Source organism: Niallia sp. RD1 (assembly GCF_024219955.1).
GTDB classification, from domain to species: domain Bacteria; phylum Bacillota; class Bacilli; order Bacillales; family Cytobacillaceae; genus Niallia; species Niallia alba.
The window spans coordinates 1655344-1713014 of sequence record NZ_CP100420.1 but is presented as its reverse complement, the minus strand read 5'-3'; the positions used below and the strand labels follow the sequence as shown (position 1 = coordinate 1713014).

Annotated in this window: 52 protein-coding genes, 1 pseudogene and 2 other annotated features (1 of these 55 running past the window's edge); of the genes and pseudogenes, 20 read left to right on the top strand and 33 right to left on the bottom strand. The window is 36.2% G+C overall.

Translation table 11 applies throughout. From position 1 onward, the window contains the following. Nucleotides 1-145 precede the first annotated feature (145 nt). Complete coding sequence (locus NKG37_RS08160) at nucleotides 146-568, top strand: Rrf2 family transcriptional regulator (protein ID WP_016201322.1); 423 nt, start codon at nucleotides 146-148, stop codon at nucleotides 566-568. A 120-nt stretch (nucleotides 569-688) separates the two neighbouring features. On the opposite strand, the gene NKG37_RS08155 is transcribed toward NKG37_RS08160, so the two are convergent. The 13 genes from NKG37_RS08155 to NKG37_RS08095 all read right to left on the bottom strand — a co-directional run bounded on the left by NKG37_RS08155 (nucleotide 689) and on the right by NKG37_RS08095 (nucleotide 14552). Beyond that, nucleotides 689-1855 carry a teichuronic acid biosynthesis protein TuaH gene (locus NKG37_RS08155; RefSeq protein WP_254416059.1) on the bottom strand — a complete coding sequence of 389 codons (1167 nt, stop codon included), beginning with the start codon at nucleotides 1853-1855 and terminating at the stop codon, nucleotides 689-691. A gap of 22 nt (nucleotides 1856-1877) precedes the next feature. Then, complete coding sequence (locus NKG37_RS08150; RefSeq protein WP_254416058.1) at nucleotides 1878-2627, bottom strand: teichuronic acid biosynthesis protein TuaG; 750 nt, start codon at nucleotides 2625-2627, stop codon at nucleotides 1878-1880. A gap of 15 nt (nucleotides 2628-2642) precedes the next feature. Further along, nucleotides 2643-3308 (bottom strand): hypothetical protein, encoded by a 666-nt coding sequence (locus tag NKG37_RS08145; RefSeq protein WP_169187707.1) that lies wholly within the window; start codon nucleotides 3306-3308, stop codon nucleotides 2643-2645. A gap of 29 nt (nucleotides 3309-3337) precedes the next feature. Beyond that, on the bottom strand, nucleotides 3338-4777 hold the full coding sequence (locus NKG37_RS08140; protein ID WP_254416057.1) for an O-antigen ligase family protein: 1440 nt from the start codon (nucleotides 4775-4777) through the stop codon (nucleotides 3338-3340). Between the two features lie 30 nt (nucleotides 4778-4807). Continuing rightward, the gene (locus NKG37_RS08135) at nucleotides 4808-5737 is read right to left on the bottom strand and encodes an NAD-dependent epimerase/dehydratase family protein (RefSeq protein ID WP_016201328.1); all 930 of its coding nucleotides are present in this window, start codon (nucleotides 5735-5737) and stop codon (nucleotides 4808-4810) included. Next, nucleotides 5734-6963: a teichuronic acid biosynthesis protein TuaC gene (locus NKG37_RS08130; protein ID WP_169187704.1), complete on the bottom strand. Its 1230-nt coding sequence runs from the start codon at nucleotides 6961-6963 to the stop codon at nucleotides 5734-5736. Before NKG37_RS08130 ends, NKG37_RS08135 begins: the two co-directional genes overlap by 4 nt. Before the next feature lie 35 nt (nucleotides 6964-6998). Then, a complete protein-coding gene (locus NKG37_RS08125; RefSeq protein WP_254416056.1) occupies nucleotides 6999-8441 on the bottom strand; it encodes a teichuronic acid biosynthesis protein TuaB in 1443 nt (480 codons plus the stop codon). After that, on the bottom strand, nucleotides 8442-9101 hold the full coding sequence (locus NKG37_RS08120) for a sugar transferase (RefSeq protein WP_016201331.1): 660 nt from the start codon (nucleotides 9099-9101) through the stop codon (nucleotides 8442-8444). 948 nt (nucleotides 9102-10049) lie between these two features. Continuing rightward, nucleotides 10050-10844, bottom strand: a complete 795-nt coding sequence (locus NKG37_RS08115; protein WP_101729074.1) for an energy-coupling factor transporter transmembrane component T family protein — start codon at nucleotides 10842-10844, stop codon at nucleotides 10050-10052. After that, nucleotides 10841-11704 carry an energy-coupling factor transporter ATPase gene (locus tag NKG37_RS08110; RefSeq protein WP_205835560.1) on the bottom strand — a complete coding sequence of 288 codons (864 nt, stop codon included), beginning with the start codon at nucleotides 11702-11704 and terminating at the stop codon, nucleotides 10841-10843. Before NKG37_RS08110 ends, NKG37_RS08115 begins: the two co-directional genes overlap by 4 nt. Beyond that, on the bottom strand, nucleotides 11683-12486 hold the full coding sequence (locus NKG37_RS08105; protein WP_254416055.1) for an energy-coupling factor transporter ATPase: 804 nt from the start codon (nucleotides 12484-12486) through the stop codon (nucleotides 11683-11685). The genes NKG37_RS08110 and NKG37_RS08105 overlap by 22 nt, the downstream gene beginning before the upstream one ends. Before the next feature lie 53 nt (nucleotides 12487-12539). Beyond that, nucleotides 12540-13481, bottom strand: coding sequence for a 1,4-dihydroxy-2-naphthoate polyprenyltransferase (menA, locus tag NKG37_RS08100; protein ID WP_016201335.1), 942 nt, complete (start codon nucleotides 13479-13481; stop codon nucleotides 12540-12542). A gap of 24 nt (nucleotides 13482-13505) precedes the next feature. After that, entirely contained in the window at nucleotides 13506-14552 is a 1047-nt protein-coding gene (locus NKG37_RS08095; RefSeq protein ID WP_169187699.1) for an FAD:protein FMN transferase, read from the bottom strand. A gap of 397 nt (nucleotides 14553-14949) precedes the next feature. Between NKG37_RS08095 and NKG37_RS08090 the strand changes: the two genes are divergently transcribed. The 3 genes from NKG37_RS08090 to NKG37_RS08080 all read left to right on the top strand — a co-directional run bounded on the left by NKG37_RS08090 (nucleotide 14950) and on the right by NKG37_RS08080 (nucleotide 18701). Then, entirely contained in the window at nucleotides 14950-16833 is a 1884-nt protein-coding gene (locus NKG37_RS08090; protein WP_254416054.1) for an FAD-dependent oxidoreductase, read from the top strand. Nucleotides 16834-17165: 332 nt separating this feature from the next. Next, nucleotides 17166-17717: a Gx transporter family protein gene (locus NKG37_RS08085; RefSeq protein WP_254416053.1), complete on the top strand. Its 552-nt coding sequence runs from the start codon at nucleotides 17166-17168 to the stop codon at nucleotides 17715-17717. Nucleotides 17718-17720: 3 nt separating this feature from the next. After that, nucleotides 17721-18701: a polyprenyl synthetase family protein gene (locus NKG37_RS08080; RefSeq protein WP_101729077.1), complete on the top strand. Its 981-nt coding sequence runs from the start codon at nucleotides 17721-17723 to the stop codon at nucleotides 18699-18701. A gap of 70 nt (nucleotides 18702-18771) precedes the next feature. Here the strand turns inward: NKG37_RS08080 and NKG37_RS08075 are convergent, their stop codons facing one another. The 4 genes from NKG37_RS08075 to NKG37_RS08060 form a co-directional block, all read right to left on the bottom strand. After that, a complete protein-coding gene (locus NKG37_RS08075) occupies nucleotides 18772-19011 on the bottom strand; it encodes a hypothetical protein (RefSeq protein ID WP_016201340.1) in 240 nt (79 codons plus the stop codon). Further along, nucleotides 19008-19172 (bottom strand): YvrJ family protein, encoded by a 165-nt coding sequence (locus NKG37_RS08070; RefSeq protein ID WP_016201341.1) that lies wholly within the window; start codon nucleotides 19170-19172, stop codon nucleotides 19008-19010. The genes NKG37_RS08075 and NKG37_RS08070 overlap by 4 nt, the downstream gene beginning before the upstream one ends. After that, on the bottom strand, nucleotides 19129-19776 hold the full coding sequence (locus NKG37_RS08065) for a sigma-70 RNA polymerase sigma factor region 4 domain-containing protein (protein ID WP_016201342.1): 648 nt from the start codon (nucleotides 19774-19776) through the stop codon (nucleotides 19129-19131). Before NKG37_RS08065 ends, NKG37_RS08070 begins: the two co-directional genes overlap by 44 nt. A gap of 161 nt (nucleotides 19777-19937) precedes the next feature. After that, nucleotides 19938-20375 (bottom strand): hypothetical protein, encoded by a 438-nt coding sequence (locus tag NKG37_RS08060; protein WP_016201343.1) that lies wholly within the window; start codon nucleotides 20373-20375, stop codon nucleotides 19938-19940. A gap of 432 nt (nucleotides 20376-20807) precedes the next feature. On the opposite strand from NKG37_RS08060, the gene NKG37_RS08055 reads away from it, so the two are divergent. Beyond that, nucleotides 20808-21698: a dihydrodipicolinate synthase family protein gene (locus NKG37_RS08055; RefSeq protein ID WP_101729078.1), complete on the top strand. Its 891-nt coding sequence runs from the start codon at nucleotides 20808-20810 to the stop codon at nucleotides 21696-21698. Nucleotides 21699-22132: 434 nt separating this feature from the next. Next, complete coding sequence (locus NKG37_RS08050; RefSeq protein ID WP_169187695.1) at nucleotides 22133-22822, top strand: metal-dependent hydrolase; 690 nt, start codon at nucleotides 22133-22135, stop codon at nucleotides 22820-22822. A gap of 115 nt (nucleotides 22823-22937) precedes the next feature. On the opposite strand, the gene NKG37_RS08045 is transcribed toward NKG37_RS08050, so the two are convergent. Then, entirely contained in the window at nucleotides 22938-23696 is a 759-nt protein-coding gene (locus NKG37_RS08045; protein WP_101729080.1) for an SDR family oxidoreductase, read from the bottom strand. A 197-nt stretch (nucleotides 23697-23893) separates the two neighbouring features. Here NKG37_RS08045 and NKG37_RS08040 point away from each other — a divergent pair, with 197 nt between their 5' ends. Both NKG37_RS08040 and NKG37_RS08035 read left to right on the top strand, forming a co-directional pair. Then, nucleotides 23894-24178: a TetR/AcrR family transcriptional regulator gene (locus NKG37_RS08040; protein WP_169187694.1), complete on the top strand. Its 285-nt coding sequence runs from the start codon at nucleotides 23894-23896 to the stop codon at nucleotides 24176-24178. Beyond that, nucleotides 24153-24500 (top strand): TetR-like C-terminal domain-containing protein, encoded by a 348-nt coding sequence (locus NKG37_RS08035; RefSeq protein ID WP_169187693.1) that lies wholly within the window; start codon nucleotides 24153-24155, stop codon nucleotides 24498-24500. The genes NKG37_RS08040 and NKG37_RS08035 overlap by 26 nt, the downstream gene beginning before the upstream one ends. A 372-nt stretch (nucleotides 24501-24872) precedes the next feature. On the opposite strand, the gene NKG37_RS08030 is transcribed toward NKG37_RS08035, so the two are convergent. The 3 genes and pseudogenes from NKG37_RS08030 to NKG37_RS08020 form a co-directional block, all read right to left on the bottom strand. Continuing rightward, on the bottom strand, nucleotides 24873-25841 hold the full coding sequence (locus tag NKG37_RS08030; protein WP_169187692.1) for an oxygen-dependent tRNA uridine(34) hydroxylase TrhO: 969 nt from the start codon (nucleotides 25839-25841) through the stop codon (nucleotides 24873-24875). 350 nt (nucleotides 25842-26191) lie between these two features. After that, entirely contained in the window at nucleotides 26192-26344 is a 153-nt protein-coding gene (locus NKG37_RS08025; protein ID WP_254416052.1) for a hypothetical protein, read from the bottom strand. A gap of 15 nt (nucleotides 26345-26359) precedes the next feature. Next, nucleotides 26360-26491, bottom strand: a pseudogene (locus tag NKG37_RS08020) (SIS domain-containing protein); the annotation flags it as partial. A 9-nt stretch (nucleotides 26492-26500) separates the two neighbouring features. Here NKG37_RS08020 and NKG37_RS26040 point away from each other — a divergent pair. Further along, nucleotides 26501-26824 (top strand): PTS sugar transporter subunit IIB, encoded by a 324-nt coding sequence (locus NKG37_RS26040; protein WP_169187691.1) that lies wholly within the window; start codon nucleotides 26501-26503, stop codon nucleotides 26822-26824. Between the two features lie 786 nt (nucleotides 26825-27610). Here the strand turns inward: NKG37_RS26040 and NKG37_RS08010 are convergent. The 3 genes from NKG37_RS08010 to NKG37_RS08000 form a co-directional block, all read right to left on the bottom strand. Beyond that, nucleotides 27611-28957 carry a PTS sugar transporter subunit IIC gene (locus NKG37_RS08010; protein ID WP_101729084.1) on the bottom strand — a complete coding sequence of 449 codons (1347 nt, stop codon included), beginning with the start codon at nucleotides 28955-28957 and terminating at the stop codon, nucleotides 27611-27613. An 87-nt stretch (nucleotides 28958-29044) separates the two neighbouring features. Continuing rightward, entirely contained in the window at nucleotides 29045-29347 is a 303-nt protein-coding gene (locus NKG37_RS08005) for a PTS sugar transporter subunit IIB (protein WP_016201351.1), read from the bottom strand. 33 nt (nucleotides 29348-29380) lie between these two features. Then, nucleotides 29381-30811, bottom strand: coding sequence for a glycoside hydrolase family 1 protein (locus NKG37_RS08000; protein ID WP_169187690.1), 1431 nt, complete (start codon nucleotides 30809-30811; stop codon nucleotides 29381-29383). 272 nt (nucleotides 30812-31083) lie between these two features. Between NKG37_RS08000 and NKG37_RS07995 the strand changes: the two genes are divergently transcribed. Then, on the top strand, nucleotides 31084-31833 hold the full coding sequence (locus tag NKG37_RS07995) for a MurR/RpiR family transcriptional regulator (RefSeq protein ID WP_016201354.1): 750 nt from the start codon (nucleotides 31084-31086) through the stop codon (nucleotides 31831-31833). A 440-nt stretch (nucleotides 31834-32273) separates the two neighbouring features. Here NKG37_RS07995 and NKG37_RS07990 read toward each other — a convergent pair whose 3' ends face one another. Continuing rightward, nucleotides 32274-32738: a DUF3231 family protein gene (locus tag NKG37_RS07990; RefSeq protein ID WP_367976420.1), complete on the bottom strand. Its 465-nt coding sequence runs from the start codon at nucleotides 32736-32738 to the stop codon at nucleotides 32274-32276. Nucleotides 32739-32912: 174 nt separating this feature from the next. Here NKG37_RS07990 and NKG37_RS07985 point away from each other — a divergent pair, with 174 nt between their 5' ends. Next, nucleotides 32913-34028 (top strand): IS4 family transposase, encoded by a 1116-nt coding sequence (locus tag NKG37_RS07985; protein WP_100525938.1) that lies wholly within the window; start codon nucleotides 32913-32915, stop codon nucleotides 34026-34028. 122 nt (nucleotides 34029-34150) lie between these two features. On the opposite strand, the gene NKG37_RS07980 is transcribed toward NKG37_RS07985, so the two are convergent. Further along, nucleotides 34151-34669: a DUF3231 family protein gene (locus NKG37_RS07980; protein WP_254416051.1), complete on the bottom strand. Its 519-nt coding sequence runs from the start codon at nucleotides 34667-34669 to the stop codon at nucleotides 34151-34153. Between the two features lie 163 nt (nucleotides 34670-34832). Between NKG37_RS07980 and NKG37_RS07975 the strand changes: the two genes are divergently transcribed. From NKG37_RS07975 to NKG37_RS07960, 4 genes are all read left to right on the top strand, one after another. Next, on the top strand, nucleotides 34833-35633 hold the full coding sequence (locus tag NKG37_RS07975; RefSeq protein ID WP_016201356.1) for a MurR/RpiR family transcriptional regulator: 801 nt from the start codon (nucleotides 34833-34835) through the stop codon (nucleotides 35631-35633). Between the two features lie 182 nt (nucleotides 35634-35815). Beyond that, nucleotides 35816-37390 (top strand): PTS transporter subunit EIIC, encoded by a 1575-nt coding sequence (locus NKG37_RS07970; protein ID WP_169187688.1) that lies wholly within the window; start codon nucleotides 35816-35818, stop codon nucleotides 37388-37390. 1 nt (nucleotide 37391) lies between these two features. After that, nucleotides 37392-38747, top strand: coding sequence for a 6-phospho-alpha-glucosidase (locus tag NKG37_RS07965; protein ID WP_169187687.1), 1356 nt, complete (start codon nucleotides 37392-37394; stop codon nucleotides 38745-38747). A 218-nt stretch (nucleotides 38748-38965) separates the two neighbouring features. Continuing rightward, nucleotides 38966-40054: a helix-turn-helix domain-containing protein gene (locus NKG37_RS07960; protein WP_254416050.1), complete on the top strand. Its 1089-nt coding sequence runs from the start codon at nucleotides 38966-38968 to the stop codon at nucleotides 40052-40054. A 118-nt stretch (nucleotides 40055-40172) separates the two neighbouring features. On the opposite strand, the gene NKG37_RS07955 is transcribed toward NKG37_RS07960, so the two are convergent. After that, nucleotides 40173-40712: a recombinase family protein gene (locus NKG37_RS07955; protein WP_016201360.1), complete on the bottom strand. Its 540-nt coding sequence runs from the start codon at nucleotides 40710-40712 to the stop codon at nucleotides 40173-40175. A gap of 144 nt (nucleotides 40713-40856) precedes the next feature. Between NKG37_RS07955 and NKG37_RS07950 the strand changes: the two genes are divergently transcribed. After that, the gene (locus tag NKG37_RS07950) at nucleotides 40857-42320 is read left to right on the top strand and encodes a SulP family inorganic anion transporter (protein ID WP_016201361.1); all 1464 of its coding nucleotides are present in this window, start codon (nucleotides 40857-40859) and stop codon (nucleotides 42318-42320) included. Between the two features lie 22 nt (nucleotides 42321-42342). Further along, nucleotides 42343-42762, top strand: coding sequence for a universal stress protein (locus NKG37_RS07945; protein WP_101729090.1), 420 nt, complete (start codon nucleotides 42343-42345; stop codon nucleotides 42760-42762). Nucleotides 42763-42822: 60 nt separating this feature from the next. Here the strand turns inward: NKG37_RS07945 and NKG37_RS07940 are convergent, their stop codons facing one another. Both NKG37_RS07940 and aspS read right to left on the bottom strand, forming a co-directional pair. Further along, nucleotides 42823-43707 (bottom strand): SMP-30/gluconolactonase/LRE family protein, encoded by an 885-nt coding sequence (locus tag NKG37_RS07940; RefSeq protein WP_016201363.1) that lies wholly within the window; start codon nucleotides 43705-43707, stop codon nucleotides 42823-42825. 271 nt (nucleotides 43708-43978) lie between these two features. Then, nucleotides 43979-45274 carry an aspartate--tRNA(Asn) ligase gene (gene aspS, locus NKG37_RS07935; protein ID WP_169187684.1) on the bottom strand — a complete coding sequence of 432 codons (1296 nt, stop codon included), beginning with the start codon at nucleotides 45272-45274 and terminating at the stop codon, nucleotides 43979-43981. Nucleotides 45275-45391: 117 nt separating this feature from the next. Further along, nucleotides 45392-45612, bottom strand: a binding site (T-box leader). A gap of 141 nt (nucleotides 45613-45753) precedes the next feature. Here aspS and shc point away from each other — a divergent pair. Continuing rightward, nucleotides 45754-47646, top strand: a complete 1893-nt coding sequence (gene shc, locus NKG37_RS07930) for a squalene--hopene cyclase (RefSeq protein ID WP_169187683.1) — start codon at nucleotides 45754-45756, stop codon at nucleotides 47644-47646. A gap of 76 nt (nucleotides 47647-47722) precedes the next feature. On the opposite strand, the gene NKG37_RS07925 is transcribed toward shc, so the two are convergent. After that, on the bottom strand, nucleotides 47723-48151 hold the full coding sequence (locus NKG37_RS07925) for a DUF2871 domain-containing protein (RefSeq protein ID WP_169187682.1): 429 nt from the start codon (nucleotides 48149-48151) through the stop codon (nucleotides 47723-47725). A 190-nt stretch (nucleotides 48152-48341) separates the two neighbouring features. After that, nucleotides 48342-48591 (top strand) — a binding site (T-box leader). A gap of 77 nt (nucleotides 48592-48668) precedes the next feature. Between NKG37_RS07925 and ileS the strand changes: the two genes are divergently transcribed. Beyond that, nucleotides 48669-51761, top strand: coding sequence for an isoleucine--tRNA ligase (ileS, locus tag NKG37_RS07920; protein WP_254416049.1), 3093 nt, complete (start codon nucleotides 48669-48671; stop codon nucleotides 51759-51761). Between the two features lie 158 nt (nucleotides 51762-51919). Next, complete coding sequence (locus tag NKG37_RS07915) at nucleotides 51920-53098, top strand: DHH family phosphoesterase (protein WP_016201368.1); 1179 nt, start codon at nucleotides 51920-51922, stop codon at nucleotides 53096-53098. An 83-nt stretch (nucleotides 53099-53181) separates the two neighbouring features. On the opposite strand, the gene NKG37_RS07910 is transcribed toward NKG37_RS07915, so the two are convergent. The 3 genes from NKG37_RS07910 to NKG37_RS07900 all read right to left on the bottom strand — a co-directional run. Then, complete coding sequence (locus tag NKG37_RS07910) at nucleotides 53182-53613, bottom strand: VOC family protein (RefSeq protein ID WP_016201369.1); 432 nt, start codon at nucleotides 53611-53613, stop codon at nucleotides 53182-53184. A gap of 161 nt (nucleotides 53614-53774) precedes the next feature. Continuing rightward, nucleotides 53775-55832, bottom strand: a complete 2058-nt coding sequence (locus NKG37_RS07905) for a response regulator (RefSeq protein WP_016201370.1) — start codon at nucleotides 55830-55832, stop codon at nucleotides 53775-53777. A gap of 69 nt (nucleotides 55833-55901) precedes the next feature. Then, on the bottom strand, nucleotides 55902-57671 hold the 3' portion of the coding sequence (locus NKG37_RS07900; RefSeq protein ID WP_169187679.1) for a hybrid sensor histidine kinase/response regulator. Its footprint extends 936 nt past the window's final position; the window shows 1770 of its 2706 coding nt (coding positions 937-2706); its start codon lies beyond the right edge, outside the window; its stop codon occupies nucleotides 55902-55904.

The window sequence follows — 57671 nt, the reverse complement described above, 5'->3', positions numbered from 1 at the left end:
GGCTTTTGATAGCAAAATCCATTGTATAATAGGATTAGACACAAAATGAAAGCGCTTTTGAATAGCGTTTCATTTTTATCAACGCAACAATTATATCGTATTCCGAATGAATGACAAAAAATTTGATTGGTGGTGTCTATTTATTATGGCTAACAGCCGACTATCTGTTGCTATTCATATCCTATCTTTAATTGCCTCGAAACCATATGAACAAATAACCTCTGATTCTATTGCAGAAAGCGTTAACACAAACCCTGTAGTGATAAGAAGAATGTGTGGACTTTTGAAAAAAGGCGGAATCCTAACGAGCAGGGCAGGCATTTCTGGGGCAACCTTATTAAAATCTCCTGCAGATATTACTCTTTTAAATATTTACTTAGCCGTTCAATCAAAAAGCGAATGGTTTGCTATACATGATCATCCAAATCACCATTGTCCTATAGGCAGTAAAATCCACCCTACATTAAATAATGCATTTTCTACTATCCAACAATCAATGGAAAGGGAATTAGCACAAATTACCTTACAAGATATAATGGATGAAATGGACATCTATAGTAAAATTTGAACTACCCCCACTTATCGACCTTGTGGTCTGATTGAAGGGGGAGATTCCTGGGAACATTCATAGCTTGAGCTGGCCGTTAATTACAGACGAACAACAAAGAAACTAGCAGCTATTTTTTCCTCACATGCTAGTTTCTTTGTTTATATGGATGATTTCTTGGAAAATACTCTCCCAATCTTTTTCCTTTGCAAGTTGCTTTCTTCTTTCCTTCCACTCTTGATTATCAGCGCTGTTTGCCATCTTTTCGCAGGCTTGAATAAATGGATCAGCTTCCACCTCCCCCTGCAAAAGTTCGTAAACTCCCTCTTCTGCATATTCTCTTGTGGAAGGCAAGTTCATTCCTATCACTGGTTTGCCAGCAGCAAGAAATTCAAAAAGTTTTAATGGAAATATAGCTTTATTGTATGAAGTATCCTTATATGGCATGATTCCAATATCAAGCATTTGCATATAATCAGCAACTTGATTCCTTGGTACACTGCCAGTCCAACGAATATTTGGTGCTTTCAACAGTTCCATAAACGCTTGGCTGCTATTCGTCCCATCTGGTCCCACTAATAAAATGCTCCATTCCTTCTTTTTTTGTGCGATCTCCTGTATAAGAGCAAAATCAAGCTTAGGCTTAATTCCACCAATATATCCAATCGTTAAGCCCTCCTTCTCCATAAGAGGTTCACTATTCTCCTGCTTTTGAAAAAGCCTATATTCCACGCCATTTTCATACGTATAAATCTTATTTCGATATGCCGGCGTTCTGCTTATTAATTCCTCTTTTAAAAAGCTAGAAGTACAAATAATAAAACTTGCTTTCCCGACAATTTTTTGTTCACTTTGATCAATTACTTTTTGCTTAAAATAGGAAAGGATAGAAAATTTTCCACTTAGCTGTTCTGCCCATAAATCACTGCAATCATAGACGATTTGATCCCAAGCAAATATCTTATGTAAAGACGGAAAAGCAGGGTAGGTATACCATAGTTTCACAGAACAGCTCCCTTTCTTTTCTGCTAAATAATTACTTAAACCTCGGAGCTTTTTTTGGTAGAAAAGGGGAATAAATCGAGCGAATCGCTGTGCTTTATGATTGCCCAAGTCACTGATTACCCATTGATAAATACCATTTTCTAACTTTGTTACTTCTGGAGTCTGTTTTTTCCCTGGGCAAATCCAGATTACTTCTTCTGTTTCCTGCTGCTTTTGCAAAAACTCAGCAAAACGATGTCTACGATAGGTTAAATTGTCTAAATCCCAAACACCAGTCGCAACAATAACATGGATTGTTCTCATCTTGTAAGCTCCTCTACCTTTTCTACAGTCTTTTCCGAATAGCATTATAGGCATAATGAGAAAAATACCAGGATGACTGCAAGAAATTCAACTGTTCTATATGACGATACACATGCCAATTGTTTTTCGCAGCCTTCCACTTATTTTTGGAAATAGATTCATTCCCTACCCTATATTCTGCTAATATTTCATCTAAGCCAAACGCACGGAATCCACGCTTTAAAATCATTAGCCATGTTGCCAAGTCTTGACGAGTACGGATATTAGGCATTTGAAAATCCCCAACTTGATCTCGATCAATTAAAACCGTTAAACAGCCAACAATCGTATTTTTTAACATCGTTTGATAATCAACTTCCTTTGGAACACGAATGTACTTTTTTAATCGTGATCCCGTTTGGTCAATGCACTCATAAGCAGTAAAGGTGAAGGCATAGTTATTTGCCTTCATATATGCTAGTTGAACTTCAAGTTTTTCCTTCTTCCATCTGTCGTCACTGTCTAAAAAAGCGATGTATTTTCCACAGGCATGTTCAAGTGCTATGTTCCGAGCAATAGCAGCTCCTCCATTAACCGTTCGATAAAAAACACGAATTCGCTTATCAACCTTCTCCCACTCTTTTAATAATTCAACGGTGCCGTCGGTTGAATGGTCATCAACAATTAATAGCTCCCAATTTGTGTATGTTTGCGCTCTGACAGACTCGATGCTAAAAGATATATACTCTTTACAATTGTATGAAGGCATAATAATAGATATAGATGGAGCCATTCTACACTCACCTCTTTAATCAGATTCGGATTTCAAAAACAGTGGATAAAGTATCCATAAACAACTGAGCATGATTCCAATCATAATCCCCATTAGTGCCCGATCTTGTTGAGACACTACTCGACCGTCTCCTTTTTCTGCGGTGACATCCTTTACTAACACGGCAGGCTGCTGATTCAATTGTTTCGTTTTTAATTCATATAAAAATCGTTGCTGCTCCACAACTAATTCTGCTGGAACAGGGTTTCCTTGGAGCTGATTAATGCTGTCTGAAATAATTTCATCTTTTTCTTGGTAGTGATATTGATCCATTTCTAAAAAGGCCGTTACTAATTCAGATAAGGAAGCCACTGCTTCCTGTTCACTTGATGCAGTCAAAACAAGGTTTAACTTTTTTGGTGGCTCAGCAGAAATAAGAAGTTGCTCCAAGTCTATGTCCACATCTGGCAAATAGCTATAAAAGGTCGTTTCATTCCTTAATAAAGATGCGATTACCTCACTATTGTTTATGTATTCATTTTCATAATTTCCAAGTAAAATAGTTGCTTCTGCTTTTACAGTTGGACTTTCTTTACCAGCAGGAGCAAACCATCCTATTACACCTAACAGGATACTCAGTAACAATAAAGGGATAAAATATTTTTTCGATCTTGCTGCTATAACTGATAAAACAGACTTCACAAACAAACTCTCCCTTTCTCCTATGAAAGTTAAAATTCTAGCTTTCTATTTTTATAAACAGACAGTGTAGATAAAATAAACCCTAGAAAAACCCAATGAAAATATAAATTCATCACTGAACTTGGACTAATACTAGAAATAAGGAAAGACACCATTCCGACCATACATGCTTCTAACAGCATTTTATCTGTCCGACTGCTTACTTTTTCGTATATTCGATAGAAGGCGAACCATGCATAAATCAGCATAATGACGTAGCCAAGTAAAGTCACTAAACCAAAGTTGCCGGCAATTTCTGCAAACCAATTATGCACTTGATAGACATTTCCTGTTGAAAAATAGCTTTTATGCTCTAAATAATAAGGGATATTGCCCGCTCCTATCCCAAATCCATAAGAGTCTAGTAAATAAGAGAATGTGTTTCTTAACAGATTGATTCTCGCTAAATTCGATGGTAGTACTTCATTAAGCTCATATTGTTCGGCTGACTCAATAAGATTCTGCACCTTAACTATTCCTCTATTAGCAACGAAGAGACCTCCTAGTAATACTAATCCGCAAATAACTTGTAAGGTTAACCTCTTCCATCTCTTTGGAATCAACAGGAACAGATAAACCAGTCCTCCTCCTACTAACGCAAGTAGTGCAGCGCGTGACTCTGTTAAATAAATAAGAAGAATAACCAGCATACTAAAAATAAGCATGCATCCTTTAAGCATGGTTCTCTTAGCATTTTTGCCAACGGCCACAAAGAAGAAAAAAGAGATTCCGAGATATACAGCAAAATCATTTTGATTAAAAAAAACAGCTGTCGGATAAGACAATTTATAGCTTGAAGCCCCATACAGCCCAGAACTAGGCAACTGAATAGAAAAGCAATAATTCACAAACCCTATCCCTACTAACAAAACAGTCATTCCAAGCCAGCCAGCTAAGAAATATTGTAACTTTCGCCTTGTTTTAAATGTCCTATTTGCTAAATAGACGAACGCTATTCCCATAACCAATAAGGACATATATTTAAGTGAAGCCATAATGGAGACAGACCAAAGAACAGAAATGACTCCATAAAGAATCCATCCACCAAAAAACAGCCAAATAAATGGTATCCTACTGTTATAAAAGTCCTCTATCACTCTTTTTCTGTACAAAGCAGTACTTATATACAACACAATTGCCAATATTAACAATATTCTGTACAAAAAAATCGAAAAGGGACCTATATTAATACTAATGATTGACTGGTTAAGAAAAGTAGAAAGCAGCAAGGCATACATGGCATTTTTAAATAATTGATCAAGTGTAATGATTGATTTCAAATAAATACCTATTTGAATGACAACCCATATACACACGATAGGAAGTATCCAAGTTAATTTATATATCGTTGTCAAATATAAAATGGTAAGACAAGTGATAAATATAACAGCGAATCCTATTGTTTTGCTTACTGTACGATTATTTCCCAACTTCTACAATCCTTCCTCCCGATCTTATGATTACTTTTGTAAAACTTTTTTAGATGAGAAAAGGGTTTGTCTTAATCCATTTTCTAAATCTATTTTAGGCTTCCAATCCAATTGCGACATTGTCTGTTCATTACAAAGAATACTATGCAGAATATCTCCTTCTCTTTCAGCCTTATATATTGGCTCAAGTGACACATTTCCAATAGTGCCCATCTTTTCCCAAAGTTGATTGATCGAAATTTTGTCGTTAGATGAAATATTGACACAAAGATTTCCTTGTTGCTTTAATGCTTGAACATTTGCACTCGCTACATCCTTTACATAAATGAAATCCCTTGTTTGTTCACCAGATCCATAGATGATAGGTGTTTTATTTTCCAAAATCTGATCAGCAAAAATAGAGATAACTCCTCCTTCGCCTTTCCCATCCTGTCTTGGTCCATAGACATTGCTATACCTTAAAATTCCATAGGACAACCCATAAAACTTATAGGCCAGTTTTAGATATTTTTCAACTGTCAATTTTGTTAAACCATATGGTGATTCCGGTAAAGTTGGATGATCGATTTTAACAGGAAGCTGCTCTGGATTGCCATATACAGCGGCAGAGGAAGCAAATAGTATTTTCTCCACAGAGGCACAAATAGCTGCTTTGATCACATGCAAAGATCCTTTTACATTTACATTTTCATCATGCAATATATTCTGAACCGAATCTGCCACACTCACTTGTGCTGCTTGGTGAATAATAAACGAAGGTTTTAAGTCAGAAATAACATCGATTACTTTTGGATCCGTTATATCAAATGGGCAAATTTTGATAGGTAAATCTTTAATATTTTCAAATTTCCCTGATGAAAAATTATCTATTACGACTACTTCATATCCCTCTGCTAACAGACCCTCTACAATATGTGATCCGATAAAACCTGCTCCACCTGTAACTAGAACCTTGCTCATTTCGCTTCCTCCCAAGAGTGATTTATTTCATAAGTAGAATCGATAAATATACTGGCTACTTCCTGATACTTCTCTACCAGTTTTTTTGCATTATCAACTGCAGAGTAATTCTCCTGAACACGCTGATATAATTGTTCCGTTATTTCTTCATAGAAAGGTAGGTCAGCTGCTAGTTCTTTTACCTTTGTCACAATTTGCTGTACGGATCGAGGCTCCATTAATAGATGGTTATATTCACCAAATAAATCAGGTATCCCACCTACATTTGTACTAATAATTGGTATTTTTAAAGCCATAGCCTCGATAACTACAGTAGGCAGTCCTTCCGAATAGGATGGTAAAATAAAAATATCGCTTGCCAATAAATAGTCTCGCACCTTTTCATTAGAAATTTGCCCGACTAAGAATAATCGTTCCTTATACATTTTGTGTTTTTTTAATTTTTCTTTTTCAGGTCCATCTCCTACATAAACAGCTACATATTCTTCTGGAAGATAGGGCAACGCTTCTGCTAATTCAAAAATTCCTTTTTCTTTGACAAGACGTCCAACATAGAGAATGATTTTTTTATTGTTAGGTAACGCTAGCTCCTCTTTATGCTTTGCTTTCAAAATCTTTGCTTGCGCTAGATTAAATTTTGATAGGTCAATTCCTATTGGTAATGGAGTACAAATTCTCCCCGTTTTCAACTCCGCTGCCTCAGCAAGGTGTTCGCCTACAGCCATGACATTATCTGCGGATTTGACTGTTTTTTGAAAAATTCGCTCTGCACTCCAGCTAAAGGACGGATAAATATGAACATCACTCCCATGTAATGTGAGTAGCCACGGCTTCTTATATTTGGAAGCAACAATTCTTGCAGCTCCTCCTGATGGCATCGCAAAATGCGCATGGATTAAATCGCAGTCTATATTTTCTTTCTTCAAGGTTTCAAGGATGCTCCCTGCGATTCGTTTATCTGGCTGAAACCAGCGTAATTGACCAGGAGTTGCTCTGTACACTGGTCTATAAACTTTTACTCCATCCCTTTCCTCCATAAAAGGAATTCTTTTTTTTCGATATTTTCTCTTCCATAATCTAAAAATGGAAGCATTTAATGGGATGGGATTAATGACTGTTACCTCTACTCCTAAAGAAGATAGTGCTCTTACCTGTGTTTCATGAAACACCCCATTTCCAGGATTATCTGCACTAGGGTACACACTGGTTATCCACAATACTTTCATGATACACATCCTTCTTTCTTTAGGCTTATCCCCAATTATAGATACTCTTCTCGAACCTCAAGCTTTTTCAATACATGTAGTAACAATAAATAGCTTATCCCACTTACTAACACAGGCCATATAAACGCCCAAACCAAATTATTATAAATAGAAATCATTTGATCTTTTAATAGTAAGGCAATCCCACTGCTAACTCCTGCAAGAATAAATGGTAGCAACAATACTTTTACATAACTTTTCAGTTGGAGCCCTATCATTCTAGTTAATAGCATTCTTCCACCAATAAAATTAAGAATGCTTACCCCTACATATGCCCATGCCACTATTTCTAACTGATTACTCCGCACTGCGGCTAACAATGCTGCTCCGTAGCAAACCAGTACTCCTAAATCCCAATAAAATGCAATATTTGCCTTTCCCTTTGCTAAGATAATGCTGCCATTTGGATTCATAAGGACTCTTAATATTCCAACGATAATCATAATTTGTAAAATTGGAATGGCCTCGATCCATTGCTCTCCAAAAAATAAGGGGATAACCAAATCTGATACGGAATACAGACCTAATAATAACGGAAAAGAAACGATCGCTAATAATTTGGTCATGTGTAAATAACCTGTTTCTAATGCCTGATTATTATTTTTATCTTTCGCAAACACTGGAAACGCCACTCTCGTTATAATAGGATTTAACTTAAGAACTGGAATGGTCACTATTTGATAGACTAAATTATAGAGGCCTAATGCCTCCATCCCAATAAATCTCCCAATTAACAACATATCGATATTACTGCCTAGACGATTTACCAGTCTTGATAAAAGCTGATATATACCAAAAGAAAAAAATTCTTTACAGTCTTTTATATCTAACACAAAGCTTGGTTTCCACTTTGGAAGATAACAAATATAATAAAGAATTCCTTTCAGAGAATAGAGAGAAACCTGTGACCATACATACACATTTACTGGATTTTGTTTCGTCAAAAATAATAAGCCGATTAATAGACTAAAGCTAAAAATAGTTGATATTGTTTCTACTTTTCCTAATAGTTGAAAAGATAAGTCGCGCTGCATTAAATACTGTGATTGCTGACCGATTGGGGCAATCAAGAATAAGATCGATAAGAGACGAATTTTCCCCTCTAGCTCTTTCGTTTGAAAATAATCTGCAATAATAGGACTAGCTGCCTGCATAAAGAGACAGATAAGAATTCCTAGAAGAATATTTATCCAAAACAACGTAGACAATTGCCTAGCTGTTGCATGATGTTTCTGTATAACAGCTGCACCTAATCCTAACTCTACAAAAATTTGGGCAAAGATAGTAATCGTCGTTAACATTCCTATCATGCCAAATTCCTTTGCGCTCATTAAATTTCCCAGTATGATGAACTGTCCAATCTGCAATAAAGTAATGACTAATGTTGATATACTGGTCCACTTTGCTCCACTGTTAATTTGGCTCTTAATGGAGTCCAATTACCTTGCACCTTCTCCTGTTAACACTACCTTTATTGTCTTTAGTAAAATTTTCATTTCTAAAAAAAATGTTACGTTATTAATATATTGAAGATCGTATTTTAACTTTTCCTTTGGTGTAATATCATAGCCCCCATTTACCTGTGCTAATCCTGTTAATCCAGGTTTCACAAGCAGCCTGTTAGAGAACCCTTTTATTTCTTTGCTGAATTGCGCCGTAAAAGATGGTCTCTCTGGTCTAGGTCCTATAATGGACATATCACCTTTCAAAACAGAAAATAATTGTGGTAACTCGTCAATTCTTGTTTTTCTAATAAATGCACCTATTTTCGTAATACGTGGATCATTTACCTCTGCCCATTTTTCACCATCTTTTTCTGCATCTATTCTCATCGAACGCAATTTAATCAAATTAAAGCATTTGCCATTCTTTCCAACCCTGCTTTGAACATAGAAAGGGGAACCTGGCGAGTCTATGCGTATAAGAACAGCAAACAATAAAATCAACGGGAGAGTAATGACAATACCGATACTTGCTATAAAGAGATCCATCGTTCTTTTAATAAATGGATAAAAGGAACCTTTTTTAGAAGACTTAAGGTTATTTGCTTGTACAATTGATATCTCTTTTAAAATATGGATACTCCTGTTAGCCTGCATTTTTTTCACCTCAAAGTTTTATCTATCTGAGCTATGTACAAAATTAGTATATGGTTCCAATGTTAATAAATCGTTGAATCTATTTTAAGGAATGGTAAATGATTGTAAATTTCCCGTCTATTTTGGTATATATTGATGTGTTATTAGTTGGATTGGAAGATTTAACGAAATACAGAAGCATTGCTTGAGGTGGTGAAAATGGGGGAGTGAGTGGAAAAAGGACATCTTATAAAATGTAGATGGTTCGTCGATTACCTTCTTGGCTTCCTTTTTGGGTAAAAGTAGGGCACTGAAAAACTAGCTAGTTAATGATGATGGGCAATAGCCACTTTTTAAACATAAGATGATCGATTTGTTTACGAGGCTTGGCGCTACATTCCTGCGGTGTCTCGGACTTTCTCGCAGCTCCATAGGAGTCGAGCGGACGCCTCTCCAAACCAACCTTATTTTCACTTTCAAATATGCTTGCTCTTCATTTCGCACGAAAAAAAGACTTTTTCAGTGGCTTCGGGTAAAAGGGGTTTGAGACGAGCCTCTCTGTTACCCTTTCGCTCTTTTCCTCTTGCTCTCGGTCACAGAGGAAGCCTCTCTGTTACCTTTTCCTGCTAATTCTCTTGCTTACGGTTACTGAGGGCGCCCCTCTATTACCTTTTCCTGCTAATTCTCCTGCTCTCGGTCACTGAGGGAGCTTCTCTATTACCTTTTCCTACTAATTCTCTTGCTCTCGGTCACAGAGGCGCTTCTCTGTTACCTTTTCCTGCTCTTGCTCTTGGGCACAGAAGATACCTCTCTATTACCTTCCCAGCCTTCTTGATAATAAGGCCTTTGAGACGGGTTCACTTTCCCCATCCCTGCCTCCTCTCATTGAAAAAAGATTTTAACCTATAAATGAAAATAAGATTGCCTACCACCCTTCATCGGTTAATAGACAATCCTTACTCAATTTCGTTATCCTCTTAATAATACAGTGACCACTCCAATGAAAAATACCCCGCATAAACACCATGTATCTTGTTTCTTCCAATATACTCTTCTAAATGTAGATCGTTTTATTCCAGAATTGTATCCTTTAACGTCCATCATATTAGCCATATCCTCTGCTCTATTCAAAGAGCTCGCAAATAAAGGAAGAAAAATGGGGACTAATGTTTTCATTTGCTGGAATAAGGATCCCTCTCCAAACTCTGTCCCTCTTGCTCTTTGGGCATCCATCACCTTTTGTGTTTCATCTAGTAAATTAGGAATGAAGCGTAAGGAGATGGATAACATGATGCTAATATCATCTACAGGAACCTTTACTAAACGCAATGGAGTTAATAGTTTATTTATCCCATCCGTCAAATCAATTGGTTTGGTTGTTAATGTTAAAACCGTTGATAAAAATACAATCATGACAAAACGACTGAAAATAAATACTCCATTTATTAAACCATACTCTGAAATCGTAATTGGTCCCCATTCTACATATACATTACTGCCAGAAGTAAATAACACCTGTAACATTACTGTAAATAGAATGAGCCATATCATTGGTTTTACTCCCCGCACATAAGTATGAAAAGGAACTTGTGATAAGTGCATGATAAACAGAGTAATTAACCATAAAAACAAGTAGGCTAGCCAATTATTTGCTATAAATAGCATAGCTATAAGTAAAACGACTGAAATCATCTTTGCCCGAGCATCTAGTTGATGAAGCCATGATTCCCCTGGGAAATACCTTCCTAAAATTAATTTATTCATACTAATCCCACCGCAACCAAAGCATCTGCTAGTTCTTCCAACGTTAAACACACATTTGGTAGTTTTATTCCTGTTTCCTGTTCAATCCTTCTTTGATAATGTCGAGCCTGCGGTATTTCTAGCCCCCAACTCTCCAATAACTCTGTATCTGAAAAGATCTTTTTGGTTTTTTCATATTTTAAAATTTTTCCTTGATCCATTAAAATAACTCGATCTGCGTATAAAGCTACATCCTCCATATCATGCGTCACTAGAATGGTCGTTAAACCTTCTTGTTGATGCCAAGTAGAAATAAGAGACATTATCTCCTTTTTACCTTGCGGATCCAAGCCTGCACCTGGTTCGTCTAAGACAAGCACAGATGGCTCCATTGCTAGAATCCCCGCAATCGCTACTCTTCTTTTTTGCCCACCAGATAAGGAAAACGGTGATTTCGATAAAATAGACGGCTCTAAACCAACTAGGTCTATTACCTTTTTTGCCTTTTCTTTCGCTTCTTCTAATGGAACACCAAAATTAAGCGGTCCAAAGCAAATGTCCTTTTCGACTGTTTCAGCAAATAATTGGGACTCTGGAAATTGAAAAACCATCCCTACTTGTTTTCGTATCTTTCGGATAGCGTCTTTTTGGTTAGAAGACTTGATTACTGTATTCCCTACACGAATACTTCCTGTTGATGGTAGAAGCAAACCATTTAATGTCTTAAGTAAACTGGATTTCCCAGCACCCGTTCTCCCAATGAGCGCTGTAAAAGTTCCTGATTCAATTGTAAGATTTACGGAATTTAATACGTTTGGTTTGCGGATTGGTCCGATTTGATAATTTGCGGATACATCCTTTAATTCGATTTGCATATCCATAGCACCATTTCTTCTTCTGTCATGTATTTATCTGGAACCTTACGTTTTCTACTTTTCAATGCTTCTCTCAGTTTCTCTGCAAACGGCTTTTCTAGTGTTGAATCTGAAAAGAAGAGCTGTGAGGGGCTATCTACTGTTTTAATTCTCCCTCGCTCCATGACCATCACTTTGTCAGCATGTGCTGCTTCCTCCATGTCATGAGTAATAGATAGAATCGTCATTCCCTTGTTTGTTAATTTACGTATCGTAGCCATTAATTCCTTGCGGCTTCTTGGATCTAACATAACAAAGGCTTCATCCAATATGAGTACCTTTGGCTCTAATGCTAGCATTCCTGCAATCGCAACTCTTTGTTTTTGGCCGCCTGATAATTGAGAAGGATCGGCCATACGATAATCGAGCATATCTACATCTAATAATGCTTTATCCACTCTTTCTCGCATTTCTTCATAAGACATATTTATATTTTCCAGTCCGAAAGCAACATCATCTTCTACCGTTGTTCCAATAAATTGATTTTCTGGATTTTGAAAAATAATCCCAATATGCTCAAAACTTTGCTCTTTCTTTGTAACCGATCCATTCAACTTAATTTTTCCTTCATCTAATTGAAGCAATCCAACAAGCAAATTCGCTAAAGTTGATTTACCACTGCCATTATGGCCAATAAGCGCCGTCCATTCTCCCTCTCTTAACTGAAAGGAAACGTCCATTACATTGCCTCTATCCTGCCTTTTGTCATATCGAAAGCTTAATCCTTCCACTTCTAAAACAATTCCCAAACCAATCCCCCCTTATGGGAAAAGCACCAGTGTTTTGCTTATCCGTTATATTTTTATCTAATAATGAAAGACATCGCTAACGATACTACTAGAAATCCATTAACGATAATTAAATTTTTGACTGCTAAACTAAATGTTTTTGATTTAACTTGGATTTGGTTAAAAATCCGAATATGCTTATATACTGGTAATATCGCTATTAAACTAATTAATGCAATAGCTGGTAGTAGATGGAGAAATACAGAGATCAGTATCGCAACAAAGGATCCAGCATAAAGGCCATTATATAACCATAAAGAATATTTCTTTCCTAAATAAAATGGTAAAGTGAAACGATGGTTCTTTATATCGTCTTCCACATCACAAATATTATTTGCCAGCATTAGGTTTGCAATCGTAAACATACACGGTAAGGATACAATGATAATTTCTATTATTTTTATAATGTTCACTTGCAGCATAATCATTTCCTGTTCCCATACTAATGATGCAATACCATAATCAAATGCGTTTACATACACTGTTAGAAAGACGATTCCAACTCCCATTGTTACGCCAGAAAATAATTCTCCTAAAGGCATTCTTGATAAAGGAATTGGTCCAAAGGTATACAAGATGCCAATACAAAAACATATAAAACCAATCAAAAGCACCAATAATCCCGTTTCCACTGTGAGCCAAACGCCTAATCCCGTCGCTGTTAAAAAGAGTGTTAAAATCGTTGCGATAACCGTACTTTCTTTTATTCCCTCTTGCCCAATCACGTTTTTTTCTTTCCTGTATTCATCACTATTTGCTTTTCGATAATCCATATAATTATTAATGGCTGTTGTTGTTAAATCAAAGATTAACATGGAGCTAAAAAATATAAGCGTGTTTTTCCAATGGAGTGCTTCATAACGGTATAATACGAATAATATTCCGATAAAAAATGGGAATATACTAGCTATTTTTGTTTGTATTTCTACTAACTTTAAAAATGAACGAATCGACATTCCTAATGACCCCTTTCTTCCTTATTAATTTGCTAATTTAAATTTCTCATTCGTTAATGTAAATTTACCTTTTAGTCCTGATGTTAAGTAAACTTCTTTATCTTTGGTTACAAAAATGGCTTCCATTCCATCCATTTGTTCTACTGCTTTTAACCCTTCTTCTACCCCTTTTATAAATATTGTTGTAGAGTATCCGTCTCCATCGAATGACTTATCGGAAACAATCGTTATACCAGCAACATCATTATTGACAGAGTAGCCAGTTTTGGGACTAAGAATATGGTGGTATTTCACTCCATCTACCTCTAAATACCGTTCATATATCCCAGATGTAACAATAGAAGTATTGCTTTCTTCCATTTTCCCTACCATTTCGCCCCTATCGGAAAAAGGATCCTGAACCCCAACTTCCCAAGGTTTTCCGGAAGGATTCATTCCTTTTACATAAATGTTTCCGCCTAAATCAACAATGGCAGATTTCACACCATTATCGTTTAATACTTTAACAACTTCGTCTGTTATAAACCCTTTTGCTATTCCTCCTAAATCCAACATCATTCCTTGTTCCGGCAAATATATTGTTTGGTTTTCTTCATTTAATTCTATCTTTGAATAGTTAATAAAAGGGAGAACGGCATCAATTTCTGATTGCGTTGGCTTTTTCTCATCTGGAAATCCAATATGCCACAAATTAGTTAACGGACCAATTGTTATATCAAAGTCCCCTCCTGAGTAACCACTATATTCTTTTCCTGCTTTCACTAAACGGTAGATATCATCTGGTACTTGAAGTGGCTTACGACCAGCATTTTCATTTATTTCATCCACAATAGAGCCCTCTTCGTTCACCGTGATTTGGCTTGCTAATAACTCTATTCGATCAAACACTTGATCTAATACGGCTTCCTTGTCCTTATCATAGATTTTAATCGTAACTACTGTTCCCATTAAAAATTCCGTTCTTTTATATGGGGTACTAGTTACTCCTGCATCAGATTCCTTTTGCTTGCCACAGCCTACTAATAAAAGGAGGGAAAGAAAAAGGATCACCGCCATTTTAAATTTATTCATTCAAATCATCCCTTCTATGAATATCACATTATGGTTGTTTTATTTTTTTCTATAATCCATATAATTTGTTATTATTTTCACAATGTGAATTTTTTCACATTTATAACACCGTCATTTTATCATTGCTTTCTGCCACTGTCTATCGACTTTTTAGTGGACAAAAGCCTATAAAACAGCCGATTTACGGATTAACCATTGTCTTAATAGTGTTTATCAGCACCTTCTTAAAATATGGAGAATTTATGACAAAAATACTCTGTTTATAAATGTTTCGAAAATGTGAACAATCGAAATTTTAAATTGTATACATTCTATGAAGTCCATAGACAGATATAAACCACATTGTTATATTAGTATTGTTCAAAACTTCACAAAAAAGTAATTAACTATTATGGGAGTGAATAGGAAGAATGGACAAAAAAATATTGTCATAATCGGAGCAGGTTATGCAGGCGTTCATGCCGCAAAAAAACTTGCTAAAAAGTATAAAAAAGATGATTCAGTTTCCATTACACTTATAGATAGACATTCCTATCATACAATGATGACTGAATTACATGAGGTTGCTGCACATAGAGTAGAGCCGGATGCTATTCAATTTGATTTACGCCGTTTATTTAATCGCACAAAGGTTAAATTAGTTACAGACAACGTTAAGCATGTTGATTATCAAAGCAAAGTAGTTACAACAGAGCACGGTCAATTTTCTTTTGATTATCTAATCTTAGGAATGGGTGGCGAACCAAATGATTTTGGAACACCTGGAGTACAAGAAAATGGCTTTACCCTTTGGTCTTGGGAAGATGCTGTTAGATTAAGAGAACATATTGAAAAGATCGTTCGTAAAGCGGCTACTGTTCACGATGAAGCTACAAGAAAAGCCATGCTGACCTTTACTGTCTGTGGTTCTGGGTTCACGGGAATCGAAATGGTTGGGGAACTTATTGAATGGAAAGAACGATTAGCGAAAGACTATAAACTAGATGCAGATGATATTACTTTATATGTTGTAGAAGCTGCTCCTACTATATTAAATATGCTAGAACGCAGAGATGCTGATAAAGCAGAAAGCTATATGGTGAAGCAAGGAGTTAAAATCTTAAAAAGCGCTCCAATTGTTGAAGTCAAAGAAGATGCTATCGTACTAAAATCCGGCGAAGAGCTACCGACTTATACACTTATTTGGACAGCGGGTGTTCGCGCAAACTCTGATACAAAAGATTACGGCATGTCAGCTGGAAGAGCAGGTCGCTTAAAAGTAAATGCTCATATGGAATCTGAAGACTATAAAGATGTTTATGTAGTTGGTGACTTAGCATATTTTGAAGAAGAGCCTGGAAAGCCTACTCCACAAATTGTTGAGGCTGCTGAACAAACTGCTATGACTGCAGCTAAAAATATTATTGCAGAAATTAGCGGTGGTGAAAAGGAAGAATATGTAGGAAAGTACCATGGTGTTATGGTTTCCATCGGAGCAAGATACGGTGTTGCTAATTTAAGTGGTGTTCATCTAAGCGGTTGGTTTGCAAACTTCATGAAGCATATGGTTAATCTATATTATTTCTTTGGTATCAGAAGTGGCTATTATATGTACCAATATGTAATGCATGAGTTTTTCCATACAAAAGATAAGCGTAATATCTTCCGCGATTTCTTAACACGCTATGGCAATGTCCTTTGGAGCTTACCTTTACGCGTATTTGTTGCAGGTTTCTGGATAATAGAAGCATGTGCGAAGCTATGGGGAGAATCAACATGGAAAGATTCTATTTCCAGCTGGTCAAAGGTTCCAAACCTATTCAATGGTCTTGGTGAAGATTCTTGGTTAACTGCTACAAGTGTTAAAATGCCTTTTGAATGGTTACAAACTGCTACAAGTGGTGCTAGTGAAGCGGCAACTTCTACTGATTTTGCAACACCAATTTTAAGTAAAATGCCATTCTGGTTTGAGTGGATTATGAAAATCATGCTTCCAACACCAGAAGTTGCGCTATTTATGCAAAAAATGATGATCTTTATTGAGTTAGCAATCGGATTAGCAATTCTTGCAGGTTTATTCACATGGTTAGCAAATGCTGCAAGTGCTGCATTCTTAGTAATGTTCACTTTATGTGCAATGCTTGGATGGGATAAAGTATGGGCATTACCAGCATCTATCGCTTTAATGAATGGATCTGGTCGTACATTTGGATTAGACTACTGGGTTGTTCCTTTCCTTCAAAGAAAATTGGGCGACTGGTGGTACGGAAAAGAACGAGCGATATATAAAGACTATAAATAATTGACAATATGCTAGAAACATAGGGAATACAATGTTCTCCATGTTTCTAGCAATCCTTTGAATCAGTAAAGGAGAAAAAAGAATCTATTGGATTTTATTCTTTAACCGTTTTATAAACCTTAAGCTTTTAAACCAGTAGGTTGCTTTCCGCGGGAGTCTCGCATATCAGCTCCAATCAACCTGTTTAACAATAGGGTAAGTTATAGAATAATGAATCTGCAAATATCTATTCTTTTTTGTCCTGTACTGATTAATAGGTATCAGTATTTGTTTAACCTACAATCAACTTATTTATAGGAATAATTATATTCGCAAGAATGGAAGTTGAGAAGATGACGAAAAATCAACGCCTTGTATATATAGCACTACTTGCATCTCAAGCGGTAATTATAAGCTTATTGGAACGGGCTATCCCTTTTCCCTTTGCATTTGCTCCAGGAGCAAAACTTGGATTAGCAAATATTATCACATGCTTGGCGTTATATACACTTCCTACAAAAGATGCCTTTAAAGTAGTCGCAATTAGACTTTGCTTGGCAACATTATTAGGAGGAACGCTTTCTACTTTTATGTATAGTGCTAGTGGAGCTATCTTAAGCTTTATCGGCATGTGGGGTGTGAAGCAACTAGGGACAAAACGAATTAGCTTAATCGGTGTAAGTACCACCGGAGCAATTCTTCATAATATTGGACAATTAGCCGTTGCAGGTTTTGTGGCACAAACATGGACTGTATTCTTATATTTACCTGTTCTATCCTTTATCGGGATCTTATCGGGAATAGCCATAGGAATACTAGCCAACTATTTAATCACACATGTAGAAAAACTACAATATTATCGAGATTTATCGGAAATAAACGAATCTAGTAATGAAAGAGGTTAGACTATGCGTGTACATCAAATGTGGGATACGTATCCAGAATTAAAAAATGACTTGTCTAAAGTACTTCAATTAATTAAAAGTAATATTCGTGTTCGTGATAAAGTAGTTGAAAAGACGATTAAGGATTTAATCTATTCCGGCGGCAAGCTACTTAGACCTGCCTACTCCCTGCTTTGTTCACAAATAGGTCCTTCAAAAGATAAAGGTCGTGCGGTTGCTGTGGCAGCGGCATTGGAAACATTGCATATGGCAACACTCATCCATGACGATGTCATTGATGAATCACCAACACGACATAACATTCCAACTATCCATGCTCATAACGGGAATAAGTTTGCCATCTATGCAGGTGACTATCTATTCTGTGTTTGTTTTACAATTTTATCTAAGCACGCAACATCTCTTTCCCATTTAGAATTCAATGCCCGCAGCATGGAAAAAATCTTAAGCGGAGAGCTAGATCAATTAAATGCTCGTTATCAATCTACTGTTACTGTTAAAAATTATTTAACAAGAATCTCCGGAAAAACAGCTCAGCTTTTTGCCGTAAGCTGCTATTCCGGCGCAATCGAGAGTGAAGCAAGCAGACCACTCGCTATGAACGCTTGGAATATGGGACATTATATTGGCATGGCTTTTCAAATAATGGATGATATTCTAGATTATAAAGGAGATTCTCAAACATTAGGAAAGCCTGTAATGGCAGATATTAAGCAAGGTCATTACAATTTGCCACTTATCTATGCAATCCAAGCAAACCCTAAAGAGCTTATCCCTCTTTTAGATAAAAAAGATGCTTTGACTGACGAGGATATGCAGCTAATTTCTGAGCTTATAACTAAATACAAAGGAGTTGAAAAAGCAGAACTCCTTGCGAAAAAGTATACGGAAAAAGCCATCAAACAACTAAGTAAATTACCTGAAGGAGATTACAAAAACCATCTTTATGAAATTACTACTAGCTTATTAAAAAGGAAGGTTTAATGTGCTCTTTACCATAATCCGAACCCAGCCATTGCAAGCCAATCGGCATGATGGGTTCGGATTTTGCTTATCAGCTCTCTTCTTTTTTATATTTATCTTTAAACTCCCAAAAGCCTGGAACACTATTTAAGTCATATTGGTAGGCAGATTGTATTAACATTATTTTTAGCTCTTGAGAAAGATCTGCCATATCATTAGGATTTGTTCTTTTCATTAATTTATTGACCTTTGGCTCAAACAGTTGAATTAATTCATTTAGTACTTCTGGATCTGCCTTGGCCCTTTTCACCATCGTGTACATATCTGTCATTTGGCATTTTCCTTTCGTTGATCTTGATCAATTTTCTTCCATTCCTTAAGAAGTTCATCCATTTTTTTGTCTAATCGAAGTAGAACAAATAATGATAAAGTTAGCGGAAAACCAAAATTACTGATCATCGTCATCCATTGAGTCATGTCTATTAATTCCATCTTCCTTCCTCCCTTTGTTCGTAAATGTAAGAATACGCTTTAAAGCTGTTTTTCTCGTTTTCGACACATATTGCTGGGACGTACTAAGTATTCGGGCAATTTCTGTATCCGATAATATATAAAGGTAAGCATAGGTAAGAATCGTTCGTTGTGATAAGGTCAGGCCAAGAATGGCTGAATATATCGTTTCATCTGAAATATATTCCTCCATCCCAGAACGTAAATCTTCTTTCTCCACTATCCATTCTATTTCTGCCTCCCTATCATTTAGAGGCATGTCCCTCTCTCCTCCTTCTTCCTTTTCAGTCAGTATTAAAGGAAACCTTTTCTGATATGTCGTTACATTTTTATTAAAATTAATGGTGCTATACTCCATCGAAGAAGTGATATAAGAAATAAACCGAATAGTAAAGAAATGTTTTTTAAAGGCTTTATCCACTTTTTCCTTATTTTCCTTTGTCGGACATTCGATCGCTTTTTTTAACAGATGAACATTTACCTTTTTTTGCAAAAAACTCCTTACAATTGGATTGCTTAATAATGATTTGTTTTCCTCTAAAAACGTGGTATATGCTTCTGACTGTGAAGAACGCCATTCCTTCATATTTTAAACCTCCTAAAAGGAACATATGTTCTGTTTTTGTTGTAAAAAAAGGGACTAATCAATATTAGCCTCTTTTTGACTAGATAGGTTATTTTTACCTCCTTCTATTTATATAAAGAAAGGTTCGACGCAAAAATAACAACCACTTGTCCTAAATTCATTTAATCGTTTACAGACAACTTTATATCAAAGATAGCATTGTCTGTATTTTCTTCCAATACGACAAAAGTCCAGTTTTTTGCTATTATCTTCGTAAATTGCTGAAAAGATTCTTTCGATAAAGTTATTGTCCCGAGTATTTCTCCGCGGTCCTCATAATCTCTTCCTTCCACTAATTGATATTTCAATAATAAAAGCCTCTTTAGTGCTCCTTTAGTTAAAAAGGTTATTTCATAATCATCTGAAATGATCGCTTTTACTCCTTCTCTATTTTCTTTATAATAGGAGAAAAGCGTTTCCCAATCCGGCAACCCATTCCCACAATTTTCAAAAAAAACAAAATCATCCGTTTCGAGGGCTTGGATAATCTCTTCTTCCATAAATCCTTTTTCTTTCACTTGTTCCAACATAATTGCAAAATTGAGTGCTACTCTAATCACTAAAATCCTACTCCCTTCGAGTTTCCTATTGATTTCATTACATGAAAAAGATAAAGTGAAACTTCCATCAGTGAGGGTTTTCCTTTATCCCCACTGATGGTTAGTTGAACCAATCGAGCCTTTAATCTCCCACCTATACCTATCGAGGGCACTGAAAAACTGGCTAGTTAATGATGATGCGCAATAGCCACTTTTTAAACATAAGATGATGGATTTGTTTTCACTTTCAAATATGCTTGCTCTTAATTTCGTACGAAAAAAAGACTTTTCAGTGGTCTCATACCTATCTTCATTGAATTCTTAAAGCTTACGATTGACTCTTACTGTCCGTTGAAAATGGGATAAATCGGTAGAAATACTTCCAGTAAACAGCTTTCTTTTGCCATTGTCTGAATAGTTTAAGTATAATCTATTTTGAAAGGAGTTAGGAGAATGATTACACAAAATCCATTTGTTCCATTTAGTGTTGCGATGGTTACCCCTTTTGATCAAAAAGAGAGGCTGTCGCTTAGTGGTATCTATTCATTAATAGATTACTATAAACAGAACCATGTCCCAGCTCTTCTTATTAGTGGTTCTACGGGAGAACAACATTCAATGACAATTGAAGAACGACAGATTCTCTATCAGGAAGCAAAGTCAGCGGGGAAGGATAGTCTTCTCCTCATTGGTGGAGTTGCTGCCGTAAGAACAACAGATGCCATACGATTAGCGGAAGCTGCTCAAAGAGAAAAATTGGATGGAATTATGCTTGGATTTCCTCCCTATTTACGTATGAGTCAGCTAGAAGCAGCAGCTTATGTGAAAAGAGTTTGTGCTGTTACTGATTTACCTATTATGCTCTATAACAATCCACCCCGGACTGGATTTAACCTAGAATTAAATACCCTATATCATTTAGTAGAGAAGTATCCTCAGATTAAAGCTTTAAAGGAGGCAGGAAATCCTAGCAATGCTCCGATAGTCAAAAGGGAGCTTGGCTCTTCCTTCTCTGTTTTAACAGGATTTGATTTACTTCTTTTGGATAATATGCGAAATGGATATGATGGAATTACTAGTATAATAGGAAATGTTTTTCCAAAAGAAATGCAACAAATTGTTGAATTGATAAAACGGGAAGAATGGGTATTCGCAGAAGAACAATTCAACAAATTACGCCCAACCGTACATACAATCTTAGAACTTGGAGCATTGCGAGCTATAAAATATGTCCTAACGGAAAACAATATAGAAGCTGGAATTTGCAGAGAGCCATTATCTCCTTTGAGTAAACAAGAAAAGAAAATAGTAATGGCTGTTTGGCAAAATCGAGAAGTACTATGAGAAAAAATGCTGACTTATTCTGAGGACACTGAAAAACTGGCTAGATAATGATGATGGGCAATAGCCACTTTTTAAATATAAGATGATGGATTTGTTTTCCGAGGCGTCCGCTCGCTTTCCATGGGGCGAGCGGACGCCTCTCCAAACCAACCTTTTTTTACTTTCAAACATGCTTGGTCTTCATTTCGTTCGAAAAAAAGACTTTTTCAGTGGTCTCCTTATTCTGCTCTTTTTTACTTTACTGTTTTTTGGGTAGTATAGAGTATCTTAACTTTTAATTGGGTTCATCAGGAGCATTGCAACAACATGCTTTACAAGGAACCGATTTTTTCCAATCAACAGACAAGCATATCATTTGGCACTTTCCCTCTCTCTGTTTTAATCTAAAATAGACAATAATCCACCTTTTTGTGGAATTAAGGAGATGATTTTGCATGAAAATTACTTATCATGGTCAATCCGCGATTGAAATTAGTACAGAAGGAAAATCATTCATTATTGATCCGTTTATTAGCGGAAACCCTTCAGCCACAACAAAAGTGGAGGAAGTGAAAGTAGACGCTGTTCTATTGACCCATGCACATATGGATCATATTCTCGATGCCGCACCAATTGCAAAAGCAAATAATGCCCCAGTTGTCGCTAATCCTGAGTTAGCTGCCTATATGGCCTGGAAAGGTGTCGAAACAATTGGTATGAATATCGGAGGAACAGTCGATTTAGGATTCGCTAAAGCGAAAATGACACATGCATTCCACAGCTCTGGGATTATTGACGAAGAAAATAAAAATATCTTGTATGGCGGAATGCCAGCTGGATATATCATTGAAGCAGAAGGAAAAGTGTTACACCATGCTGGAGACACTGGACTTTTTAGCGATATGAAGATGATTGGTGATAGGCATCATTTAGACGTCGTGTTTCTACCAATCGGAGACCATTATACAATGGGACCAGAGGATGCGCTACAAGCAGCCGAATGGTATCAAGCCAAATTAGTTATTCCTATCCATTACAATACATTCCCTGCTATCGAGCAAGACGCTAAGGCGTTTGTGAATAAACTAGAAGAGCTCGGTTTAAAAGGAAAAGTATTAGAACTGGGTGAGACATTCGAATTATAATAAAAAAACTAACCATCAGTGGAGGGTCCTTATCCCCGCTTATGGTTAGTTTCCACTTATCCTTCACAAACTCCCACATACTAAGTCTGTCGACACCTATACGCTATCTTCAATATTAGTAAGCAGTCCAGCCACCATCTGCCGTAATGACTGTTCCATTTAAGAAGCTTGAATCATCCGATGCTAAAAACAAGGCAACCTTTGCAATTTCTTCTGCACTACCAGCTCTTGGGTTTATAGCCATACCTAGTTGCTGTTTTGCCGCGCCATATTGATTGATATTTGTCATCGAAGCACCAATATTTGTGATAACTGCTCCTGGAGCAATCGCATTACATCTAATCCCTTTATCTGCATACATAAAACCAGTATTTTTCGTAAAACCAACAACCGCATGCTTACTAGCCGTATAGGCTGCACCTGCACGAGCGCCATATAATCCTCCAGCAGAAGCGATATTTACTATGATGCCACCTTGTTGCTCTAAAAATAGTGGCAATACTTTTCTAGTAGAACGCATGACACTCGTTGTATTAACAGCAAAGATTCTATCCCATATTTTATCCTCAATATCCGCTGCTGGCTCCATATTGTCCATAATCCCAGCATTATTCACTAATATATCTACTTTTCCAAAAGTATCAATGGTTTTATCAATCAACTGCTGAATATCGTCTTCTAACGCTACATTTGTTTTTAATGCAACTGCATTGCCACCATTATTTTTAATTTCTTGAACTGTAGCCTCTGCGCCTTCTAAATTCAAATCAGAAACAACAACACTCGCTCCTTCTTTTGCATAAATGAGAGCAATCTCTCTCCCCATCCCAGATGCTGCACCTGTAATTACTGCAACCTTGTCTTGTAATTTCATTTTTAAATCCACTCCCTCTATTGAAATCGCTAGCAATACTAATTGAATTATTTAACGTATTCACTACTCTTATAGTATAATTTTATTAAAATAACTTATTCAATCAGCAAAAAAAGAAGATATGTATCTTATTGAACAAACGAGTAGGATTTTGTTTTATTACTCAAATTCTTTGAAGTAGTAGGGAGGTTTATGTGATGAAGACCAACGAAACTAACTCTGATAGAAGAGTGAAAAAATCAAAAAAAGCATTAAAAAACGCCCTTATCACTTTAATGGATCAAAAGGATTTTAAAGATATCACCATAACAAATATTGTCGAGCATGCAGATGTTAATCGCGGAACTTTTTATCGCCATTACCAGTACAAAGAAGATTTACTAGAGGATCTAACAAATGATGTTCTATCAGATCTAATTTGGGCCTATCGCTTTCCCTATGTTCATCTAGAAACCTTTGATATATCCTACATTAACAGCTAAATCAATTAAAATATTTGAACATGTGCAAAGGCATGCCTTGTTTTATAAGTTAGTCTTCTCTTCTGATTTCCTGTACGATTATCGATTACGTATCTATCAAACGTTAAAAAAAGTAAATAATGAAGATTTTGAGTATGCCCTAATAGATCCAAAAATTAACCGAAACCTTCATATCAGTTATCAAGCCAATGCAATTGTTGGCTTGATCATGGAATGGGTCAAGGAGGACTTTTGTTATCCTTCTGAATATATGGCAGAACAATTATTAGCATTTATTAATACGACTAATTCTCCTCCATCCAAAATTAAAATATTAAGCTAATTTTTCTTAGCTTAGCCTATAAAAAAGAAGGTTGGTATGAGCTACATTTTTGGCATATCCAGCCTAATTTCTGTTTTATGAGCTAAGCTTGCTTGTGTATCAGCCAACTCTGCTTAGATATCAGCCAAACTTTCAATTTATCAGCCAACTCTGCTTAGATATCAGCCAAACTTTCAATTTTTCAGCCAACTCTGCTTAGATATCAGCCAAACTTTCGATTTATCAGCCAACTCTGCTTAGATATCAGCCAAACTTTCGATTTATCAGCCAACTCTGCTTGAATATCAGCCAAACTTTCAATTTATCAGCCAAAGCGCCTTCTCCCAACAACACAGACAAAAAAGAACTGCCCTCGAAGGACAGCCCTTATCATTACATTACTTTTCTTTCTTCTTCCCATTGAGCAATTTCTTTCACTCTTGCTTCTACTTGCTCTGGTGTAAGACCATTGTGTTTTACATAGAAGTTTCTTGGATGTGTGCGGCACTCATGGCTACAGCTTCTCATATACTTTTCTTCATTTTCTTCACTGCATAACATTTTACGGTTACACTCTGGATTTGCACAGTTTACATATCTTTCACATGGCTCTCCTGTAAAGAAGTCACGTCCAACAATCACATGTTCTTTTTGATTGACTGGCACACTGATTCTTTGGTCAAACACATAGCATTGACCATCCCAAAGTTCGCCTTGTACTTCTGGATCTTTTCCGTAAGTTACAATTCCACCATCTAATTGACTTACATCTTCAAAGCCCTCTTTTAGTAACCAGCCAGAGAATTTTTCACATCTTACCCCACCAGTACAGTAAGTAAGAATTTTTTTGCCCTCTAGCATGTCTTTATTTTCTTTAATCCATTGCGGTAATTCTCTAAATGTTTCAATCTCTGGCTTAATAGCGCCTCTGAAATGACCAAGATCAAATTCATAGTCATTACGAGCGTCAATCACAATTGCGTTAGGATCTTGCATTTCCTTATAAAATTCTGTTGGCTTTAAATGCTTACCAGTTATCTCAAGTGGATCTACATCATCTTCTAAGCTTAAATTAACTAATTCTTTTTTATGACGCACATGCATTTTCTTAAAAGCATGACCATCCGCTTCATCGATTTTAAAAATAGTATCGCTAAAACGCGGATCCTGTCTCATTGCTTCTATATACTTGTCTGTTTGCTCTACCGTACCAGAAACCGTTCCATTGATCCCTTCATGCGAAATAAGAATACGACCTAGTAATCCTAACTCTTTACAAAGGGCTAAATGCTCTTTTGTGAACTCTTCTGGATTATCAATTGGTACATATTTATAATAAAGTAAAACTCTATATTCACTCATTTTTCAACACCCTATTCTAAACAATTTATCAATCTATACTTAACTATACAATAAAAGTGACAACAGTAAAAACTCATTGCTCCTATTTATTCATTAGGATTCCAACAAAGAATTCTATCGATTAAATGGCTTAAAAGCAACAAAGTTAGCAGCTATATAAAATTAACACAAATGATATAAAAATGTAGGTACACAAACAAAAAGAGACTTCATAAAATCGAAATCCCTTCCTGCTTAGATTTATAATAGTAATTATAATATAACAAAATGTAAAAAGAAAGAAGCACATTTTACCTTCTAAGGAAATCTGACATCAAAATGATTTTCCTATTATTCCTTGACTCGATGGTCTATGGTCCCTCTAAGCTATTTAAAAATAACGAGTATACTAAATAAATAGAGTTAATAATACTTAACATACTAATTTCTTCAATTATTGGTGATTTAAAATCAGAATCACTTTTATCACTAACAAGAATGATTTCTTCTGCATTTCTTGCCAAAAAAGAATCTTCTCTCCCAGTTATCGCCACTATAGGGATTCCCTGTCCTTTTAATACTTTCACCAAGCGAACGATAAATCTTGTATCACCTGAAAAAGAAATAACTAAAGCAAAATCTCCTTTTCTAAGAGAAAGAGCGTCCGAGATTTGATTTTCATGATTACTATATGCCGTTACATATTTTCCTCAAAAGAAGATTATAAAAAAAGAGGAAAAACAAACACTTCTAAAGGAGAAAAAGCCTTACAAGTATTGCAAGCACTTGGCGGGAAAGAAAACATTAACAATTTAGATGCCTGCATTACAAGACTTCGCGTTGGCATTATTGATAAGTCACAAGTAAACCATGATCAATTAAAGCTGCTTGGCGCAAAGGGTGTCCTCGATGTCGGAAACGGAATTCAGGCCATTCTTGGTCCTACCTCCGAAGTATTAAAAAACCAAATTATTGATATTATTGATCAAGATGAAACTGCATAAAGTGAAACTTCCATCAGTGGGGGATTCCTTCCTCCCCACTGATGGTTAGTTGAACCAATCGGACCTTTACGGACAGTTGATCTCCCACTTATCTCCCTCGTATTCTTATAAACTTTTAGGTCAGAGTCTTACTGTCCGTTAAGAGTGGGATAAAGTGAAACTTCCATCAGTGGGGGTGTTTCTTCCTCCCCCACTGATGGTTAGTTGAACCAATCGGACCTTTACGGACAGTTGATCTCCCACTTATCTCCCTCGTATTCTTATAAACTTTTAGGTCAGAGTCTTACTGTCCGTTAAGAGTGGGATAAAGTGAAACTTCCATCAGTGGGGGTGTTTCTTCCTCCCCCACTGATGGTTAGTTGAACCAATCGGACCTTTACGGACAGTTGATCTCCCACTTATCTCCCTCGTATTCTTATAAACTTTTAGGTCAGAGTCTTACTGTCCGTTAAGAGTGGGATAAAATTTATTTTGTCTAATTTGAAAGGCTTTCCCAAAGTTACATGCTTGGAGAAAGCCTTTTTTTGATCATTTTTATATTATTTCATAGAAACATTAAAATGCAGTGCACAACCATATTTGGATTGCTGGAATGTTCTCTCTACATGGCGTATAGCTAGTTCAGGGGACAAGGCTGTATCAACCACTAGATCGGCTTTAATCTTATTAATAACCGTTATACTGGTTCTGATGTAATCATCCTGATAATTTTCAAAAAAAGCCCGAACATAGTTTATTTGCCCACAGAAAAACTGAATAGTATATTGGTTCATTTTGTCTCACACTTTAAGCAGAAACATCCGAATCACTTTTTTGTCCTCCGTAACTTACTGCATTAGCCTTATTAGCAGCTATTACAAATGGTAAATATACAAGCGTTGAAACAGCTAAGCAGACAAAACCAAGCAATAATGCAATATAGTTTCCACCTGTTCCAAGGAAGGCAATTAGTGGCCCTGGAGTGGTCCATGGTACGGAATAGGCAATTGGCGGAATTAGTCCTGAGACAATCGCAACATATCCGATAATAATATTAATAGCTGGAACTAGAATAAACGGTACAATTAAAATCGGATTCAATACTACTGGTAAACCAAAGATAATTGGTTCATTAATATTGAATAACCCTGGTGCAAGGGATAGCTTTCCAATATCCCGGTAATCTTGTCTTTTTGCAACAATAAAAATGGCAATAAGCAATCCAAGTGTCATACCAGAGCCACCATAGTTTGCAAAGGCGTCATTTATTGCCCAAGTTACAGGATATGGAGCTCCCCAAGCTGTTCCATGCTCTGCCACGAAGTTCAGATTTTCTAAGTTTGCCTCTGCAAACATTGCTTCACGAATGGCAGCAATTGTATTAGGACCATGAATACCAAATACCCATAATAAGTTGGAAACAATCGCTAGGATAACTAAAGATACAATATTAGTTCCCAAGCTCTTTAATGGTGTTTGAATCACTGCATAAATAAATCCGTGCAGTCCTTCTGGATAAACCGCATTTATTAAAGCGTTTACAATAGCGAACAAAACAGTAATAATTATAATTGGAAATAATACCTTAAAAGAACGAGAAACAGCAGGAGGTACAGAGTCCGGCATATTTATTTGTAATTTTTTTGACTTAGATAATCTACTGAACAGCTCTCCAACTAACAACCCTACGATTAACGCAACAAATAATCCTTGTGCCCCTACCCATTGAGTCGTTAAAAAGTTTGTTCCTTCTACATTTGTATAAGGTGGATAAATGATGAAAAATACGGAAAGACCTGTGAGTCCACTTAACAATTCATCTGCTTTAAGGGAAATCGCCATATTTCTGGCAACGAGAAAGACAATAAACATGGATAAAATATTAACAGATCCATTTAAAACTGGAGAGAAAACCGACTGCAAGTCAGCTAAATTCGGAAATAATTTATGCAAGAATAAGATTTTGGCAATGAAGCCGTCTGGAGCTAAAACCGCGAAGTTTAGTAGGACAATTAATGAACCTGCAAGTGTGATAGGAAAAGATAGAATAAATGCATCACGGATAGCAACTATATGCCTCTGTGAGTTTAATTTTGCTGCAACTGGCACTAACGTTTTCTCCGCAAACTTTTCAAAAGCCGCCATAAAACCCATTATATAATTCCCCCTAAATAATTATCGTTATTTTTACAGTGGAAAGCTGTTTTTGTAGGCTTCTCTAGGTGCAAGTTGCTAATCGACTTATGCCATTAATTCTAACGCTCTGTCCAATACTGCCTTTCCATTCATCATGCCATATGCCCGCATATCAATTACTTCCACTGGTACTCTTCCAGCAATAATCTCCTCTACTTGTGGTTTTTGATAACGTACTTGTGGTCCTAATAAAACAACATCCACTTCATGTGCGACTTTTTGACATTCCGACACTGGCAATGCGAAAATCTCAAGCTCCATTCCCTTTTCTTTTGCTGCATCCTTCATTTTATTTACTAATAAACTCGTAGACATCCCAGCTGCACATACTAAAAGTAATTTTTTCATTTAATTTCCTCCAATTATTCAAAAATAAGAATACTATAACTCACAACCATCTGTTTCGATTACTTTCTTATACCAATAAAAGCTCTTCTTTTTTATTCGTTTTAGTTCCTTTTCATCCTGCTCTTCTCTATCTATATAAACAAATCCATACCTTTTCTGATAGCCATTAAGCCAGCTTAACAAATCTGTAAAGGACCAAGTACAATACCCGATTAGGTCAACACCCTCTTTTATTGCACTTCGGCATGCTTGAATATGGGAGCGAAGGTAGTCAATGCGATACTCGTCATGAATCTCTCCTTCCTCTAATTGATCAAATTCCCCCAGCCCATTTTCCGTAATCAATAACGGCAAATGGTATCTGCTCGCAAGTCTCCGGAGTCCAATCCGTAAACCTTGCGGATCAATCTCCCAATCCCAGTTAGTTGAGTCTAAATAGGGATTTTTTTTTGATTTGAATAAACCTGGTATTCCATGTTCCTTAGATGTGCCTTTTTTTCCTGTTGTGTTCATTTCTCCCCCTTCCACAGCTTTGTCTATAGGATTACTTTCCACCGTTCCTGTACGATAGTAATTGATTCCAAGAAAATCAGGGCGACCAAATGCTAATAATTCGCTATCTCCTTCCTCCATGGTTGGTGCCAACCCCTCATCGCTTAAAAGCTTCCACATTGTCTTTGGATATCTTCCCCAAACATAAACATCTAACCACCAATGATTATGAAGCTCTTCTGCATTTTCGTAAGCAAGAATATTTTCTGGATTACAATCAAATGGATAGACAGGACCATAAGCAAAGCTGGGTCCAATTTTGCCATCTGGCACATATCTTCGAAAAGATTGAATCGCTTTCGCATTAGCCAAATTAGCAATATGATTGGCCTCAAGCATTCTCTTCTTATCCTTCACAGCAGGAGGATGTAATCCATGCTCATATCCTAAAGACATAAATACATTTTGTTCATTAAGTGTAACCCAATACTTTACTCGATCACCAAAATGCTTGTAAAGAAGGATGCAATACGCATTAAAGTCTTGAATGATTTCTCTTGATTCCCAAGCACCATACAAATCCATTAACTTTTGCGGAACATCCCAATGATAAATCGTGATAATGGGCTGAATATTATATTTTATAAGTTCATTAATTAACTGATCGTAAAATTGTAGCCCAGCTTTATTCTCTTTTCCTCTCCCATCAGGTAAAACCCTGCTCCAAGCAATAGAAAATCGATATGCCTTTAAACCCATTTCAGCCATCAATGCGACATCTTCTTTAAAGCGATGGTAATGATCAACTGCCACATCGCCATTTGTTCCTTGAAAAGTTGTTCCAGGAATTTTCGTAAAATGATCCCATACCGATGGACCCTTTCCCTCTTCACTCCAAGCTCCTTCCACTTGATACGCAGCTGAAGCTGATCCCCATAGAAATTTTTCTGGAAAGCACTCTTTCTCAGCCATCTCATTCCTCCTTTCATTTAAATTGTATACGCTTTCAAATATATTACAAGGAAAAATAAACACTTAGTATCTTTTTTCTCCAGAAGGAATTTGTTACATTTTAGTCACAACCTGTTTTATAATAAAGTGAAACTTCCATCAGTTGGGATTTCTTCATTTCCCACCTCCTTCCTCCTATTCTCATAAGCTTGAGGCGGGAGTCTTACTGTTCGTTAAGAACGAGGTAATGGGAAATATAGAAAAAATATTATTTAGAGTAGGGGGAAGAAAATTTGTTCACAAATGAAATGATTCAATCCTTTAATGATTTAGAAATGCTACTCTATAACTATGTTACAAAAAATATCGATAAGGTTATTTATATGCGCATCAGAGAATTATCTGATGAAACCCATGTTTCAACATCTAGCATTCTAAGATTTTGCAGAAAACTAAACTGTGATGGTTTTTCGGAGTTTAAGGTAAAATTAAAATTATATTTAGATAGAAATGAACAAGAAAACTTAAAATCAACAAAATATTATCTTTCAGAGTTTTTAGAACGTACGCTGAAAGGCAACTTTGAAACATACATACAAGAAACAGCTGAAATGGTAATCCAATCTAATAAAGTAATATTTGTAGGAACAGGAAGTTCAGGTATTTTAGCAGAGTATGGAGCCAGATACTTTTCAAGCTTAGGGAAATTTTCTACTTTTATAAAAGATCCCTTTTATCCAATTAACAGTAAAGAGCTGAAAAGCAGCACGGCCATTATCTTATCCGTTTCAGGTGAAACAGATCACACACTGCACCTTGCCAACCAATTAAAAATAGAAGGCTGCAATATCATCAGTATCACCAATAGCAAAGACTGCCAATTAGCGAAAATTTCCGATATAAATATTGCGTATTATGTTACAGAAGTCTATATAGGAGAATCAAATATTACCTCTCAATTACCAGTAATGTACATCTTGGAGGAAAGCGCTCACACCGTCAAAAAAAACAGCAAAAGAATAAATAATGAGCAGGAAGCTTAAAATACAAAGAAGAGGCTGGGACATAAGTATTCCAGCCAAGGATAATTCCGAACAATTATACGAAGATGCTAATGAATGTTCCGTATAATTGTTCGGGCTTTTATTTGTTTTTCAAAGGATGTTTCCATGAAGTTTGGTGCGATCCCCCGCAGCCGGAATACACTTCGCTTTCCATGGGGCTCGCGCTGAGCCGCTTCGGCCTATGGCCTGCAGGGTCTCAGACTGTCTCGCTAATCCCATAGGAGTCTTCGTGTATTCCGGCTGCTTTGTTTTTCCAACTAATTATATTTCCTCTTGTAAAAAGTATGCGAAAGCAGCCGCTATTTACTAGATAGATTAGAAATTGTTCGTCTTTACAGAGTATCTATTTAGTTATGTCCCATCCTCTTCTTTGTATGCTGTGAACTCTATTTTGCCATCATGTGAACTAACTACTTATGTTATTTAGTTGGCGGCGGCTGTTCTAGCCACTTATTTTTAATCATTAAATCGGCCCCGTCTTTTGCATATTGACCAATTTCCATAGATAGCCTTTCATAATTAAGCAGAAGATCGCTTCTTTGGCTAGCTCCACCCGCCATTGCATAATTGCCTACGCCAGCGGCACTCAATAAACCAATATGAAACATCATTAACTTATCAGAGAAAGTTCGTACGGTCGAGTTAGTGACACCTATATCCGAAGAATTGGGATTTTGGATTCCCTCATTCATTAATGTATCCGTAAATATTTTTAAATGTTTTTGTGAAATATCTCTTCCTCTTAGCATATATGCTTGTACTTTTTTATTCGTCGTTGTTTGAGCAAAAGCCATTGTAATCTTTAGTCCCATATTATTTGTCTGTGTATTCATATAAAGATGAGAAACTTCTACTGCATTTAAGGGTCTTTTTTTATGAAACAAGGAGTAGCCACTTAAATATTTTTTGTTATCAATATCACTAGTGTTGCGTTAATTTAATTTAACTATTAAAAATACTTGAAATGTTCAATTTTATCATTTTATGCAAAGAAAAAGTCCTTTATAATGGATAAGTTAGGTGGTAACCCGTCCAAATCCACTAAAAAGGACTATCGCATGGACAAGATTACACGAAAAACTTCATTTGGACAATGGTTTTCACCAATAAATCTTCAATTATTTGAAGAAAACGTGAAAACGTTGAAATTAGATTTCTATACGAAAAAACTAACGACAGAGTCATTTCTAAAATTATTACTTTTTGCGCAGCTAGAAGAAGTCGAAAGTCTGCATGCGCTGAGCGATTGTCTTTTCGATGATCAACTGCAAAAGGGCATTGATCTTGATTCTATCAGTATTTCCCAACTCTCACGCCGTTTAAATGGCATGAATCCAGACTTATTCCAAAAGCTTTTCCTTGATTTAGTTTCACAAATTCATGCCAAAACGCACAACACGAAACTTGTGATGCCATTAAAAATCATTGATTCAAGCACATTGCCTCTCAATTTGACTAATCATAAATGGGCAAAATTCCGCAAAACAAAAGCGGGTGTTAAATTGCACTTACGCCTTGTGTTTATGGAAAAAGGTATATCCTATCCCGAAAAGGCCATTATGACAACGGCCAAAGAACATGACCGCGGTCAGCTTGAAGTAATGGTTGATGACAAGGAATGTATGTATGTGTTTGACCGTGGTTACTTAGACTACGAACGCTTTGATCGGATGACAGATGACGGCTACTTTTTCCTTTCTAGGCTGCGAAAAAACGCAGTCATACGGGAGGTTTACGATTTTAAACTACCCGAGAATACATCTGTTTTGTCGGATCAAATGGTGTTGATTGGTACGACGCAAAACCGTGCCGAAAATTACTTTCGTCTTCTAAAAGTGATTGATTCAAAAGGAAATGAGCTTCATTTAATCACAAATCGTTTTGATTTAAGTGCTGAAGAAATCTCAAAGATGTATAAATCACGCTGGGCGATTGAGTTATTTTTCAAATGGATTAAACAACATCTCCATATCAAAAAGTTTTACGGCCAAAGCGAATGGGCAATTCAGAATCAAGTGTTTATCGCACTTATTGTTTTTTGCCTGCATGTTCTCGCACAAATCGAGACAAAAAGTAAACGAAAAACCCTACAAATTAGCCGATATTTACGGGCAGCTTTGTGGAAACCAGCACATATTTGGCTTCGAAAGATTGAAGGAAAAACCATTCCTTAATAAACAAATTGTCGTCGTCTCTTAAGTCTAATTGTAAAAAAATTTCCAAATGGATGGATCCACCTTTAGTTGGGTATTTACTTTTTTGGCTCTTAACAGGGGACATATTTAAACTGAATATTCTAACAACATTTATGCAACACTAGTGTATCAATATAATCCATTTCCTTTGGAATGGAAGTATAAGGTGCGCAAACGAGCAATCCTTTTTTTTCAAGAATGGAAGTACTTAAATGATATAACTTTGAGGTATAATGTAATCCATGATGGAAGAAGGCTATCAAATCTTCCCTTGTACTCATAGCCAAAAATCCTCCGTATGCCAGTAGGCCAGCTTTCGCCATATGGTTAATATATGCTAAACAGAAAGAATCAGTAAATAAAGCAGGCGCTTTCGTATTAACATCGGCTTCTGAGAAACCAAGTGGAATAGCAAATTCATCTTTTTGAAAAACTGTTTCAAAACGCTTTCCTTGCTTTTGGGCAAACCGAAAAGCAAAACGAATAACATCAGCAATTTCTCTGTCCTTTACATATTGAATCATATGTGTGAGAACCTGTTTGGACATGCAATTATTTAAATACGATGTCCACAGGGAAGCAATTTCTGAGGATGTCAGTTTTATATTTGATTGGGACACGAAGTAAAACCTCCAAAATTTACATTGTATTTAGTAGTATGGGCATCCTTTTTGATATTATGCTATCTAATGAATATTAGAAAAACATAATGTCGTACTTATTTATTCATTATAATAAGAGCATACATACTAGACGAAAATAATAACAAGGACTGATGATAGCTTGAAAAATATAGATATGCTTTTTCTTGATTATGCGAACGATAAAAACCTAACCGAGTCGGAGAAAGATATCATCCATTTTCTCATCCAAAAGAAATTAGCAGGAGAGACGTTAAGCATCCGCGCAGCCGCAAATGATCTATTTGTATCCACTGCAACCATTATCCGCCTTTGTAAAAAGCTTGGATTTAGTGGATACAGCGAATTCATATACAACTTAAATTTGAAAGTAACTAAAATGCTTAATCAAGAAGTTGAATACGTAGACAGCATTCACCAACCACTAGTGGAATCGGTGGTTTCCTTTAAACAAAATTATCAACGCACCATCGATTCCTTAGATGAGACAAGCATTGAACAATTTCTTACACAAATTAATGATAATAAAATGATTTACTTTTATGGTGCAGGCTTTTCCACCGTATTTTCTAGCTATTTCGCTAAAAAACTAGAGTTATTTGGTTATTATGTTTCCAATACAACAACAAGCGATAGTCGAGCCATTTTCCTCAATAATATTCAAAAATATAAATTACTCATTGCCTTTTCACGTTCTGGTGAAACAGCTAAAGTTCTAGAGAAAGTGAAAATCGCAAAAGACAAGGGCGTTAAAACAATCCTTTTTACCGGAAATAGTAAAAGTTCAACAGCTAAAATTTCTGATATTGTTTTTACTGTCCTCGATCCGACTATTGAGTCCCAACAAGAATTTGAAGTAACGTCCTATGAATCCAACATGTTTATGCTCATTGATTTACTGTTACTTGTAGCCATTAAAAGAGGGATTATTACAGAATACTGACCTATTAAGGGGATGCTCGTAGAACATCCTCTATTTTGCCTTGCCGAAGGTTTGTAACATGTTACAGGATTGAAAGACATAGTACACAATGCTTGCAACCCCTTTCAAAATGATATATTCAATTATATACTTTGGTTATTAAAAACATTTGACAACGCTTACCATAAAGGGAGGTTTTATAGATGAAAAAGGTTGTAAATGGTCTCCAGCTCTTTGGAAAATCTTTATTTGCACCAATTCTCATTCTACCGATTATCGGTTTATTTATCGCATTTGGGAATGTTTTCGGAAATGGAAACTTAGCACAATATATTCCGTTTTTAGAAAATCCTCTTATCCAAAATACAGGGAAGTTTATTTCTTCCTCAGCTGTAGCCATTCTGCAAAATCTAGCTTTAATCTTTGCTGTTGGTATCCCGATCGGCTTAGCTAAAAAAGATAAAGGATACGCTGCCTTAACTGGGTTAGTAACCTTCGTTATCTTTATAAACGCTATGCATCAAGTACTAAACCTAACTGGTCGTTTAGTAGCACCGGAGCAAATGCAATTGTCTGGGCAGGCAATGGTATTAAATGTCCAAGTGCTGGAAATGGGAGTATTCTCCGGAATTCTTCTAGGTGCTCTAGTTGGTATTTTGCACAATAAATACTGTGACACAGAATTCAAAGGAGTTATGGCCATATATTCAGGACATCGCTTCGTTGCTATTTTAGCTATTCCTAGCGCAATGATTTTAGGCGCACTTTCCGCAGAATTTTGGCCATTCGTTCAAGATGGTATTACAGCAGTTGCAAGCGGCATTAAAAATTTAGGGGTAGTCGGATTACTTATTTATGGATTCTTAGAAAGAATTCTGATTCCAACTGGTCTTCATCACTTAGTCTATACTCCATTCCTATATACAGAATTAGGCGGAGTTGCACATATCGGAAACGAAATTATTTATGGAGCAAGAAATATCTATTTTGCTGAAATGGCAGACTCAGGTATTAAAACGTTAAGCAGTACGGTTAACTGGGATGCGCGTGGCTTAAGCAAAATGTTTGGGCTGATGGGTGCAGCACTAGCAATGTACGTGACTGCAGATAAAAAGAAGAAATCGATCGCAAAAGCAATTCTTCTCCCAGCTGCCTTTACCTCCTTTTTACTAGGGGTAACAGAGCCATTAGAATTCGCTTTCCTTTTCACAGCTCCAATCTTGTTTGTAATACATGCGGTTCTTTCAGGCGTAGGGATGATGCTCTTAAGTATCTTTAACGTACATGCAATTGGTGCAAATGGATTTATTGACTTCCTACTATACAATTTACCGCTTGGAACAACCAAGTCTAACTGGCCAATGTTTATCTTAGTAGGATTATTAATGGCAACTATTTACTTCATTCTTTTCCGCTTCTTAATTCTTAAGTTGAATTTAAAAACACCAGGCAGAGAAGAAGATGCGGCAGTAACAGAAACAAATAAAATAGCTAAAGCAGAAGCAGCTGCTTCTGGTGTCGCACCAAGCGATTCACCATCTGCTTTAGGAGCAACTATTGTCAACGCCTTAGGCGGAAAAGCAAATATTGAAAATGTAGATAATTGTTATACAAGATTACGCTTAATTTTAAAAGATCCAAATGTGGTAGATGAACAAACACTAAAACAAACAGGTTCAAAAGGAATTATTAAATCAGGAAATAATGTTCAAGTCGTCTATGGTTTAAATGTTAAATCTGTTCGAGACCAAGTAGACCAACAATTAGGAGGTATTTAATATGAAAACATATAAATTAGCAGTTGCAGGCGGAGGAAGCACATACACACCAGGAATTATTCGAAGCTTAATGGATCGTTTAGAGGACCTGCCTCTATCTGAAATTCGCTTCTATGATATTGATGGAGAAAGACAATCACAAGTAGTTGTTGCAGCAAAAGCAGTTATTGAAGAATATACAGATAAAATTAAAGTCATTGATACAACAGATCCACAAACAGCATTTGATGATGTAGACTTTGTGTTTGCACAAATGAGAGTTGGCAAATATGCAATGCGTGAACTGGATGAAAAAATTCCCCTTTCCCATCATGTAGTCGGACAAGAAACATGTGGACCAGGTGGATTAGCTTATGGACTTAGAACCATTTTTCCAATGATCGAGTTAATCGATTATGTAGAAAAATACGCAAAAGAAACAGCTTGGATTGTAAACTACTCAAATCCTGCATCTATTGTAGCAGAAGGTGTTCGTAAATTACGTCCAAACTCAAGAGTATTAAATATATGTGATATGCCGGTAGCAACAATGCGTAATATTGCAGCTATCCTTGGAGTAGAAAGAGAAGAACTAGAGGTTGACTACTTCGGTCTAAACCACTTTGGCTGGTTTACAAGCATTAAGGTAGAGGGTCAAGAAAAATTGCCTGAAATTCGTGAACATGTCTATAAATATGGATTACTAACAGAAGACATTTCCAAAATTGATTATCGCCATGCAGATTCTTCTTGGATTAAAACCTTTAAGAATATCAAACTAATTATGGATCATTTTCCAGAATATCTGCCAAACCCATATTTACAATACTATCTGTTCCCAGATTATATTGTGGAAACTTCAAACAAAGATTATACTCGTGCAAATGAAGTAATGGATGGCCGTGAAAAAACGTTATTTGAAACAGTTAAGAAATATGAAGAGACTGGCATTTTAGAAGATTCCTTTGCAGTAGGCGTACACGGAACATTTATTGTAGATGTAACAGTATCCCTTGCACAAAATTTAGGAAAAAGATATTTAGTTATGGTAGAAAACAACGGAACAATTCCAAACTTACCTGCGGATGCAATGATTGAAGTACCGGCACTTATTACAAGTGATGGTCCTAAACCTGAGTTTGTTGGAGACATTCCTTACTTTTACAAAGCAATGATTGACCAGCAATTAGCATCTGAGAAAATTTTAGTGGAAGCAATTGTGGAAGGTTCTTATGAAAAAGCGTTACAGGCATTCACTTTAAATAAAACTTTACCATCAGCAAAAGTAGCAAAGGCAGTTCTTGATGATTTAATTGAGGCAAATAAGGAATACTGGCCAACATTAACAAAAGAATATAAAGAAGGCGTACTAGTGTAAGATTATAATAGTCCACAAGGAGTTGAGACTCTTTGTGGATTTTTTATGTTCTAATGTTGCATTGCTTTCCACTAAAAACCATCATGCAAAAACAATTCTACCACCAGTAGAATCACTATTTTTCAGCTATTCAACTAACCGTTGATAGGCATGTTTTGGCAAGTATGCTAGTATCGAATTAGACAGTGCGCACTGGAAAAGTAGAGGAGATGACAAGTATGGTTGATTCACGAAAAATTGGGGCATATATATCAAAATTGAGAAAAGAAAAAGACCTAACACAGGTTGAATTAGCAGATAAATTAAATATCAGTCATCAAGCGGTATCCAAATGGGAAAGAGGAGAATCCCTTCCTGATATTATGACCATTCCCATTATTGCTAATGAATTGGAGGTTTCTATTGATCTCTTAATGAGCGCTGGGAATAAACAACCAAAACCTTCCAAGCAAATTGGGAAAATGGTTGAGCATTTATCGGCCGACCAAACCGAGGAAGTAGCTGATTTAATTAATTCAGGAGCTGCCGACGTAAAGGAGCTGATTGATATCGCCCCTCTTATTAAAACTAGTCAACTAAGTAAAGTATCTGAAAAAATGGATGCAACCGCTTGGAATCTAGACACAATTGTTCATCTAGCTCCTTTTCTGTCAACAGAAGCATTAGATGAAATCGTCATACAAGTAACAAAAGAAACAATAGATTGGAAGATTGTTCAGCGAATTGCACCTTTTTTATCTTCTAGCACCTTACACTCAATCGCCAATCAAGTCATTAGCGAATCGATTGAACCTATAGAATTAGTCCAGCTTGCCCCCTTTTTAGATGAAGAATATATAGACAACTTAATATGGAAAGTGCAAAATGGGCAATTAACTTGGAAGTTCATCACAAATATGGCTCCTTTTATTAGTGATACAGCTTTAAATAATCTTGTCTTGCAAGGAATAGATGACATGTTTAATGAGGAACATATAATTGGTTTGGCTCCCTTTTTAGAAGAAGATACGATTGAACACTTAGTTTCAATCGCATCAAGTAAGGGGGAATGGTCTTTCATACAAAAAATGGCTCCTTTTATAGGAGAAGCTTCCTTTAATGAACTAGTGGATAAAGCAGTGAATGGAGAAATAGAATTGGAACAGCTGATTGAACTTGCTCCTTTTTTAGAAGAGGATGCTATTGATCAATTATTATCCAATATGGATGCTGATAAACTATCCCCACAATTACTAGCAAAGCTAGCTCCTTTTATGGAGGAAAATTCTTTAGGTAGAATCGTAAAACAGTTACTTAAGACAAAATAAAAAACTCGTTTCACTTCGACTTGGTCGTTCATTCCTCGGATGAACGACTTATTTCTTGCTTTCTTTTCTTTGATAAACCCTGCTTCTTCCTTCCACTCTTTAAAAATGAAATCCCTCATTAATGCTCTAAATACCTATATAATGTAGATTTACTAATTCCTGTTTCTTCTTTTATTTCTTTTAATGTATATTTTTTAGACTGATACATCTCCATTGCTTTTTTTACATTTTCATCAGCTTTTCTCGGTCTTCCACTTGCTTTCCCATGCTGTCTCGCGTATTCCATGCCTTTTTTTGTTCTTTCCCGAATAATCTCATTCTGGAATTCAATTAAATGAGACAGCATTTCAGACAATGAATATTCCTTTTTTCTTTCTGTATCAATATCTTCCTTTATTGATTGCAAATAAGCACCTTTGTCTTCAAGTATGTCTAATAACTCCATCAAATGCCTACTCGAGTCTGCAATTGTAAATAACTGGGCTACAATAATTTTGTCTCCCTTTAATAGAGAGGCTATTACTTCGGATAGCTTGGATCTATTTTTTGCCGAATCATGTTCTTCTTGATACATTTGCTCACATATAGGTTTCAGTATTTTTAACTGTTGCTCGCAGCTATTATCTGCAATGGTAGGTCGCATATAACCATATTTCATCTTAATTGCCTCCAACATTATCTCTTCTCATTATTATAGATAGAAATTCTCTCCTTGTAAAAACTTTCCCAAAACATATTCCTTTTTGGGAAAAAACATGGTAGACTTCTTTGTATCAAGCAGAAAGATATTGAGGTGAATCAATTGATTGAAAAAATAAAAAAAGAATGGTTTTCAAATATCCGTGGGGATATTTTATCAGGAATGGTCGTTGCTCTTGCATTAATACCAGAGGCGATTGCATTTTCCATCATTGCCGGGGTAGATCCGATGATCGGATTATATGCCTCCTTTACTATGGCTGTGGTTATTTCGTTTACAGGTGGAAGACCTGGTATGATTTCGGCAGCAACAGGAGCAATGGCATTATTAATGGGGCCATTAGTTAGAGATTACGGATTAGAATATTTATTTGCTGCTACAATCCTTACAGGGATAATTCAGATTCTTTTCGGCGTATTAAAAATTGCGAAGCTCATGAAGTTTATCCCGAGAGCAGTGATGATTGGATTTGTTAATGCTTTAGCGATTTTAATTTTTATGGCTCAAGTGCCACATCTTATTAACGTAACAAACATTACTTATTTATTTGTAATCATCACGTTATTAATTGTGTATATCTTGCCGCGATTTTTAAAAGTCATTCCAGCACCGCTAATTGCTATTATTATTTTAACCGCTGTTGCTATTGTTGGAAATGTAAATGTATCTACTGTTGGTGATTTGGGAAAAATTACGCAATCATTGCCATCTTTCTTTATTCCAAATGTACCGTTTTCCTTTGAAACGTTAGCAATAATTTTCCCATATGCGCTGGCTTTATCGATTGTTGGTCTATTGGAATCCTTATTAACTGCTTCTATCATTGATGATGCAACAGATACAGACAGTAATAAAAACAGAGAAGCAAGGGGACAGGGAATAGCTAATATTGTTACAGGATTCTTTGGCGGAATGGCTGGCTGTGCGATGATTGGTCAATCTGTTATCAATGTGAAATCAGGTGGGAGAGGGAGACTCTCTACATTTGTTGCAGGCGTTTTTCTAATGTTTTTAATTATGGTATTAGGCAGCCTTGTTGTACAGATTCCTATGCCAGTCCTAGTTGGCATCATGATTATGGTGTGTATCGGCACCTTTGACTGGTCTTCCTTCAAGTACTTAGTTACTGCTCCAAAAGGAGATGCAATCGTTATGCTCGTAACCGTGATAATTGTTGTCGCAACCGATAATTTATCGATAGGGGTAATTGCTGGGGTTATTTTAAGTGCTGTCTTATTTGCTGCGAAGATTTCTCATGTGAAAATGCATAAACAGGAAACGTCGCAAGGCTACAACTATGCAGTGGAAGGACAACTATTTTTTGCTTCTGTTGATAGCTTTGTTCAAGCATTTGATACAACGATTAAAAACAAACAAATTTCCATTAATTTTACTAATTCTCATGTATGGGATGATTCTGCAGTCGGTGCCATTGATAAAATTGCGTTAAAGCTGAAGGAAAATCAAAATACAGTTACCATTACTGGCTTAGATTCTGCAAGTAAAAAGATTGTAGATAAACTTGCTGTATTTCCCAAACAAAATGCGAAACTATCTGATCACTAAATCAGAAAAAGGGGCGTAAATCATGTATTCTACTATTCTTTTAGCAATTGATGGTTCAAAAAACTCGTTAAGAGCAACAACAGAAGCAGTAAAATTAGCTTCCCTTCAGGAGAATGCTGTAATTACAGTTGTTCATGTCCTAGATATCACTCAATCGAAATATGATGTATTGCACGCTCAAGGGAAGGCTGATTTAGAACTTACTAGGCGGAAAAAATTCTTATCAATGGAAGAATACTTACAATCCAATAATATCACTTATAAACTACTATTTCTTCATGGAGAGCCGGGTCCTACAATTGTCGAGTATGCAAATCAAAAGAGCTTTGACTTACTTGTCATTGGCAGCCGCGGATTAAATTCCTTGCAAGAACTGGTATTGGGAAGTGTTAGTCATAAAGTAATCAAAAGCGTAAAATGTCCAGTTTTAGTTGTTAAATAAAAAAAGAGCTAATCAAATGATTATCCTGTTTGATTAGCTCTTTTTTTATAGCCAAGAGAATTAGTTTTGATATAAATACGTTTTTACTCCTTGAATATGTAGCTTGATTTTATATAACCCTCCTGATTGTGGATACTTTTTTAATTCTTCATCATCCAAACCAGATCTCGCTGTCGTTATATATAACTCATTTAGTTTTTTCCCTCCAAATGTACAAGACGTCACATTCGGCACTGGCAAGCATATTTCACTTAATTTCCCCCCACTCTCTGGATTCCATCTAGACACTCTTCCTCCACCGTAATGAGCAATCCATAGCATTCCTTCGCTATCAATTGTCATACCATCTGGGAATCCTTCTTCCTCTGAAAAATCAATAATCTGCTTTGCTTTTCCTAATTTTCCTGTTTCCAAATCATATTCATAACGTGTTACTGTTTGAGCAGGTGTATCAATATGGTATAAGTATTCATTATCACTAGTCCATGCAATGCCGTTCGAAATACTCAAATGACTTATTTTTTCCGTCCATTTTCCCTCATTATCAAGACAGTATAGTGCTGCATCTTTCGTCTTTCCATCTCTGCACATTGTACCTGCCCATAAACGACCATAAGCATCACATTTCCCATCATTAAAACGATTCTGTTTTAAATCTCGCTCTGGATCGCCAATAAACTTTAGTTGCTCTGTTTCTATATTTAAAAGATGAAAGCCATTATCTAATGTAACAATAAATTCTGTATCTTTTGTTATACAAGGGATAACAGCCGATACTTCTCGTTCTAGTTGAACCTGTTTGTGCTCACCAGAAATATGGTTATACATATGTACTTTTTTTCCTTCAATATCTACCCAATATAAAATATTGTTTCTAAAATCCCAGCATGGTCCTTCTCCAAGCACAGCTTTTGCATCAAGTACTAATTCTAGATCCTCTATCATATGTTTCCCCCTCCAACTATGTATAATCTATCTCCTTGTCCTATACCTTTTCTAGATAGAAAAGAAACCCATATTATTAAAATTTTATAAAAATATGCTCGTTTTTATGTTTTAATCAATCAAATTCGGGATATTATAATAAAACTAGCTCCTTTCGTAATGTAGCTCTGCTTTGGTTATGTTTTCTAGAAAACATTTCTCCAAATTAACCTACGAATTTACGAGTAAGGGGCTAGTTTTTATTTATGAGTACTAGACTTAAATAACCATTTTATGGAATAATCCTGTCGCAATCTCTCGGAAACGCGCTTGCTTCCCGAATATTTCCTAGGTTTAGAAACTTCATGATAATTCGTTCTAAGCCAATTCCAAACCCTCCATGTGGTGGAATTGCATATGCAAAAGAATCGATATATGCCTTAAACTCATCTGGGTTTAGTCCCTTTTCTTTAAAAGATGCTATCAGCTCTGCTTGTCGATGAATTCTCTGTCCGCCTGAGGTAATTTCACTTCCTTTATATAAAAGGTCAAATGAATCAGTTAACACCGGATTCTCCTTATTTGGCATTGTATACATCGGTCTAGTTGTTCTCGGATAGTTGGTTATAAAAACAAAATCACTTCCGTACTTTTCCTTTATATAGTTTCCAATGCACTTTTCCCCTTCTGTATTTAAATCTCCTTCTGGGGAATCCTTTTGATACTTCTTCTTTAATAGTTGCTGTGCCTCTGCTAATGTCATTTGGGGAATATCGTTAATCACTGGTATTTCAACCTTTAGTATGTCTAACTGTTTCTGACAATGCTCCTTCACATAATCAAAAGTATATTGAAGAACCTGCTTTTCCATCTCCATTACTTCCTCGACGTTTTCAATAAAGCCCATTTCGACATCTAGCGAGGTATATTCATTTAAATGTCTAGAGGAATTATGTTCTTCTGCTCTATATACAGGAGCAATTTCAAACACTCTTTCAAACCCCGCTCCAACCATCATTTGTTTATAAAATTGCGGAGATTGAGCTAAATAAGCATTTTTATCAAAGTAGTTAAAGGTAAAAACATTGGCCCCGCCTTCTGCTCCTTGTGAAACGATTTTAGGAGTGAAAATCCGGGTGAACCCTTCCTTTGTTAAGAACTCTGCAAAACCTTTTACAAACATGGATTGGACTGTAAAAATAGCATTTATTTGCTCGTGTCTTAATGATAAAACTCGATGATTTAATAAGTGGTCTAACCCTGCATTTACTTTTTTCTTATTAATTTCAAATGGCAAAGGATCCGCTTCAGCTAGTACGATTAATTCGTTTACTTGCAGTTCTACTCCATTTGCTGTTTTATCCGTTTTTACAAGAACTCCAGTCACCCGAACTACACTTTCTGTTTCTATTTTCAACTGATTTTGCTCCTGCTCTAAAACACATTGTACTGTTCCAGTACGATCTCTCAATAACAAGAAGCCAACCTTTCCTAGTTGGCGAATTTTCTTCACCCAGCCCTTTAATATTACTTCTTTACCAATATGTTGCTCACACTCAGAAATGAGTACCCTTTTTGAAAATTCCATATCGTTGTTCCTCCTAAAGTTAGTAAATTCTCTTGATTCATATCGTTATCATCATCGTCATCCACGGTACTCACCTCCTTAAATTTATGCAAAAAAACAACAAAAATCCGCCCCTATAAAAGGGACGGATTATCCGCGGTACCACCCAAATTGTTCTTTTAAAAAAACCACTTGTATCATAACGGTGACGGCCGGTTACTTCTACTAGTTAGTTATACAACGTTCAAAGTAACACTCACAGATGTCTTCTCCTAAGACTTCAACACAATCTTTTCAGCTGCCGACTGCTCTCTTTTGAAAAAGTTTTTTAGGATACTCCTTCTGATCTACATGTTCGCTCGATGAAATTATGTTTTATTATAGTCCTCTATCTTTCCAATTTCAACCACTAAAAAAAGAAAATATAAATATTTCTGAATATGACTTTCCCTAAGTTGCATAAAGTTTACTAATACGATGTTGAATTTGAGGTGAGCTTATTGAATACATTTCTCGAATCGGTTAAAACAGAACAACAAAGACGTGTAAAAGAACTTGTCGAACATCAGCAAGCAAATGGATCTTTTCCTTTTCGTTTTCAGGGAAGCTTAATGACAGATGCATTTTATATCATCACCATAAGAGCTTTAGACATCCAGACAGAAGAAGAAAATATTCGCCTTTTAACGAAGACACTGCGTGCCACTCAGCATAGAGAGGGCTATTGGAAAGCATATAGTGATGAGCCTAACGGGCATTTATCCGCAACCATTATTGCGTATACTGCTCTTTTATACTCTGGACATTATTCGAAGAACGACAATCAAATGAAGAAAGCAAAAGCATTTATAGTAAAAAATGGCGGATTAGCGAAAGCTCATTTTATGATAAAATGGATGCTTTCCGTCAATGGTCTTTACCCATGGTCCCATATGATCTATATTCCGATGACATTTCTACTTTTGCCCACCTTTCAACCTATTAATTTCTATCAGTTTAGTGCCTATGCTCGTATTCATTTCATACCAATGTTAATAGCAGCGAATAAAAAATTCACTATCGATGCTAAAACAAAACCACAGCTAGATGACTTATTTGCAAGAGATATAGCCCTTTATCCATCCTATGCTCACTTAGAAGATGAGCGCTCTCCAATTACCTTCCTATGGAAAGAGATGAAACGAATAGGAAAATTCCCGTCTTATCTCCATCACCTAGGCTTTCAATACGGAGAAAAGTACATGTTAGATCGACTAGAAGAAGATGGAACGCTTTACAGTTATGCAAGCGCAACTTTCTTTATGATTTATGCACTACTTGCGCTTGGCTATAAAAAGGACTCTCCTGTTATTCAAAAAGCAGTTACTGGTCTCTCATCCCTCATTGATAAAAGAGGGGAACAAAGTCACCTCGAGAATTCTACCAGCACCGTTTGGGATACAGGGTTAATTAGTTATACGTTACAGCAAGCGGGAATGGCTACTGACACTACCCCGATAAGAAAAGCAACGAAATATCTACTGACAAAACAGCATACAAAAAAAGGAGATTGGCAGGTTCATAACCCCCATACAGAACCTGGTGGATGGGGCTTTTCTGACATTAATACAAATAACCCAGACAATGATGATACCTCTGCAGTTTTACGAGCCATAACAGCTCCAGCAGCAATAGACCAAACTGTCCATCAGGCTTGGCAAAAAGGAACAAACTATTTACTTTCCATGCAAAACAGAGATGGAGGATGGGGAGCCTTTGAAAAAAATACCGATTGGGAAATACTTAAATTAGTTCCAATTGAAAATGCAAAAGATGCAGCAATTGATCCTTCTACTGCTGATTTGACAGGAAGAGTGCTAGAATACTTGGGAAACTTTGCGCATTTAGACTACACGCATCCTCATATAAAGCGAGCCAAAAGCTGGCTAATCGACCATCAGGAAAAAGATGGTTCTTGGTATGGCAGATGGGGTGTTTGTTATATTTACGGAACATGGGCAGCAATTACTGGTTTAGCCGCTGTTGGTATGGATGTAAATCACCCAACAATCAAGAAAGCTATAGCTTGGTTGAAAAAAATTCAACAATCAGATGGAGGATGGGGCGAATCTTGCCAAAGCTGTGAAAAATTATCCTATGTGTCTCTCCCATTCAGCACAGAATCACAAACGGCTTGGGCTGTTGATGCATTAGTTGCAGCAGGGGAAGGAGCAAGCAAAGAAGTAAAAAGGGGAATAAGCTATATACTAGAAAAAAAACAAGAGGATGATGCAATTACCTATCCTACAGGAATTGGTTTACCAAATCAATTCTATATCTATTATCATAGCTATAATAAGATTTTTCCATTATTGGCTCTTTCCCATTATATAAGCGATAGAAAAACAAGGTAGCAAAGCTTTACCATAAAATCGATTGTTTTTCCGAAGCAACACTCCTACGAATTGGCTTCGGAAAAACAGCTCTTTTCTACTTCGTTCGAATATTTTCGCTATGATTTTTTCTCAAAAGAAGAAAAAACAACACTAATCCAATCGTAACAGAAATATGGCCTAAGCCTGCAATTCCAGAAATAGCAGAGTCTACCCCAACTGATAAATCAAATTCAAGCACTTGCAGTGTCCCACGAATAATCATTAATGTAATCGTTGAAAGTACACCAATATTATAAAAATAAAAGAACACATCAAAATTTTTAAGCGTATGTATTTTCATCGTATAACAGAATAAATAGACAATCAGCATAATCATCATTCCTAAGGCAAATGAGTGGGTATGAACAACGGAGAGCTGAGTTTCCCCTGCAAAATCTCTCATTTTTGTAAATTCTCTATAGTAAACACCACTAACTAATCCTAAAATAGCATAAAAGAAGGCTATATTTAATACTTTCTTCATGTCTCTACTCCCTTTCAAGCCTATTCAATCACTACCTACCATTCTAACAAAATCCCAGTCTCGATACTATGACAGATTTGTGGCTGTATTTTCACTTATTTATTAAGCTTTTTTTCATGATGAAATATAGGCATATGCCTCTTGAACTTCCCATTTAAAAGTGCTATCCTATACAAAACATTCCAATTCATAGAAATCAATGAAGAGAAAAAGTACGTTTTGTGTCCCTTTTAGCGAGCTGGGTATGGTGAAAGCCAGTAAGGAAAGCAAACCGGAAAAATCATCTCTGAGATGCAAGGCTGAACCGTTAGTAAGTCTTGACGGATTTCCACCGTTAAAAGGAACACGTATGATAGTACGTTGACTAAGCGCTGTTTGCTTTTTTGCCAAACAGAATTTGGGTGGTAACGCGGGTTATGAATAATACACTCGTCCCTACAAAGGGACGGGTGTTTTTTATTTCCGAAAATATCTTTCTATACTGGAATGTTTACTGATTAAAAATGGAGGGATATGCATGGAAAAACCAAAAGAAACAGACAGAGCCCGTGAAAAAAGAATACTCGCCTTTTGGGAAAAAGAACGAATTTTTCAAAAATCAATCGAACAGCGCAAAAACAATGATTCTTTTGTATTTTACGAAGGACCGCCAACAGCTAATGGCCTTCCACACGTCGGCCATGCACTAGGCAGAACTATCAAAGATATTATTGCCCGCTTTCAAACAATGAACGGAAAACAAGTAATTCGCAAAGCCGGTTGGGATACCCACGGACTCCCTGTTGAATTAGGGGTAGAAAAAAAACTCGGTATTTCTGGAAAACAAGAAATCGAAAAATACGGGGTTATTCCATTTATTGAACAGTGCAAAGAAAGTGTATTCTCTTATGAAAAGCAATGGAGAACCTTTACGAAAGAATTAGGATATTGGGTTGATATGGATGAACCATATATGACCATGAGTAATGAATATATGGAATCGGTTTGGAATATCCTTGGAACTATTCATGAAAAGGGCTGGCTGTATAAAGGACACCGCGTCTCTCCATACTGCCCTAGCTGCCAAACCTCCTTAAGCTCACATGAAGTGGCACAAGGCTATAAAGATGTAAAAGATTTAAGTGCAACCGTTAAATTTAAATTAACTACAAAAGCAAATGAATATATACTAGGTTGGACAACGACACCTTGGACGCTACCAGCGAACGTGGCCTTAGCAGTTCATAAAGACTTAGATTATGTAAAAGTAAAAGTAGGGGAAGAAATATTCATTGTTGCTCAAAATAGATTGCAGCAGGTTATTGGCACAGAAGGGGAAGTAATCGAACAATTTAAGGGATCAGCCTTAGTTGGTCTCTCCTATTCAGCACCATTTTCCTATATTCAAGTTGTGAAAGGTCATACCATTCATCATGGCGATTTCGTCACAAGTGAAAGCGGAACAGGAATTGTCCATATTGCTCCTGCTTATGGAGAGGATGACTATCGACTTGTGCAAGAAAACAATCTTTCTTTTGTACACGTAGTCGATGAAAGGGGAAGATACAAAGAATGTATTCCTCCTCTAGCTGGCGCCTTTGTAAAAGACGGGAAAGTGGATGTGGAGATAATCAAAATGCTTCACCAAAAGGGGTTGTTATTCCATAAAGAAAAGTATGAACATTCCTATCCACATTGCTGGCGCTGTGACACAGCTCTTTTGTATTACGCGACAGAAAGCTGGTTTATTAAAACTACTGCCGTAAAAGAAATGCTTATCACTAGAAATCAAGAAGTAACTTGGCATCCTGAGCATATAAAGGATGGTCGTTTCGGAAAATTTCTTGATGGTTTAGTCGATTGGAATATAAGTCGAAACCGATATTGGGGAACACCACTAAATGTTTGGCAATGTACTTCCTGTCAAAAGGAGATTGCTCCAAAAAGTATTGCACAAGTAAAAAAATATACTAAGGCCCCATTTGACCAGTTAGAATTGCATAAACCTTACGTAGATGAACTTGTCTTAACATGTCCATCTTGCAGTGGAGAGATGTATCGAACACCTGAAGTAATCGACGTATGGTTTGATAGTGGCTCCATGCCATTTGCCCAATATCATACTCCATTTGAAAATAATGAAGTATTTCAACGGCAGTTTCCTGCAGATGTTATTGTAGAAGGAATTGACCAAACAAGAGGATGGTTTTATTCGCTATTGGCTGTATCTGTCCTCTATACTGGTAAAGTACCATATAAGAATGTTGTGGCTACAGGGCATGTATTAGATGAGGATGGGCAAAAAATGTCTAAAAGTAAGGGCAATGCGCTAGACCCTGTCCAGCTTATCCAAACATATGGTGCAGATGCACTACGATGGGCGCTTATCGCAGATAGCGCTCCATGGAACCAAAAAAGATTCTCAGCAAAAAATGTCCAAGAGGCAAAATCAAAAATCATTGATACATTTTTAAGTTTATTTCATTTCTACTCCTTATACGCTGAGATAGATGGTTTTGAGACAGATTTACCTAAAGTTAAAAATATGCCTAATATGGATCACTGGATTCTCTCTCGCTTAGCAACGACGACAATGGTCGTGCAATCAGAGATGGAACAATATCAAGTGACTAATGCAGCTCGGAAACTTGGTGAGTTAATGGACGATGTAAGCAACTGGTATATTCGTAGAAATCGCGAACGGTTTTGGATAGCCGGAATGTCTGAGGATAAAATTTCTGCCTTTCAAACACTATATACTGTATTAACTCAGTTATCACAATTGCTTGCTCCTTTTACTCCTTTCACTTCTGAAAGCATTTATCTTGCCTTAACAGGGAAAAGCGTCCATCTGACTAACTTTCCTTCAAAGAATTCAGAAAGAATGAATAAACAATTAGAAGAACAAATGGAACAGGTTAAAGAGATAGTTGAACTAGGGCGAAGTCTCCGTCACCGGTTTCAACTAAAAACAAAGCAACCTTTAGCAACACTACTGATTTTCTCAGCAACGAATTCGCCAGATATCGAGCTTATTAAATTTGAGCCAATTATAAAAGATGAACTTAATGTAAAAAGCATTAACTGGATAGATTCTCAAGATAATTATGTTCAATATTCCTTAAAGCTCAATTTTCAAAAGACAGGACCAAAACTAGGAAGTAATACAAAGCAACTTAATGATAGAGTGCAAACTGCTACAGAAGAAGAGATAAATTTCTTTAGAAATAAAGGATATTTAACTTTTCAGCTAGAAAGTAAAGAAAGTGTTACCTTAGCAGGAGATGAAATACTCCTCCAAAGAAAAACAAATTTACCTGGATATCATGAGGCCTCTAATAAGAACTTTACCGTAATGCTTGATACTACCGTATCAGTAGCATTAAAAAAGGAAGGGAACATCCGAGAACTGATTCGGTCTATCCAAGATTTGCGCAAAGAGAAAAATCTGCCTGTCGATAAAAAAATGGATTTATATATCGACAGTTCATCCATTTTCAAAAATACAATGATGGAATATCATTCCCTCATTCATAAAGGCGTTATTCTTCATAAGCTCCTCTTTGAAAGAATAGCAGAAATGAAAGAAATTCAAATAGACGGCGAAATTGTATACATTGGATTGAAATAACTATACGTAGGGCTGTCTCAAGCAGGGTGCATAACCTATTTGAGACACCTTTTTTCTTTCCAATGAATTGTTTTTCAGATTGTTTTCTAAAAGAAATTAGTCGTAAGCTGTTCTATTTTTTCCATATTAGATTATACTATTGGGCAGGGGTGAAAAAAATGTACAAACTATTATCGCATAATGACCTAGATGGAGTTGGCTGCGGCATTGTGGCAAAGCTGGCTTTCGGAGAAGACGTAGAGATTCGTTATAACTCCGTTTCTTTTCTGAATCAAGAAGTAGAAAAATTCTTAGATCAAAAAATAGAAAATACCTTCCTCTTTATTACCGATCTTTCTGTTAATGAGGAAAATACAATTCGACTAGATGATTATTATAAAAAGGGTGGAAAAGTTCAACTTATTGACCATCATAAAACGGCACTTCATTTAAATGATTTTGAATGGGGATTTGTTTCTGTTCAAGATGAGGATGGAACGTTAACTAGTGCCACTTCTTTATTATATGAATACCTTGTCAAAAATGGCTATATGACACCCTCTCCAGCGGTGGATGAATTTGTTGAACTAGTAAGACAATACGATACCTGGGATTGGGAAAGAAATAATAATTTAGAAGCACAACGTCTAAATGCACTTTTTTATCTAATTTCTTTTGATGAATTTGTTGAGAAAATGGTAACACGTTTAAAGGAAAATGAGCATTTCTTTTTTGATGAGCTAGAAGTACAGATACTAGATATGGAAGAAAAGAAAATTGACCGTTACATCCGACGCAAACGACGTGAACTCGTGCAAAAGGAGATTGATGGTTTATATGCAGGCGTTGTATATGCAGAGCAATACCATTCTGAATTAGGGAATGAGCTCGGAAAAGAGTACCCTCATTTAGATTACATAGCGATTGTTAATATTGGCGGGAAAAAGCTTGGTTTCCGTACCATTCATGATCATGTAGATGTATCCAAAGTAGCAGGTACCTATGGCGGTGGTGGTCATGTCAAAGCATCTGGCTGCAACTTAACCGATAAAGCCTATCAAAATTATTGCTTAGATACTTTTGCATTAGAACCGTTAAGAGAAGATCCAAAAAAGAATGAATACAATAAAAAAGATTCTCCACTCGGAACCTTGTTTGAAAATAAACAAGATGATATATTCTTCCTTTATCAAGTAAGCAAAAACCAGTGGGCAATCAATCATAAAAAAACCAAACTCCCGCAAACATTTCCGACCTTCTTGCAAGGGGAAATCTTCCTCCGCAGAAACTATGGGGCTTGGCTTGCAAGAGATGATAAATATATCCGCTACGTAATGGATTTTGTAAAACATAAGTAATCTATGTAAGAAAAGCAGAAGTCGGACTGTCAAAAAAACCAATGGAAAACACAAACACCATTGGTTTTTTATTATTTCATCGATTAGAACTCAATCATTGCTCCACGTTCATCAAATACCGCGCTCGGATTCCATGCTACTTCCCAAATATTATTTTCTGGATCAGCGAAATAAGAGGTTCTTCCGCCCCAAAATGCATCACTTGGTTCTCTAAGAACCTTTCCTCCCGCTTCTTTCACCTTTTCCATTACAACGTCTACTTCCTCTGGCGTATTTACAATAATAGCAAAGGTAACTCCTCTAAAGCCCTCCTTTGGATTTTGTAGTTCTATCCCAGCATCCTTCGCTAATTCCTCCAATGGAAACAAGGTTAACAAAACGCCAGCTGTCGTAAAAATAGCATATTGATTCGAACTAGATTCTTTTTCCTCCCAGCCAAGAAGTTGATAAAACCTGCGCAATTCCGGTAATTGGAAAGCTCCTAACGTTAGCAACGAAACCCTTTGTGGAACCATTTGAAATCTCCTCTCTATCATTTTTTGTATACTTTCGTTTTTTCTTTCTAGAATTCCTTTTTAAATAACATGAATTTTAAAATCCTTATTCATTTGCTATAAAGGAAATGGATTTCTAACAATAAAAAAGAAAAATAGAAGAACTGCTAGTTAAGCAATCCCTATTTTCCTTCCACTATTTCAAAATATACAGAGAATCTCGTACCATTCTCGCTTGTCTTAACTTTTATTCTCGCTTTATGACGTTCTGCAATTCGATAACACACCGCAAGGCCAAGTCCTGTACCATTGTCCTTCGTTGTAAAAAAAGGTGTTCCTAATTTATTTAAGATTTCCTCATCAATTCCAGTACCGCTATCGATGATTTCCAACACAAGATATTGTTCTTGGCAAAATGTTCTTATTGTGAGAATTCCTTCTGCATCCATAGCTTCTAAACCATTTAAAGCAAGGTTCAGTAAAAGCTGCCTTATTTCTTTCTCATCCAAATAAAGTTCAGGACAATCATCCAACTGGAGATTCACCTTTTTTCCAGTCAATAATGCCTCTGCATTAATTAAGGGATAAATAATTTCAATAATCTTATTTAACGAGTACTTTCTCTTATCGCTCGTCTTATTTTTTGCTAATGTTAGAAACTCTTTGATAATCTTATTCGCCCGATCTAACTCATCAATCATTAACTCCATATGCTCTAATGATAAATTTGAAGGATTCGATTTTCCAATTTGCAAGAATCCATGAACTGTTGTCATCGGATTACGAATCTCATGAGCTATTCCAGCGGCCATTTCCCCAACTAGGTTTAATTGATCTAGTCTTGCCATTTCCTTTTCAAAAGCCAATCTTTCTGTTATATCGTTCAAAACGATTAACACACAATTTTTATTCTCAATTGTTATAATCTCCGTAGATAATAATCCTTGCTTCTGTTCCCCATTTTTCAGCATGAAAAAGACTCTTTGATTTTTAAATGGGGTCTGCCATTCATCCTCATGAAATTTCTCTTCTAAGCCATTTATATCTTTGGATATCTCCCATTGATAACTGTCTTCCTTCAACTCTTCCATCGTATAACCTGTACTTGCCACCCAGTTTTTATTTACAGCAATAAAAACTGGGTTTTGCAAGGAACGAATTGCCATCATGCATGGACTCGCCTCGAATATTTGTTGAAATCGTCCTTCGGAAAGCATTAAATCATCTGTTACCCTAGATTTTTCCTCCCGTTCCCTATGCAGCTGATGATTCATAGATAATAACTCTAGCGTTCTTTCTTCTACAGCATGCTCTAGTTGATCAACTTGTTGTTTTCTTAATAGCTCTACCTCTTTTCTTTCAGAAATATCTCGAATCGTACATACGAATAGCTGATAATCTTCAACCATTGCATCCCCAATATATAAATCAACGGGAAAAATAATATTATTCTTCCGCTTCGCTTTTGCCTCTATCATTCTACCAATAAAATTTGGCATGAGTATATCGAAGGTAATAGGTGTCTCTCCAGAAACTTCTGATTCAACAGAATGCAAGAGAACTTCGATAGAAGACCCAATAAGGTCATCTTCTTCATAACCAAACATATTTCTTACACTTGGATTAACACTAATAATGGTTCCATCTTCATCGAAGGTGACAATTGTATCCTGTAACGCTTTCTGTAAGACAGAAGAGAATACCGTATTTTTAGTCAAATCCATTTTCGTTATTCTTAGTTCCTTATTCATTTTCTCCAGTTCTGATGTTGTTTGCCAGTTAATCTCATGGAGACTTTTCGTATGGCTTTCATAAATTTGAACAAACTGAGCCACTTTACTTCTTAATGTTTCTGGATTAAAAGGTTTTACAATATAATCAATTGCCCCTACTTGATAACCTTGTGTAATATGTTGAATATCTTGTGAGATGGCGGTAATAAAAATAATGGGAATATGTCGTGATTTTTTTCGTTCTTTAATTAATTTTGCTGTTTCAAACCCGTTTAAACCTGGCATTTGGACATCGAGTAAAATAACAGCGAAGTCATATTTTAAAATGCATTTTAAAGCTTCTTCACCTGATTTAGCAAATACTAAATGATAACGAGGAGAATTTAATACTGCTTCTAGCGCCAAAAGATTTTCTTGTAAATCATCTACCATTAAAATGTAGATTGGTTCCGATACAGAAGAAGATAGATTTTTCTTTTGTTCTATAGATTGAGCCGAATACTGCATAAATATATGAAGCCTCCTATCTATTAACAAGCCATTTACCAACGTTACCTATATATCAGTATCGCTCTATTATTCCTTATAAAGCCAAACTTGAATAAGCGAATATAATTGTTCTAAATTAACTGGTTTACTAATATAATCAGATGCTCCCGCTTCTATACATTGCTCTCGATTATGTTTCATCGCCTTTGCAGTCAATGCAATAATTGGCAATGTTTTAAACTTCTCCTTTTTTCTTATGATGGAAATAGCTTCTAAACCACTCATTTCTGGCATCATAATATCCATTAATACAAGATCAGTGTCCGGGTTTTCCTCTAAAAGATTTATACCATCCTTACCATTTTCCGAATAAAGTATGTCAATATTATACTCCTCTAAAGCTGCATGGATGGAAAAGATGTTGCGTATATCATCATCTATGATTAGGACTTTCTTTCCCGTTAAATGAACACTCTTATTAGAGTCGATGTTCTCTATTAACTCTCCCTTTGCGGTTGCAATCTGCCGATAACTCCCTTCCATAGAAATAGGTTCTTTAGCTAAGACTGTTCCCTTTTTCGTTTGTCCTTTTATAGGCAAATAAATGGAAAAGGAGCTTCCCATTCCTTCGATACTGGTTGCTTCTAATTCCCCTCCAAGCAAGCGGGAAATTTCCTTACAGATAGATAATCCAAGTCCTGTACCACCGTATTTTCTGCTAATGGTTCCATCCGCTTGCTTAAATGGCTCAAAAATAATACTCATTTTTTCCTCAGGAATACCAATCCCTGTATCCTTCACAGTAAAGGATAAAACCACTTCATCAGGTATGGCCAACTTAGAAGTATCTTCCATTTGAACAGAGAGCTCTACCTTTCCCTTTTCCGTAAATTTAAACGCGTTAGACAGTAGATTTTTTAATACCTGATTTAAACGATGGCTATCTGTTTCAATACAAGTAGGAACTTCTTTATCAATTTTTATCAGAAAATCAAGCTTCTTTTGATTAGCGATAGGAGAAAATTGGTTTTTCAAACAATTTAGGATTCCCTCCATTTTCACAGGCTCCTCTATTATCTCCATCATCCCAGTCTCAATCTTTTCCAAGTCTAAAATTTCATTAATCAACCTTAATAATTCATTGCCAGAATAATAGATTGTTTGTAAATATTGAATTTGCTTTGCATTTAAATTTTCATTTTCCTTTTCCACTAGCATTTGCGACAATATCAGCATACTATTTAAAGGTGTTCTCAGTTCATGAGACATATTAGCTAAAAACTCTGATTTATATTGGGAACTATAAATCAACTGCTGTGCTTTTTCTTCTAATTTCTTGCTTATTTTTTCGAGTTCTGCATTTTTTTCTTCTGAAACTCTATATTGAGTCTGCAGTTCCTCATTAATAGCCATTAATTCTTGCTGCTGTGCTTGCAGCTCCTCCGATTGGCTTTGTAGCTCCTCTGTCAAACGTTGTTCATCTTCTAACAATCTCTTAACTTCCAGTCGATTGATAATCCCTTGAATCGATATACCTAAATATTCCACCACTTCTTTAAGTAAACTTTGTTGCAAAGGTCTAACATATTGTAAAGAGGCTAATTCCACAATTGCCAATACCTTTCCTTCATAGGAAATAGGTTGAATCAAGACCTGCTTTGGCTCTGCCTCTCCTGACCCGGATTTAATCTTTATGTATCCTTTAGGGATATCAATAAGACTGATACTTTTATTCTCTTTCGCAGCTTGTCCTACTAGCCCCTCCCCAAGTTGGATAATAGATTGTTGTTCTTGACTATGAAAAGCATAATTTGCTATTTCCTCTAGATAACGAACATTCCCCTTCTTATTTAATAG

Excerpts from the sequence above, each read along its gene's own strand:
- NKG37_RS08160 (WP_016201322.1), top strand. The coding sequence starts at position 146 with ATGGCTAACAGCCGACTATCTGTTGCTATTCATATCCTATCTTTAATT.
- NKG37_RS08155 (WP_254416059.1), bottom strand. The coding sequence starts at position 1,855 with ATGAGAACAATCCATGTTATTGTTGCGACTGGTGTTTGGGATTTAGAC.
- NKG37_RS08150 (WP_254416058.1), bottom strand. The coding sequence starts at position 2,627 with ATGGCTCCATCTATATCTATTATTATGCCTTCATACAATTGTAAAGAG.
- NKG37_RS08135 (WP_016201328.1), bottom strand. The coding sequence starts at position 5,737 with ATGAGCAAGGTTCTAGTTACAGGTGGAGCAGGTTTTATCGGATCACAT.
- NKG37_RS08130 (WP_169187704.1), bottom strand. The coding sequence starts at position 6,963 with ATGAAAGTATTGTGGATAACCAGTGTGTACCCTAGTGCAGATAATCCT.
- NKG37_RS08120 (WP_016201331.1), bottom strand. The coding sequence starts at position 9,101 with ATGCAGGCTAACAGGAGTATCCATATTTTAAAAGAGATATCAATTGTA.
- NKG37_RS08115 (WP_101729074.1), bottom strand. The coding sequence starts at position 10,844 with ATGAATAAATTAATTTTAGGAAGGTATTTCCCAGGGGAATCATGGCTT.
- NKG37_RS08110 (WP_205835560.1), bottom strand. The coding sequence starts at position 11,704 with ATGGATATGCAAATCGAATTAAAGGATGTATCCGCAAATTATCAAATC.
- menA (WP_016201335.1), bottom strand. The coding sequence starts at position 13,481 with ATGTCGATTCGTTCATTTTTAAAGTTAGTAGAAATACAAACAAAAATA.
- NKG37_RS08095 (WP_169187699.1), bottom strand. The coding sequence starts at position 14,552 with ATGAATAAATTTAAAATGGCGGTGATCCTTTTTCTTTCCCTCCTTTTA.
- NKG37_RS08085 (WP_254416053.1), top strand. The coding sequence starts at position 17,166 with ATGACGAAAAATCAACGCCTTGTATATATAGCACTACTTGCATCTCAA.
- NKG37_RS08080 (WP_101729077.1), top strand. The coding sequence starts at position 17,721 with ATGCGTGTACATCAAATGTGGGATACGTATCCAGAATTAAAAAATGAC.
- NKG37_RS08075 (WP_016201340.1), bottom strand. The coding sequence starts at position 19,011 with ATGACAGATATGTACACGATGGTGAAAAGGGCCAAGGCAGATCCAGAA.
- NKG37_RS08070 (WP_016201341.1), bottom strand. The coding sequence starts at position 19,172 with ATGGAATTAATAGACATGACTCAATGGATGACGATGATCAGTAATTTT.
- NKG37_RS08065 (WP_016201342.1), bottom strand. The coding sequence starts at position 19,776 with ATGAAGGAATGGCGTTCTTCACAGTCAGAAGCATATACCACGTTTTTA.
- NKG37_RS08055 (WP_101729078.1), top strand. The coding sequence starts at position 20,808 with ATGATTACACAAAATCCATTTGTTCCATTTAGTGTTGCGATGGTTACC.
- NKG37_RS08050 (WP_169187695.1), top strand. The coding sequence starts at position 22,133 with ATGAAAATTACTTATCATGGTCAATCCGCGATTGAAATTAGTACAGAA.
- NKG37_RS08045 (WP_101729080.1), bottom strand. The coding sequence starts at position 23,696 with ATGAAATTACAAGACAAGGTTGCAGTAATTACAGGTGCAGCATCTGGG.
- NKG37_RS08040 (WP_169187694.1), top strand. The coding sequence starts at position 23,894 with ATGAAGACCAACGAAACTAACTCTGATAGAAGAGTGAAAAAATCAAAA.
- NKG37_RS08030 (WP_169187692.1), bottom strand. The coding sequence starts at position 25,841 with ATGAGTGAATATAGAGTTTTACTTTATTATAAATATGTACCAATTGAT.
- NKG37_RS26040 (WP_169187691.1), top strand. The coding sequence starts at position 26,501 with ATGATTACTATATGCCGTTACATATTTTCCTCAAAAGAAGATTATAAA.
- NKG37_RS08010 (WP_101729084.1), bottom strand. The coding sequence starts at position 28,957 with ATGGGTTTTATGGCGGCTTTTGAAAAGTTTGCGGAGAAAACGTTAGTG.
- NKG37_RS08005 (WP_016201351.1), bottom strand. The coding sequence starts at position 29,347 with ATGAAAAAATTACTTTTAGTATGTGCAGCTGGGATGTCTACGAGTTTA.
- NKG37_RS08000 (WP_169187690.1), bottom strand. The coding sequence starts at position 30,811 with ATGGCTGAGAAAGAGTGCTTTCCAGAAAAATTTCTATGGGGATCAGCT.
- NKG37_RS07985 (WP_100525938.1), top strand. The coding sequence starts at position 32,913 with ATGGACAAGATTACACGAAAAACTTCATTTGGACAATGGTTTTCACCA.
- NKG37_RS07970 (WP_169187688.1), top strand. The coding sequence starts at position 35,816 with ATGAAAAAGGTTGTAAATGGTCTCCAGCTCTTTGGAAAATCTTTATTT.
- NKG37_RS07965 (WP_169187687.1), top strand. The coding sequence starts at position 37,392 with ATGAAAACATATAAATTAGCAGTTGCAGGCGGAGGAAGCACATACACA.
- NKG37_RS07960 (WP_254416050.1), top strand. The coding sequence starts at position 38,966 with ATGGTTGATTCACGAAAAATTGGGGCATATATATCAAAATTGAGAAAA.
- NKG37_RS07955 (WP_016201360.1), bottom strand. The coding sequence starts at position 40,712 with ATGAAATATGGTTATATGCGACCTACCATTGCAGATAATAGCTGCGAG.
- NKG37_RS07945 (WP_101729090.1), top strand. The coding sequence starts at position 42,343 with ATGTATTCTACTATTCTTTTAGCAATTGATGGTTCAAAAAACTCGTTA.
- NKG37_RS07940 (WP_016201363.1), bottom strand. The coding sequence starts at position 43,707 with ATGATAGAGGATCTAGAATTAGTACTTGATGCAAAAGCTGTGCTTGGA.
- aspS (WP_169187684.1), bottom strand. The coding sequence starts at position 45,274 with ATGGAATTTTCAAAAAGGGTACTCATTTCTGAGTGTGAGCAACATATT.
- NKG37_RS07925 (WP_169187682.1), bottom strand. The coding sequence starts at position 48,151 with ATGAAGAAAGTATTAAATATAGCCTTCTTTTATGCTATTTTAGGATTA.
- ileS (WP_254416049.1), top strand. The coding sequence starts at position 48,669 with ATGGAAAAACCAAAAGAAACAGACAGAGCCCGTGAAAAAAGAATACTC.
- NKG37_RS07915 (WP_016201368.1), top strand. The coding sequence starts at position 51,920 with ATGTACAAACTATTATCGCATAATGACCTAGATGGAGTTGGCTGCGGC.
- NKG37_RS07910 (WP_016201369.1), bottom strand. The coding sequence starts at position 53,613 with ATGGTTCCACAAAGGGTTTCGTTGCTAACGTTAGGAGCTTTCCAATTA.
- NKG37_RS07905 (WP_016201370.1), bottom strand. The coding sequence starts at position 55,832 with ATGCAGTATTCGGCTCAATCTATAGAACAAAAGAAAAATCTATCTTCT.